The sequence below is a fragment of the Enterobacter sp. DSM 30060 genome (assembly GCF_013375955.1).
Classification (GTDB): domain Bacteria; phylum Pseudomonadota; class Gammaproteobacteria; order Enterobacterales; family Enterobacteriaceae; genus Enterobacter; species Enterobacter intestinihominis.
The window spans coordinates 915631-972592 of the sequence record NZ_CP056118.1; the positions used below are offsets into that span (position 1 = coordinate 915631).

Sequence of the window (56962 nt, forward strand, 5' to 3'; positions counted from 1 at the left end):
CGCGTATCAGGCCTGAATTTTCTTCGTACTGGTATCCTGACAATGACTGATCGCATTATCGCCTTCTCTATTTTGTGTCTGGTATTCGGGTTGCCGTTAGGCGTAGCCGCGCTGTTTACCGGCGAACTGATTCTGGACTTTGTCTTTTTCTGGCCGCTGTTTATGTCCGTGCTCTGGGTAACCGGCGGCCTCTATTTCTGGTTTCAGCTTGAACGGCACTGGTCGTGGGATAACGCAACACCCGCGCCTGCCTTAGCCGGTGAACCGTTAATCTCGATTCTTATTCCCTGCTTTAATGAGGAACGCAACGCACGGGAAACCATTAGCGCCGCGCTGGGTCAGCGGTACTGGAATGTTGAGGTTATCGCCATCAACGACGGCTCTTCGGACAATACCGCGCAGGTGCTGCATCAACTGGCGCAGGAGCAGCCGCGCCTGCGGGTGATTAATCTCGCGGAGAATCAGGGGAAAGCCGTGGCGCTCAAGGCTGGTGCGGCGGCGGCCCGGGGCGATCTGCTGGTCTGCATTGACGGCGACGCCCTGCTCGATCGCGATACGGCCGCGTATCTGGTGGCACCGCTGATTCAGTATCCCCACGTTGGGGCCGTCACCGGAAATCCGCGTATTCGCACGCGCTCAACGCTGATTGGTCGTATTCAGGTGGGCGAGTTTTCTTCCATTATTGGTCTTATCAAGCGAACGCAGCGGATCTATGGCCGGGTCTTTACGGTCTCCGGCGTCATCGCCGCCTTTCGCCGACAGGCGCTGGCGGATGTCGGGTACTGGAGCCCGGATATGATCACAGAGGACATTGACATAAGCTGGAAGCTTCAGCTGCGCCACTGGGATATCTTTTTCGAGCCGCGGGCGCTGTGCTGGATCCTGATGCCGGAGACGCTCAAGGGGCTGTGGAAACAGCGTCTGCGCTGGGCTCAGGGCGGTGCAGAGGTGTTTCTGGTTAACCTGCGCAAAATGGCCCGCTGGGAGCATCATCGGATGTGGCCCCTGTTTCTCGAGTACGCGCTGTCAACGCTGTGGGCGTTTGCCTATGGAGCGACCGTGGTGTTGTTCATTCTTAGCCATATTATCCCTCTTCCCGCGAACCTGGCCGTTGCGAGTCTGTTTCCCCCGGCGTTTACCGGGCTGCTGCTGGGGGTGATGTGCCTGCTGCAATTCCTCGTCAGTTTGTATATCGAGCGGCGCTACGAGCGGAAAGTGGCAGGCTCGCTGTTCTGGGTGATTTGGTTCCCGATGGTGTACTGGATGATTGGCCTGTTTACCACCCTCGTGGCATTTCCGAAAGTCATGCTTAAACGTAAACGCGCCCGCGCGCGCTGGATCAGTCCGGACCGGGGAAAAGGGAGCATTCAATGAACGAGAATACGTTAATTTTGACTGAACATCGGCTGGCACCGCGTCTTTTCGATGCCGCATTAACGCTGATAGCCTGGGGAGGATTCCTGTTTTTCCTGTATGCCAGGCTGTGGATGCAGTTAACCGAGGCGAGCGATCACCGCTGGAGCGTGATTATCGCCTCCTTTAATACAGTGCTGGTTTATCTGCTGATTGCCGCGTTCAACGGCTGGCTGCTGATCCTGTGGTATCAGTACAATCGCCGCCGCGCGCATGTGAGGCGGCGTCATCCGCAAATGTTGCGCCATGACGAGCTTGCCCAAAGTTTTAACGTCACGCCGCACATTATGTCCGAGATGAGCCAGTACAACCTGCTGACGGTCTATCATGACCAGATCGGCCGCATCATTGATCTGAAGATCAGCGAGCAGCAGGTCGAGGAAGAAGAGTAATAAAAAGCCCCCGCAGCATACCCTGCGGGGGCTTTTTTATAACAGGGAGACGTTATTTATCCTTCACCACAATCAGCGGTTCAATATCGCTCTCTTTCTTCACCACCAGCGAGTCATCCCCACGCAGACAGGTTCCGCCATAGTTTCCGCCCACGGTAAAGGTGCAGACCTGTATGTATCTGCCGTCAACCTTTGGCAGGCACCATAGCTGCTGGTAGATATTTTTGCGGTCAACAAACTTGCCGCTGGACTGGTCCAGCAGTTGATCCTGGGCGCCGATCAGATCGATATTGCTCCCGCAGCGTCCGGCTATCGGTTTAACGGCATAGCCTGTCCGTTTCAGCAGCGCATTCACCTCAAAATCGGTATCCAGCAGGTAACGGTGGTTCGGGAACAGCTGCCACAGCACCGGCAGGATCGCCTTGTTACCTGGGATCACCGTCCACAGCGGTTCAAAGACCAGCACTTCCGGGCGCAGCAGGACGTCAATCAGGCGCACTTCACCTTGCGGGTGACCGGTACGGATGGGCACGGCGGCGTACTCGGTTTCGCTCACCTCGCGGATCTGCTCGATCGCCGTTTCCCACGCCCAGGTTTTCCATACGCAGTTGACGTGACGGCCTTCATCATCAATCAGTTGCCCGGCAGCATACCAGCTCAGCGCGCCCAGTCCATGCAGGATTTTGGTTTCAAACCCGGCCTGGATCAGCGAGCGCTGAATAAAGAGCGCGTGGTAATCCTCTTCGATATCGTTGTCCTGCATGATATGGACGAACGGCCGCGCGTGGCTGTGCTTCCAGGCGCCGGTCAGCTCCTCCAGCAAGCCTTCCGCCGGATTGTGGCCGGTGCCGCGATAGCCGTTTTTCACCCACTCTTCAAGAATCAGCCCGCCCTCGGTATGGCAGGAGGCGGAATCCGCGTTGTACTCGTAAACCTTAATGCCGCGCTCATCCATGCAGAAATCCATACGACCGGTGATCATATGGTGACGACGCCACTGCCACGAGAGGCGCAGACGCGGCCAGAGAATTTTCGGGATGTCGAAAAGCGCGAGTAAGCTGTCGTCTTTCAGCACCTTGTCGGTGGCATGAAGGTACATCAGGTGCAGTTCGTTGGTGGCTTTGATAAGCTCCTGCTCGGCACTTTCGGTAATGGTGAAGTACTGGCAGGGATCGTTGTTAATAACGTGGCCATTCGCGCGAACGTACGCCTGTTGCAGGGCGTCGTTTTCATTGAGCCATTTTCCGTCGAACTGACGGTTGTTCTTCAACCGCGCGCCGCTGATTTTCAGCAGCTCACCGTCGATCTCCGGCTGAGGAATACTGTGTTCCGTCTCCTCCGTCTGGATCATCCAGCCGAGGATCTCGGTATCGCTGAACGTATCATGAAGCGTATAGCAACCGTTCTCAACGCTCAGACGCAGCTCGCGCGTCCACTGCTGCCCCATCGGCAGCGGAGAGTGAATAACGTTCTGCTCGGCAATGCGCACTCTGTCGTCCAGCAACTGGGTGATGACGGCGACGTGGCCGGTCTCTTGAAATTCACCGCCCTTTTGCCAGATGAGCAATGCACCGGCCTGCGGCGCGCGCTTCGAGCCATTAGCAAAGGCCTGTAGCGGCAGGATGTTGTCATTCACCACCTGGCGTAAAAAACGCAGGGAGAAGATCTCCCACGCCATCCCGACGTCGGTAAAGACAAACCCGTGGTTGAGAAACAGGAAACGGCGCGCAAACTCAACGCACTGCCATTTATGGCCCATGTATTCGTTGCCGATATAGCTGCGGAATTCCGCGTCTTCCGGATAGTGACGCGGATCGAGACTGCCGTAATTTGAAGAGTAAATCGCCACGCCACCCGGCGCATAGCCTAATAACGTCCCGAAGGGTGCGTCACTGCTTAACGTTCCTTTACGCATGTGTCCAACCTAAAACAGGCAGGCGGCAATTTTTTTGTGGGGTTGTCGTCGTCTGCACGTTGTAATTAACTGACAGAGGTGGCGTTATCATACACCCGCCCTGCCCATTACGCTCGCATCGTTAAACGGTTCCCCTATCTCCTGCTACACTGCCTCAACACAACACCAAAAAGGCAGGCCAACATGTCAGATAACACCTATCAGCCACCGAAAGTGTGGGAATGGAAACAGAATAACGGCGGCGCGTTCGCCAATATCAACCGTCCCGTCTCGGGCGCTACGCACGAGAAAGAGCTGCCCGTGGGCGAGCACCCGCTCCAGCTGTACTCTCTGGGTACGCCGAATGGACAGAAAGTTACCATCATGCTGGAAGAGCTGCTGGCGCTGGGCGTGACGGGCGCGGAATACGACGCATGGTTAATCCGCATCGGTGAGGGCGATCAGTTCTCCAGCGGTTTTGTCGACGTGAACCCGAACTCGAAGATCCCGGCACTGCGTGACCACTCCACCACCCCGCCGACGCGCGTCTTTGAATCCGGCAATATCCTGCTCTATCTGGCCGAGAAATTTGGTCACTTCCTGCCAAAAGATCCGGCAGGACGAACGGAAACCCTGAACTGGCTGTTCTGGTTACAGGGCGCGGCCCCGTTCCTCGGCGGCGGTTTTGGCCACTTCTATAACTACGCGCCGGTGAAGATTGAGTACGCTATCGATCGCTTCACCATGGAGGCTAAACGCCTGTTCGACGTGCTGGACAAGCAGCTGGGGCGCGGTCGTTATGTAGCGGGTGAGGAATATACCATTGCGGATATGGCAGTCTGGCCATGGTTTGGCTGCGTGGCGCTGGGCAGCGTCTACAACGCCGCCGAATTCCTCGACGCCGGGAAGTACACCAACGTGCAGCGCTGGGCAAAAGATGTGGCGAATCGCCCGGCCGTTAAACGCGGGCGCATTGTTAACCGCACCAACGGCGAGCTGAACGAGCAGCTGCATGAGCGCCATTCAGCGAGCGACTTCGATACCCAGACGGAAGATAAACGTCAGGATTGACCCATGACCGGGCGGTTCGCCGCCCCTCTTCTGCGATGAGAAAAATGAGTCAGCACGCGTGAGCAAGGATCCTCGAATGTCAGACCAGACGCTAAAAGCGACCCGACAGCAGAGCATCATCACCCTGCTGAGTAAAAGTGACTGGCTGACCACCGATGCCCTGGCTGAAAAGCTCTCCGTCAGCAAAGAGACGATCCGCCGGGATCTGAAGTCGTTACAGCAGCAGGGGAAACTTCTGCGCCAGCACGGGCGTGCGCGTCTGATTCACCCGGACAGCCGCGACAGCGGTGAACCCTTTGGCGCACGCCTGAAAAGCCATTATGCCGACAAAGCCGATATTGCCCGACACGCGCTGGGCTGGATCAGCGAAGGGATGACCATCGCCCTCGACGCCAGCTCGACCTGCTTTCATCTGGCGCGCCAGCTTCCGGATATCGAACTCACCGTGTTTACCAATAGCCTGCCTGTCTGCCACGAGATGGCGAAGCGCGAGCGGATCACGCTTATCTGTTCCGGCGGAACGCTTGAGCGTAAGTATCGCTGCTATGTTAATCCGGCGCTGGTGACGCAGCTTAAAGGGCTGGAGATCGATCTGTTTATCTTCTCGTGTGAAGGGGTTGATGAGCATGGCATCCTTTGGGATCCGTCCGAGCACAACGCGGGCTTTAAGGCGCTGCTGTTAAACCGGGCCAGCCAGTCGCTGCTGCTGATCGACAAAAGTAAATTTATGCGGGCAAGCGAAGTGAAAATCGGTCAGCTGTCGCAGGTGACACAGATTATTCAGAGCGATAAATGTCAGGCCGCCAGAGACGGCCTGACGCGATGATGTTACGCGGAGAGACGGAACTTCTGCACTGAGCGCTGGAGTTCTTCGGTCTGCCGTTCCAGTGCGGCCGCAGCGGCGGAAACCTGCTCCACCAGCGAGGCATTCTGCTGGGTCACGCCGTCCATCTGCGTGATGGCTACGCCGACCTGAGAAATACCTTTGCTCTGCTCCTCTGACGCGGTGGCGATCTGCTTCATAATGACAGTCACCTCCGTCACGTCGCGCAGGATAGCTTCCATCGTCGTGCCGGTATCGTTCACCAGCTGCGCCCCCTGCTCCACGCGGGCAACGGAATCCGCAATCAGCCCTTCGATCTCTTTTGCCGCATTCGCGCTGCGGCTGGCCAGATTACGCACCTCACCCGCCACGACAGCAAAACCGCGCCCCTGCTCCCCGGCCCGAGCCGCTTCCACCGCGGCGTTCAGCGCCAGAATATTGGTCTGGAAGGCGATGCTGTTGATAACGGTAGTGATTTCAGCAATTTTCTGCGAGCTGTCCGAAATGCCGCTCATGGTCGTGACCACATCGTCTACCAGCGACCCGCCGCGTCTGGCCGTACTGGAGGCGACATCCGCAAGCTGGCTGGCCTGGCGCGCGCTTTCGGCGTTCAGCTTCACCGTTGCGGTAAGCTGCTCCATGCTGGCCGCGGTCTCTTCCAGCGCAGCGGCCTGCTCTTCGGTACGCGAAGAGAGATCGTTATTCCCGCTGGAGATCTCCGTTGCCCCACGCCAGATATTCTCGCTGCCGGAACGAATCGTGCTGACCGCCTCCCGCAGGCTGTCCTGCATGGCGCTTAGCAGCGGAACCAGTTGCCCCACGCAGTTGCGGCCAATGGGCTCAATCGGCTGGCTGAGATCGCCCTGCGCAATCTGGCGGAACTGCTGACGGATACGCTCCAGCGGTTTTACCAGCAGCGCCACCAGGTAGCGGTCGGTGAACAGCAGGATCAGCAGACCCACGATCGTGGCGGTGATAATCACCGTCCGGGTCATGCTGGTCAGGCTGTCGACCACAACGCGCGTACTGTCGAGCGCCTTCACCGCAGAATTGTTAAAGTTCTCAACCGCGGCGCCAAACGCGCGGCTTAGCGGCGGCGTAACGTTGTTGGCATGCTGACGATAGCCTTCGAGCGTCGCCTGCTTTGCCTGCACCATCTGAGGCGTAACGCCCCGATCGAGCAGCGCCTGCCAGGTGGAAATCACCTGCGCAGAGACCTTTTCATCCATCGGGCCCGGGGAGATAGCCTTCATCTCTGCCAGCTTTTTACTCATGTTATCCAGCGCCTGCTGAGCAGGAGCCAGGTCCGGCGTGCCGCCCGCTGCTTTAGCTTCCATCGCCCGGCTCAGGCGGGTGACGAAACGGAAATACTGATCGTTGCCCTGGCTCAGCACCGTCATTTGCCTGACCAGCTGGCGGTCAACGTCATTACCATCAGAAACACGAGACAGAGACCAGGTGCTGTAAAGCCCCACGCCTGCCCACATGACACAAAAGATCCCCAGTACCGTCAGCATGACGAAACGGATGGTGAAATTACGAAGCATCTTCATTGAGTATTCCTTGCCGTGAGGGTGAATTCGCCCAGAGGCGAGTACTACCCTCGTTATCGGCAGGGACAGGGGAAAAGATAACCCTTTGTGATGATTTATTTAAGCCGGGCTTATCATTCCAGATATTTTTTAAACCAGCTTAACGTTCTCGACCAGGCCAGCTCGGCTGCGGGCTGGTCATAGCGTGGGGTTGAATCGTTGTGAAATCCATGGTTTACGCCGGGGTAGATATACGCTTCATAAACCTTATTATTTGATTTCAGCGCGGCCTCATAGGCAGGCCAGCCCTCGTTAATATTTTTGTCCAGCTCGGCATAATGAAGCAGGAGCGGCGCGCTAATTTTTGGCACATCCTCCACCCGCGGCTGACGACCATAGAAGGGCACCGCGCAGTCGAGTGCCGGATACGCTACGGCGGCGGCATTCGATACGCCGCCGCCGTAGCAAAAACCGGTAATCCCCACCTTCCCGGTGGCTTCCGGATGATTTTTCATAAACTCTATGGCGGCAAAAAAATCGTTCATCAGCCTTGTCGGGTCGACCTTCTGCTGCAAAACCTTTCCTTCGTCGTCGTTGCCGGGGTATCCCCCCACCGAGCTCAGGCCGTCGGGAGCCAGCGCGATATACCCCGCTTTCGCCACGCGTCGTGCCACGTCTTCAATATACGGATTCAGCCCCCGGTTCTCATGCACGACCACTACCGCGGGCGTTTTCGCGGTAGCTTTGGCCGGCTTCACCAGGTAACCGCGCACTTCGCCGTGACCATTGGGCGAGGGATAAGTGATGTATTCCGGAAGAATATCGGGATCGGTGAATTTAACCTGCTCCGCGAGGGCGTAGTTGGGTTTAAGCATATTAAACAGCATCAGCGCCGTTACGCCGCCTGCGGCATAGCGCGCCGCGAGATTCAGAAATTCGCGTTTGCTGATTTTACCGTGGGCGTAATAGTCATAGTAATCAAGCAGCTCTTGCGGAAAATCTTTGGCAGTCAGGCGCGTCATCGCTTATCTCCATGATTTATGATTTGATAAGCTTAGAATAAAAACGCTGTTTCGAAAATTCACCGATAAGAAAGGAGACATCATGTCCTGGCACCCTTACACCAGCCGATACGAAAACATGCAGTACCGATACTGCGGCAAAAGCGGCCTGCGCTTACCGGCGCTGTCGCTGGGTCTGTGGCACAGCTTTGGCCACGTTCAGGCGCTCGATTCCCAGCGCGCGCTGCTGCGTAAGGCCTTCGATCTCGGCATTACCCATTTTGACCTTGCCAACAACTACGGCCCCCCTCCAGGCAGCGCTGAAGAAAATTTTGGCCGCCTGCTGCGAGAAGATTTTGCCGGGTATCGCGACGAGCTGATCATCTCCACCAAAGCGGGCTACGACATGTGGCCAGGACCGTATGGTTCGGGTGGTTCGGGTGGTTCACGTAAGTATCTGCTCGCCAGCCTCGACCAGAGCCTGAAACGCATGGGCGTGGAGTATGTGGATATTTTCTATTCTCACCGCGTAGACGAAAACACGCCGATGGAAGAGACCGCCGCCGCGTTGGCACACGCGGTGCAGAGCGGAAAAGCGCTGTACGTCGGCATATCGTCCTACTCCACGGAACGCACGACGGTGATGGCCGAATTGCTGCGCGAGTGGAAGATCCCGCTTTTGATCCACCAGCCGTCTTACAATCTGCTTAACCGCTGGGTCGACAAGACTGGTCTGCTGGACGCGCTGGAGAAAAACGGAACGGGCTGTATCGCCTTTACCCCGCTGGCGCAGGGCCTGCTGACCGGAAAATACCTGAACGGTATTCCGGACGGTTCACGTATGCAGCGCGAAGGGAAAAAAGTGCGCGGCCTGACGGAGAAAATGCTGACCGAAGCCAACCTGAGCAGCCTTCGTCTGCTGAACGAGATGGCGCACGCGCGCGGGCAGACGATGGCGCAGATGGCGCTAAGCTGGCTGTTGAAAGATACACGTGTAACGTCAGTGCTGATTGGCGCGAGCCGCCCGGAGCAACTGGAAGAGAACGTTCAGGCGCTGAATAACCTGTGCTTTACCGAAGATGAACTGACGCGGATTGACCAGCACGTGGCGGATGGTGAGCTGAATTTGTGGCAGGCGTCGTCGGATAAATAAATAGTGCGGTCCGATGCTTTCGCCCCTCACCCTAACCCTCTCCCCAGAGGGGAGAGGGAACTTGAACACCCTCTCCCCTCTGGGGAGAGGGCAGGGTGAGGGGCGCTGTAAATTTATTTCTTACTGATCTTATCCAGATAGCCCATCACAAACGCCGACAGTACAAACGTCAGGTGGATAATCACATACCACATCAGCTTATTATCCGGGACGTTTTTAGCATCCATAAAGACACGTAACAGGTGAATAGACGAAATCGCCACAATCGACGCCGCGACTTTATTTTTCAGCGATGAGGCGTCCATTTTCCCCAGCCAGTTGAGCTTTTCTTTGTGCTCGGCGATATCAAGCTGAGAGACGAAATTCTCATAACCGGAGAACATCACCATCACCAGTAATCCTCCTACCAGCGTCATATCCACCAGCGACAGCAGAACCAGAATCAAATCGGCTTCTGCCACGGAGAAAATGTTTGGCAGGACGTGGAATATCTCCTGGAAGAACTTGATCGTCAGGGCGACCAGTGCCAGAGAGAGACCAAAATAGACGGGTGCGAGCAGCCAGCGAGAGGCATACATTGCGTTTTCAAAGAAGCGTTCCATAAAATCCTGTCTGCAAACGAAACCAGCGCTCAGTATATCTCAACTATACCTCGTTGGGATCCACATCCGGACGCGCATACTCCGGCCAGACCAGTGCGACCAGTTCCGGGTAGGCTTCCAGGCTAAACTCGCGAAAACACTGGCGCAGATTTAATACGTCTAAATCGGAATACGACACCTTCTCGCCATTCAGACAGCGTTTTTTGATATTGTCGTAATATTTATAGACCGCCGAATTAAGGTCGCTACAGCGGCGCTGCGCGTCGAACAGGCCGGGCGTATCATTAATTTCGGCCATTTTCATTCGCTTAATTGTCGCATGGAGAAAATCGATATATTCGTGATTCACCCGCCAGTACCAGACTGGCGTCACGGCGTTCATCAAGACGGAGAAATGATCTTCCCCCTCCTCTTTGGACATCAATTCAGGCTGCGGTGGTTCACTGGCGTCATTTGACACTTTCGTTTTATTGAACTCTTGCATCAATAAAAGCACGCCAGCGGTCAGTAATAGTAACGTTACGACCGTGAAGAAAATGCTGTTCATGGGTAGGCTCCATTTTTTTTGATTTTAAAATTGCCTCATGATATTGTCAACGAATCTCACCCTTTTTCCAACCCCACCCTTTTGAAATTAAAGGAAATTAAAATGCTGCCCGACAATCTTGTCCCGGCAAAGTACCACATTACGCCTGTGGAACAGCCTTCGACGGAAGCAGATAAAGAGGCGAATTTCACTCAAGGAAAAAGAAAACTCTCCGACTATGAAGCCGATATATTAATTGGTGTTTCACGCACCGGCAAATCCCGTAATATGGTGCTGGAAGAGCACGATCGCCATTTAAAAGAACGGTTATTTCGTGCCATCAAGATTGAAGCCTTAGTTCATCTGCTAAATGATTTACAGGCCGAAGGGGAAATAGATGCCCAGGCTCTAAGTCAAATAATGGCCGAGAAAACACAGCAAATAAATGAAGCTGGCAATGAAATTTGGCTTAACTTAATTACGCGTGAAAAAAGCAATCCCATTTTTTATAACCTGGGGGATGATTAACGTGAATGATGATAGCGGTAATAACGTTTATTTGACTTTAGATGATAAGAAAAGCGATGAATTTATCTTAAAGCAGAATCTCGACGCCCTGAAAAAGATAAAAAATGACGAGATGACGCGAATAACGCAGGACTTGGTTTCGATTCCGGCCACGCTGGTGCGCCTGAAATGGCAGAACCGTCGGGAAATTTATGCCTTGCAGGCCAAAGAGGAGATTTACGGCGCGGTGATGAACGCTATTATTGAGCAGCGCCCTGAGCTTAAAGAGAAGATCCTTGGGCGACTGGAGACGAACTATCAGTACCTGCTGGCACGCGAGACAGCCACCCTGCGCCTGACCCGTAAACTCTCGGAAGGCAACTATCGCACATCAAACGTCACCTGCGTGGCGCTCGATGAAGAGGCGTCAACAACATCTTCTAACTGCTGACAACGTGGTTCGCCCGGCGGCGCTAGCCTGAGATTGTAGGCCGGGTAAGGCGAAGCCGCCACCCGGCACGGAAGGCGGCTTCGCCTTCGTTTTACTTCGCGGCCGCTTTCTCTTCGCCGACCAGACCAATCTTCAGGTATCCCGCCTGATGCAGCGTGTCCATTACCTTCATCATGGTTTCATAATCGACGGTTTTATCCGCGCGGAAGAAGACGGTGGTGTCTTTCTTGCCGCCGGTCAGCTGGTCCAGCGCCGGAATAACCGAGGCATCCGTCACCGGATCGTTGCCCAGGAACATGGACTTATCGGCCTTCACGGACAGGTAGACAGGCTTTTCCGGACGCGGCTGCGGCTGGCTGGAGGACGCAGGCAGATTCACCTTCACGTCCACCGTCGCCAGCGGCGCGGCAACCATAAAGATAATCAGCAGAACCAGCATGACGTCGATAAACGGCGTCACGTTGATCTCATGCATTTCACCGTTATCGTCCAGATTTTCATTAAGACGCATTGCCATACAATCAACCTACGCGTAGTTTGGACGCCGCATGCACCGGTTTAACGGCGCTGGCGTTCAGGTCCAGATCGCGGCTTTGCAGCAGCAGAACCTGCGCGGCAACGTCACCCAGTGTGGCTTTGTAACTGCCAATCATGCGCGCGAAGATGTTATAGATAACTACCGCAGGGATAGCGGCAACCAGACCGATAGCCGTTGCCAGCAGCGCTTCTGCGATACCCGGCGCGACGACCGCAAGGTTAGTGGTCTGCGTCTGGGCGATACCGATAAAGCTGTTCATGATGCCCCAGACGGTACCGAACAGGCCGACGAACGGGGAGATAGCGCCGATAGTCGCCAGGTAGCCGTTACCGCGGCCCATATGACGACCCACGGCCGCAACGCGACGCTCCAGACGGAAGCCGGTACGCTCTTTAATGCCTTCGTTATCTTCACTGCCTGCGGAGAGTTCCAGCTCGTTCTGCGCTTCGTTCACTAACAGGGTAGTCAGGCTTTTCGCATGGAAGGATGAGGTGATATCAGAAGCCTGATCCAGAGAGCGGGCTTCCGCCAGCTGCTTCTGCTCACGCTTGAGGCGGCGTTTTTGTGAAAGAAGTTCGGCGCTCTTGCTGAAGAAGATAGCCCAGGTGATCACGGACGCCAGAATCAGGCCGATCATCACAACCTTAACGACGATGTCAGCATGTTGATACATGCCCCAAACGGAGAGATCCGTCTGCATCAAATTATTACCCACTCTGTATCTCCAGGACGCAAATCACACAATCTGAACGTAATAATATCAAAACGTCGTCGAATTGATAGTAGTTCTCATTAGTATTTACATAGTGCCGTAATTTTCGCTCACTTTCCTTGCGCTTACGCAGTAAAAATTTCTTATGCGAATATTTGATAATATTTTCTGCTTATTCGATAAGCATCCGGATGCACATTCTGACAATCGTGGTAGTCTGGACGTCCAGACGTATAAAAATAGGGTTAGCGAACATGACTAAAAAGCAGCTTGAGACCACGCTGGTGCAGGCAGGACGCAGTAAAAAATACACCCAGGGCTCGGTCAACAGCGTGATCCAGCGTGCCTCCTCGCTGGTGTTTGATACCGTCGAAGATAAAAAAATCGCCACGCGTAATCGCGCGAAGGGCGGGCTGTTTTACGGTCGCCGTGGCACGTTAACCCATTTCTCGTTGCAGGAAGCCATGTGCGAACTGGAGGGCGGCGCGGGCTGCGCGCTGTTCCCGTGCGGTGCGGCGGCGGTCGCCAATACCATTCTGGCGTTTGTTGAACAGGGTGACCACATCCTGATGACCAATACCGCCTACGAGCCAAGCCAGGACTTCTGCACCAAAATACTCAGCAAGCTCGGCGTCACCACCAGCTGGTTCGATCCGCTGATTGGGGCCGGTATTGCCGGGCTTATTCAGCCCAACACGCGCGTTGTGTTCCTGGAATCTCCCGGCTCCATCACCATGGAAGTACATGACGTCCCGGCCATCGTGAAGGCGGTGCGCAGCATAGCGCCGGAAGCGATCATCATGATCGACAACACCTGGGCGGCAGGTGTGCTGTTTAAAGCCCTGGAATTTGACATCGATATCTCCATTCAGGCGGCGACCAAATACCTGATTGGCCACTCAGACGGCATGATCGGTACGGCGGTATCTAATGCCCGCTGCTGGGAGCAATTGCGTGAAAACGCCTACCTGATGGGCCAGATGGTGGATGCCGATACCGCCTACATGACCAGCCGGGGCATCCGTACGCTCGGCGTGCGTCTGCGTCAGCATCACGAAAGCAGCCTGCAAATTGCACAGTGGCTGGCGCTGCATCCGCAGGTGAAGCGCGTTAACCATCCGGCGCTGCCGGGCAGCAAGGGCCACGAATACTGGCAACGTGACTTTACGGGCAGCAGCGGGTTGTTCTCATTTGTTCTTAAGAAGCGCCTGAATGACGCCGAGCTGGCAAGCTATCTGGATAACTTTACCCTCTTCAGCATGGCCTATTCATGGGGTGGGTTTGAATCGTTGATCCTGCCCAATCAGCCGGAGCAGATTGCGGCCCTGCGCCCGGGCGGCGAGGTGGACTTCGAGGGGACCTTAATCCGCCTGCATATCGGGCTGGAAAATGTGGACGATTTAATTGCGGATTTATCGGCAGGATTTGAGCGCATCGTGTAAAGTGCTGGCTGACATGTACTCCCTGGACGCTATTCTGAACACCGCAAGCAGAAAAGTCTGTATGAGATGCGCCTGCGATCAACCCCGACAGGCAAAATTGGGAGTACAATAGCGTTATATCTGCTGTTCCACAGGAAAGTCCATGGCTGTTATTCAAAATATCATCACGGCGCTCTGGCAACACGATTTTGCCGCGCTGGCGGACCCACATGTCGTCGGGATTGTCTATTTCGTGATGTTCGCGACGCTGTTTCTGGAAAATGGATTACTGCCAGCCTCATTTTTACCCGGTGACAGCCTGCTCCTGCTCGCAGGGGCGTTAATCGGCAAGGGCGTGATGGACTTCGCACCAACAATGGTGATCCTCACCTCTGCGGCCAGTCTCGGCTGCTGGCTGAGCTACCTGCAAGGGCGCTGGCTTGGAAACACCCGCGTGGTGAAAGGCTGGCTGGCGCAGCTGCCGCATAAATATCATCAGCGCGCGACCTGCATGTTTGACCGTCACGGCCTGCTGGCGTTGCTTGCCGGGCGTTTTCTGGCGTTCGTTCGCACCCTGTTGCCTACCATGGCGGGTATTTCAGGCCTCTCTAACCGCCGCTTCCAGTTCTTCAACTGGCTGAGCGCCCTGCTCTGGGTGGGCGTGGTTACCACGCTCGGCTACGCGCTGAATATGATCCCCTTTGTTAAGCGCCATGAAGACCAGGTGATGACCTTCCTGATGATCCTGCCGATTTTCCTGCTGGTTGCAGGGCTGGTGGGGACCATTGCGGTGGTGATCAAGAAAAAGTATTGCAGCGCATAAATAAAAGCCGGGTGGCGCTACCGCTTACCCGGCCTCCGTTTCCCCTCACGCTCCCTGCATGGTTCTGATACGTGACGCATCTTCCCCCGGCGTGACGCCGAAGTAACGCTTAAATTCCCGACTAAACTGCGACGCGCTTTCATACCCGACCCGCATCGCCGCGGCGCTGGCCTTCATGCCATCGTGGATCATCAGCATCCGCGCCTTATGCAGACGGTAAGTTTTGAGGTACTGCAACGGCGACGTGCTGGTGACGGATTTAAAGTTATGGTGAAACGCCGAGACGCTCATATTGGCTTCCGCCGCCAGCTGATCAACGCTGAGGTTTTCCGTGTACTGGCTCTCGATGCGCTTCAGCACGCGACTAATGAGGCTGAAGTGCGTTTGCCGGCTTACCAGCGCCAGCAGCGCCCCGCCGCCCGGTCCCAGCAGCACATGGTAAAGAATTTCGCGGATAATCTGCTTTCCGAGAATACGCGCGTCCAGAGGCCTTTCCATCACGTCTAACAGGCGTTCAATCGCGCAGAGAATTTCCTCCGATAAGGTCGCGGAGTTGATACCGCTTGCCGCCATCGACGGCCGGAAAAGTTCGTCCTCCCCAATCTCCATCAGCAACTCCTGCAACTGGAGAATGTCGACGTTGACGCGGATCCCGGCCAGCGGTACCTCCTCTGTCGCGAAAGTTTCACATTCGAAGGGTAAAGGTACTGTCAGAAGCAGATATTCATTGGTGTCGTAACGGAACACGCGCTCATTGATATAGCCAATCTTATGGCCAGAAAAGAGAAACACGATGCCGGGCTGATACATCACCGGGGTGCGCGTTCCGGGCTGGGTACCGTAGAGCAATCGGATATCCGGCAACAGCTCAGCCGAATCATTTCCGTTATCTATCAGTCTTTTAATCTGCGACGTTAGCTGGCGGCAGATGGCATCACGGTTCATTTTCAGTTACTCCGGGTACGGTTTCCGACGCTAACAGTGTGCGCATTTTCTTACCGTTTCTCCAGAGCGCTGTAGAAATGGGCAAGACATCGGCAGGAATGTGCATTGAGAGGATAGCGCCTGCCCGCCACAATGTGCAGCATCAGGTTGCCTTCTGCGCCACCACGATTTTCTACCCACTACAGGGAACAAGCCATGAACAACTTTAATCTTCACACCCCAACCCGCATTCTGTTTGGTAAAGACGCTATCGCTGACCTGCGCGCGCAAATCCCGACGGACGCCCGCGTCCTGATTACCTACGGCGGCGGCAGCGTGAAAAAAACCGGCGTACTGGATCAGGTTTACAGCGCTCTGGAAGGGCTGGACGTACGCGAGTTCGGCGGTATCGAGCCTAACCCGTCTTATGAAACGCTGATGAACGCGGTAAAAATCGCCCGTGAGGAGCAGATCACTTTCCTGCTGGCGGTGGGCGGCGGTTCCGTGCTGGACGGCACCAAATTCATCGCGGCGGCAGCGCATTACGCTGACGGCATCGACCCGTGGCATATTCTGGAAACGGGCGGCAGCGACATCAGCAGTGCGATCCCGATGGGCTCCGTGCTGACGCTGCCGGCCACCGGCTCTGAGTCCAACAAAGGCGCGGTCATCTCCCGTAAAACCACCGGTGACAAGCAGGCCTTTATGAACGAACATGTTCAGCCCGTGTTCGCGATCCTCGATCCGGTTTACACCTATACCCTGCCTGCGCGTCAGGTGGCGAACGGCGTGGTCGACGCCTTTGTTCACACCGTTGAGCAGTACGTCACTTACCCGGTGAACGCCAAAATTCAGGATCGTTTCGCGGAAGGCATTCTGCTGACGCTGATTGAAGAAGGTCCGAAAGCGCTGAAAGAGCCTGAAAACTATGACGTGCGTGCTAACGTGATGTGGGCTGCAACACAGGCACTGAATGGCCTTATCGGTGCAGGCGTGCCACAGGACTGGGCGACCCATATGCTCGGTCACGAGCTGACGGCGATGCACGGCCTGGATCACGCCCAGACGCTGGCGGTGGTTCTGCCTGCGCTGTGGAATGAAAAACGTGACGCTAAACGCGCCAAACTGCTCCAGTACGCCGAACGCGTGTGGAACATCACCGAGGGTTCCGACGATGCGCGTATTGATGCCGCAATTGAAGCCACCCGTCACTTCTTTGAAAGCCTGGGCGTGCCAACGCGTCTCTCTGACTACGGCCTGGACGGCAGCTCCATCCCTGCCCTGCTGGCGAAGCTGGAAGCACACGGTATGACGCAGATCGGCGAGCACGGCGACATCACCCTGGACGTCAGCCGTCGTATTTACGAAGCGGCACGCTAAGCGTTTTTAGGATCCTGACTTTCGTTTTTTGACATTTCGTCCAGACTTAATGCACATCACATCGTCGGAGGTTCCCTCCGGCGATGAGCACCTGAAGGAGGAAAAATGGCAAACCAAACCGTAATCAAGCTACAGGACGGCAACGTGATGCCCCAGCTGGGGCTAGGTGTATGGAAAGCCGGTAACGACGAGGTCGTCTCCGCCATTCATAAAGCCCTGGAAGTCGGCTATCGGTCCATTGATACCGCCGCCGCCTATAAAAACGAGGACGGCGTGGGGACCGCGCTTGCCAGCGCTGGCATTCCCCGCGATGAGTTATTCATCACCACCAAGCTGTGGAACGACGATCAAAAGCGTCCCCGCGAAGCGTTGCAGGAGAGCCTGGAGAAACTCCAGCTCGATTTCGTCGATCTTTATCTCATGCACTGGCCGGTACCGGCTATCGACCATTACGTTGATGCCTGGAAAGGGATGATTGAGCTGCAAAAAGAGGGGCTGATAAAAAGCATCGGCGTCTGTAATTTCCAGGTTCATCATCTGCAACGCCTGATTGATGAAACGGGCGTCGCGCCGGTGATTAACCAGATTGAGCTACACCCGCTGATGCAGCAGCGCCAGCTTCATTCGTGGAACGCCACGCACAAGATCCAGACCGAATCCTGGAGCCCGCTGGCTCAGGGCGGCGAAGGGGTGTTTGACCAGAAAATTATCCGCGAGCTGGCGGATAAGTACGGCAAAACGCCGGCGCAGATCGTCATTCGCTGGCATCTGGATAGCGGTCTGGTGGTGATCCCGAAATCGGTCACGCCATCGCGTATAGCCGAGAACTTCGACGTCTGGGATTTCCGCCTGGATAAAGACGAGCTGGGTGAAATTGCGAAGCTGGATCAGGGCAAGCGTTTAGGGCCGGACCCGGATCAGTTCGGCGGGTAGTTTCCCCTCACCCTAACCCTCTCCCACAGGGAGAGGGAATGCTTTCCACCCTCTCCCTGTGGGAGAGGGCCGGGGTGAGGGCATCATCGTTATCCGATCTTACGTTTTCCCGTTTTTTTCGTCCCCGAAGCCCCACCGTTCGAACGCTGATGCACAATTGGCGTGTGCTTGGTCAGCGCCGGGCGCGTATTGCGGTTCTGGCGGCGCGCTTCGCGCATCTCTTCCAGCGTTGGCGCAGGCACCAGGCAATCACGACGCGAGCCGATCAGGTGCTTTTTCCCCATCTCTTCCAGCGCCTGACGGATCAGCGGCCAGTTTTTCGGGTCGTGATAGCGCAGCAGCGCTTTGTGCAGACGGCGCTGTTTATCCCCTTTCGGCACCACCACGTCTTCGCTCTTATAACCAATCTTACTCAGCGGGTTTTTGCCGGTGTAATACATGGTCGTCGAGTTGGCGAGCGGCGACGGGTAGAAGTTCTGCACCTGATCCAGACGGAATCGACGCTGCTTCAGCCACAGCGCCAGATTCACCATGTCTTCATCACGGGTGCCGGGGTGCGCGGAGATGAAGTATGGGATCAGATACTGCTCTTTCCCCGCCTGTTTTGAAAAGGTATCAAACAGCTGTTTAAAGCGGTCATAGCTGCCCATGCCCGGCTTCATCATTTTGGACAGCGGGCCCTCTTCGGTGTGCTCCGGGGCGATCTTCAGATAACCGCCAACGTGGTGCGTCGCCAGCTCTTTGATGTAGCGCGGATCTTCCACCGCAATGTCGTAACGCACGCCGGAGGCGATCAGGATCTTCTTGATGCCTTTCAGGTCACGGGCGCGACGGTAAAGGTTGATCGTCGGCTCGTGGTTGGTGTCCATATGCTCGCAAATGCTCGGATAGACGCAGGAGAGACGACGACAGGTCTGCTCAGCGCGCGGCGATTTGCAGCGCAGCATGTACATGTTAGCCGTTGGACCACCCAAATCGGAGATTACGCCGGTAAAGCCCGGGACCGTGTCGCGAATCGCTTCGATCTCGTTAACAATCGACTCTTCGGAACGGCTCTGAATAATACGACCTTCGTGTTCGGTGATCGAACAGAAGGAGCACCCGCCGAAGCAGCCGCGCATGATGTTGACCGAGAAGCGGATCATCTCGTACGCCGGAATACGGCTGTTGCCATATGACGGATGCGGCACACGCTTGTACGGCAGGGCAAAAACGCTGTCCATCTCTTCGGTAGAGAGCGGGATCGCCGGCGGGTTAACCCAGATATAACGCTCGCCGTGCTTTTGCATCAACGCGCGGGCACAGCCCGGGTTGGTTTCATGGTGCAGAATACGGGAGGCGTGTGCGTAGAGCACCTTGTCAGCTTTGACCTTCTCATATGACGGCAGCAGCACATAGGTCTTTTCCCACGGCTTCGGACGCGGCGGCTGCACCACCACGGCCTTTGCTTCCGCTTTCTTCGGCTCAACTGGTTTGTTATCCGCGCACGGCAGATCGTCACCGTACGGGTGCGGGATAGGGTCGATTTTGCCCGGCATATCGATAATGCGGGAATCCACCCCGCTCCAGCCCGGCAGCGCCTCTTTCACCATGATCGCGGTGTTGCGCACGTCGCGGATCTCGCTGACCGCTTCACCCTGCGCCAGGCGATGCGCCACTTCCACCAGCGGACGCTCGCCGTTGCCGAAGATCAGCATGTCGGCTTTCGAATCCACCAGCACCGAACGGCGCACGGTGTCAGACCAGTAGTCGTAGTGCGCGGTGCGGCGCAGGCTCGCCTCGATGCCGCCCAGGATCACCGGCACGTCTTTCCATGCTTCTTTGCATCGCTGGGTGTAGACGAGGGTCGCGCGATCGGGACGTTTACCCGCCACGTTATCTGCCGTATAAGCGTCGTCATGACGCAGCTTACGGTCCGCGGTATAGCGGTTGATCATCGAGTCCATGTTGCCCGCGGTCACGCCAAAGAACAGGTTAGGTTTACCCAGACGCATAAAGTCGTCTTTGCTGTTCCAGTCAGGCTGAGAAATAATCCCCACGCGGAAACCCTGAGCTTCCAGCATACGGCCGCAGATCGCCATGCCAAAGCTCGGGTGATCGACATACGCATCACCCGTCACCAGAATGATATCGCAGCTGTCCCAGCCCAGTTGATCCATCTCTTCCCGGGACATCGGCAGGAACGGCGCCGGTCCAAAGCAGGCTGCCCAGTACTGGGGCCAGGAGAAGAGGTCGCGATCCGGCTGGATCAGGGAAATTGCGCTCATAATGCTTCCGAAGAAAAAATAGACAAAAGGAGCGGGATTATACGCTGGTTTATCGGGGGAAATGAAGGGGTATTTATTGCCCGGTGACGCTACGCTTACCGGGCCTACGGGCCTGTAGGTCGGGTAAGGCGAAGCCGCCACCCGACTCGTTTTACGGTGCCGGATTCACCAGCATCTGCCCTACCGACCCCCTGTCCATCATCTCCAGCGTCTGGCTGTGGAACAGGAACGGGAAGTGCGGCCATGACGGCTGTCCATAGTAGACGAGCAGTTCTACCTGCCCATCCACCCAGACGGTGTCTTTCCAGCCCCTGTCTTCCGGGAACGGCATCGCCCCGTTGACGTTGCGGATCAGGAATGACACCCCTTCAATATGGAACGACTGCGGCATCTCCGAGCGGACGGTCCAGCGCTCCCAGGTTCCCTGCTGGGCGGTGATATCAATACGGTTTACGTCCCACAGCGCGCCGTTGATGCCCGGATCGTCGCCAAGGCTGATATCGCGACTGCGTACTGCAGGGCCGGTCACAATTTCCTGCGGCAGCAGGCGCATCGGCAGACTGTCGGTCACCAGCGGCAACAGGCCGGTCGGGCGCAGCGTCAGCACCAGCGTGGAGACCAGAACGCTCGACGGTTCAAAGAAGCCGCGAATGCGGTCAACAATGCTTGCCGCTTCGCCGCAGGTCACGGACACTTCATCCCCGTTGGTCATATCCACGAGGATTTCACGACGTTCGCCCGGCGCCAGCGCCAGCTGTTTCACCGACACCGGCGCAGGTAATAACCCCTGATCGCCTGAAATCACATGCAGGGCGCGGCCGTCGCTCATTTGCAGCAGGTAGCGGCGCGAGTTAGAGGCATTCAACAGACGCAGGCGCACCCAGCCACGAGACACTTCGACATACGGGCTTTGCGCGCCGTTAACCAGCAGCGTATCGCCCACAAAGCCACCGCTGCCCGGCTCGCTGTACTCCGGCGTACCGAAGTTATCCAGACGCTTGTCCTGAATAATGATCGGGAAATCATCAACACCGTAGTGATTCGGGATCGGCAGCGTTTTACTGACCTCATCTTCAATCAGCCACATCCCGGCCAGGCCGTTATAGACCTGCTGGGCGGTGCGGTTCGGGGTGTTGGCGTGATACCACAATGTCGCCGCGCTCTGACGAATCGGGAGGACGGGCGCCCAGTCGGCATTCGGCGACATCATGCGCGCCGCGCCGCCCATCAGCGGCCCCGGCACCTGCAACCCACTGACGGTCATTGCGACATTTTCCGTCGTCCGGTTACTGTAGATGAGCTTGACGTCATCCCCATTCCACACGCGAATGGTCGGCCCGAGGTAGCGTCCGTTAATGCCCCATACCTGCGCGCGCGTTCCCTGGGTAAAGGACCAGTGGCTACGCTGAAGCGTGAGGAATAGCGGCTGCCCGCGACGGGATTCAATCAACGGCGGAATAGGCAGCGGCTGTTGCTGCCCGGCGGCGCTGGCTGTCCGCGGCATCGCACCCGCACAAAGGGCGATACCCGAAGCCTGAATAAACTGACGCCGACTGAGTGACATATAAGCTCCATCTGAAACGACTAACAACGCGGGAATTCGTTTTCCCTTGAACGAAACCGGGTTAAATCTTACCGGCGGCTTCTCGCTCTGCAACTTCTTTATCGAGCTGTGCAATGTGCTGAGCCATCAGCTCGCGGCAGTGCGTGGCCAGCTCGCGCACCTGGTCTTTACCGTATTTGGAGGTATCCACCGGCGGTAGCATTTCGACAATGACCAGTCCGTTTTTCAGACGGTTAAGATTAATCTTATTCGATGTATTGGAAACGCACACGGGAATAATTGGAACGCCTGCCGCAATTGCAGCATGAAACGCGCCGGTCTTGAACGGCAGCAGGCCGCGACCGCGGCTGCGCGTCCCTTCCGGGAACATCCAGATTGAGATCCGGCGCTTTTTAAACTGATCCACCACTTCCGCAATGGTGCCATGCGCTTTCGCACGGTTGTTGCGGTCAATCAGCAAGTTACCGGTGAGCCAGTACAGTTGGCCGAAAAGCGGGATCCACAGCAGGCTCTTTTTCCCGACGGTTACGGTCGGCGGAATAACAATATTTGAGGCCGTCACCATATCGTAGTTGTTTTGATGGTTAGCGATATAGATGGCGTTACCGAAATTCTCCGCCCCTTCAGGCAGACGCTTTTCAACCTTCAGGCCGAACAATGGCGCAAGGCGACCAAACATGTGCCCGAACGTCGCGACATGTTTTGGGTTACGCGGGCTGAACAGGCAATAAATCGATCCGAAAATACAGACCAGAATGCAGTAAATAACGGTAAGAATAAGACGAACAATGTATAGCATAGCGACCTCTGAAGCCCTGACAGCTGACAATTATACTTCACCTGTGGCCAGGTAAGGACTTTATTACGAGCGCGTATTGTTAATCGCAACGCACGAATTAACAACGTTTTTACGGGAAATTTTATGGTAATCCCCCTCCGGAAAGAGGGGGGGATGAAACAGGTTACTCTTCGCTGTCGTCCGCTTTGCTGCGCGCCGGCGAGTCGATCTCCACGCGGTCGATGCGCTGCAGGCCACGCATCAGTGAGCCGCGACGTCCGCGCTCGCCAACCACCTTCTGCAACTCTTCCGGACGCAGTTTGATCTTACGTTTGCCGACATGAATGGTCAGCGTGCTCTGCGGCGGCAGCAGGAAGAGATGCGCCAGGCTATCTTCGCCTTTTGCCGCTTCCGCTGACGGGATACTGATGATCTTGTTGCCCTTCCCTTTCGACAGCTCCGGCAGATCGCTGACCGGGAACATCAGCATGCGTCCGGCAGCGGTGATCGCCAGCAGCATATCGCTTTCGTTCTCGATGATCAGCGGCGGCATGACGTGTGCGTTATCCGGCAGGCTGATCAGCGCTTTACCGGCGCGGTTACGCGACACCAGATCGTTAAAGGTGCAGATAAAGCCGTAGCCAGCATCAGACGCCATCAGCAGTTTTTGATCGTCGGCTTCCATCAGCATATGGTCAACCGTGGCGCCCGGCGGCAGCGTCAGCTTGCCCGTCAGCGGTTCGCCCTGCCCGCGCGCGGATGGCAGCGTGATCGGATCAATAGCGTAGCTGCGGCCCGTGGAGTCGATAAACGCCACCGGCTGGTTGCTCTTGCCCTTCACCGCCGCCTTGAAGCTGTCACCGGACTTGTAGCTCAGACCCGGCGCGTCGATATCGTGGCCTTTGGCGCTACGCACCCAGCCGCTCTGGGAAAGCACGATGGTCACCGGCTCGGACGGCAGCATGTCGTGCTCGTTCATCGCCTTCGCTTCTTCGCGCTCATGCAGCGGAGAACGACGGTCGTCGCCAAAGGCGTCGGCATCGGCCTGCAACTCTTTCTTCAGCAGGGTGTTCATCTTGCGCTCGGACGCCAGAATCGCCTGAAGCTGATCGCGCTCTTTTTCCAGCTCGTTCTGCTCGCCGCGGATCTTCATCTCTTCCAGCTTAGCGAGATGGCGCAGCTTCAGTTCGAGGATCGCTTCAGCCTGGGTTTCGCTGATGCCAAAGCGCGACATCAGGGCAGGCTTAGGTTCGTCCTCGGTACGAATGATCTCAATCACTTCGTCAATGTTGAGGAACGCCACCAGCAAACCTTCGAGGATATGCAGGCGCTTAAGCACTTTCTCCAGGCGATGGTTCAGACGGCGGCGCACCGTATCGCGGCGGAAGGCCAGCCATTCGGTGAGGATCTCCAGCAGGTTTTTCACCGCCGGACGACCGTCCAGACCAATCATGTTCAGGTTGATGCGGTAGCTTTTTTCCAGATCGGTAGTGGCGAACAGGTGGTTCATCACCTGCTCCATATCCACGCGGTTAGAACGCGGCACAATCACCAGACGGGTCGGGTTTTCGTGGTCCGATTCGTCGCGCAGGTCGTCCACCATCGGCAGCTTTTTATTGCGCATCTGGGAGGCAATCTGCTCCAGCACCTTCGCGCCGGAGACCTGGTGCGGAAGCGCGGTGATCACCACGGCGCCATCCTCTTTGGTCCATACCGCGCGCATGCGCACGGAGCCGCGGCCGTTCTGGTAGATTTTACGGATTTCCGCACGCGAGGTGATGATCTCGGCTTCGGTCGGATAGTCCGGCCCCTGCACGATCTCCAGCAGATCGTCCAGCGAGGTTTTTGGCTGCTCAATCAGGGTGATGGCCGCTTTCGCCACTTCACGCAGGTTGTGCGGCGGAATGTCCGTCGCCATGCCCACGGCGATACCGGTCGTGCCGTTCAGCAGGATGTTCGGCAGACGCGCAGGCAGCATTTTCGGCTCCTGCATCGTACCGTCGAAGTTTGGCACCCAGTCGACCGTACCCTGGCCCAGCTCGCCCAACAGCACTTCGGCATATTTAGACAGACGGGATTCGGTATAACGCATCGCCGCGAAGGATTTCGGATCGTCCGGCGCCCCCCAGTTCCCCTGACCATCCACCAGCGGATAGCGGTAAGAGAACGGCTGGGCCATCAGCACCATCGCTTCATAGCAGGCGCTGTCACCGTGCGGATGGTATTTCCCCAGCACGTCACCGACGGTACGGGCGGATTTCTTGAACTTGGCGGTCGCATTCAGCCCCAGTTCGGACATCGCATAGACGATGCGGCGCTGAACGGGCTTCAGGCCATCCCCGATAAACGGCAACGCCCTGTCCATGATGACGTACATGGAGTAGTTCAGGTAGGCGTTTTCCGTGAATTCATGTAGCGCGAGGCGCTCTGCCATATCGCTCATTACGTGTGATTCCTCAACTCAGAAACCGATGGGTTTCAGGCAATATTGCCGCAGATACTACCTCATCTGGCGAGTTGAGTCACAAAGAAAAAGGGCCGCTCATGCGGCCCTTTCCGGGTTATTTGTTCAGCTTGATAACCTGCTTCACGTCGATTTCAAACTCGTTCCAGTCTTTATCGATTTTACCCTGGAGTTCGACTTTATCCTGGGGCGTCACCGTCACGCCGTTCCAGCGCTTGTGGTCGATCTCCACCACCACCGTGCCGCTTTCATCGCGGAAGGTGTAACGGTCATCGGACAGGCGCTCGGTAATATTACCGCGCAGCTTCACCCAGCTGTCGTCCTTCATATCTTTGACTTTAGCCGCGGTAGTGAGGTTGGCGTTATTATCGACAAAGCCACCCTGCTGGGTTTGCGTCTGGGTCTGTGTCGCAGATGGGCCAGAGAAGCCACCCTGTGCAGCAAAAACAGGGGCAGTGGTCATCATCATGATGGCAGCAATTGCAGCGTATTTTTTCATCTTAATCTCTCCCTTTAATGTCGTTTCACAATCCATTAAACAGGGTAAACCTTAACAACTTCTTAAGGGGAAAATTTATTTATTTTTACTGTACAGCAGGCGCTTGCAGAAGGTTTACTGACGGCATCAAGGAGGAAATATGCGCATTTTACTGGTAGAAGACGACAAACTCATCGGCGATGGCATCAAAGCGGGCTTAAGCAAAATAGGCTTTAACGTGGACTGGTTTACCGACGGTAAAACCGGGCAGGCGGCCCTGTACACCGCGCCGTACGATGCCGTGGTGCTGGACCTGACGCTGCCGGAAATCGACGGGCTTGAGATCCTGCGCGCCTGGCGCGAAAGCGGTAAGAGCGAACCGGTGCTGATCCTCACCGCGCGGGATGCGCTGAATCAGCGCGTCGAAGGGTTACGCCTGGGGGCGGATGATTACCTGTGTAAGCCGTTCGCGCTGATTGAAGTGGCAGCCCGCCTCGAAGCGCTGGTGCGCCGCAGCCACGGGCAGGCGCGCAGCGAGCTGCGTCACGGCAAGGTCACGCTCGATCCGGCAAGTCTTGTCGCCACGCTGGAGGGCGAAACGCTGGTGCTCAAACCCAAAGAGTTCGCCCTGCTGGAACTGCTGATGCGCAACGCGGGCCGCGTGCTGCCGCGCAAGGCCATTGAAGAGAAACTCTACAACTGGGATGATGACGTCTCCAGCAACGCCGTCGAAGTCCACGTTCATCATTTACGCCGCAAGCTCGGCAGCGAATTTATCCGCACCGTGCACGGCATCGGTTATACCCTGGGTGACGCATGAAACTGACCCAACGCCTGAGCCTGAAGCTGCGCCTGACGCTCCTCTTTTTGCTGCTGTCCCTGGCGGCCTGGTTTGCCGCAAGCGTGGTGGCCTGGCACCAGACGACCGACAAGCTCGATAAGCTGTTCGATACCCAGCAGATGCTGTTTGCCAAACGGCTGCTGACGATGGACGTGGACGAACTCCGCGCCCCGGAACGCATGCGCGAGGTGCCGAAAAAAGCCAAACACGGCCATCTTGACGACGATGCGCTGGCCTTCGCAATCTTCACCGCAGACGGCAGCATGGTGCTTAACGACGGTGAGAACGGGCGCGACATACCTTATCACTACCGCCGGGACGGATTTGATGACGGTCGGTTGCAGGATGACAACGACGAATGGCGTTTCCTGTGGCTGACCTCCCCGGACGGGAAATACCGCGTGGTGGTTGGCCAGGAGTGGGAGTACCGACAAGATATGGCGCTGGACGTGGTCAGCTCGCAGCTGACGCCGTGGCTGGTGGCGCTGCCCGTAATGCTGCTGTTGCTGATTGTCCTGCTGAGCCGGGAACTGAAACCGCTGAAAAACCTGGCGCAGACCCTGCGTTCACGCTCGCCGGATGCGACCGATACGCTGCCCACACACGGCGTGCCGACGGAGGTTCGCCCGCTGCTTGATGCGCTTAACCATCTTTTCGCCCGTACGCAGGAGATGATGGCCCGCGAGCGCCGCTTCACCTCGGATGCCGCTCATGAGTTGCGCAGCCCGCTGGCCGCGCTGAAGGTGCAAACCGACGTGGCGCAGCTTTCCCTTGACGATCCCGAGGCGCAGTCTAAAGCGCTGGGGCAATTGCATGCGGGCATCGACCGCGCCTCCCGGCTGGTGGACCAGCTTCTCACCCTGTCGCGCCTGGATTCACTGGATAATCTTGATGACGTCGAACCCGTGATGATGGCCGATTTGCTGCAATCCGCGGTGCTGGATATCTGGCATCCGGCGCAGCAGGCGGGCATTGATATTCGGCTCAACGTCAACGCGCCCGAGGTAATGCGTCACGGACAGCCGCTATTGCTGAGCCTGCTGGCGCGTAACCTGCTGGACAACGCCGTTCGTTACAGCCCGCGCGGCAGCGTGGTGGACGTGACGCTGAACACCCTAAGCTTTACCGTGCGCGACAACGGCCCGGGCATTTCAACCGATGCGCTGGCGCGTCTCGGCGAGCGCTTTTATCGTCCACCGGGCCAGGACGCCACCGGCAGCGGTCTGGGGTTGTCTATTGTGAAGCGCATCGCGGCGTTACACGGGATGCGCGTCTCGCTGGGCAATGCGCCTGAAGGGGGCTTTGAGGTGACCGTCAGCTGGTAGCCATTATTGCGCTGAGCGCAAAAGACTTTGCACATTTTGCTTATTTTTCCGCTCCGTCCTCGCGCGTAGAATACCTGGCATACTCTCAGCATCGAGGACAAATAATGAGCAACATTCTGATTATCAACGGCGCGAAAGAATTTGCGCACTCTAAAGGCCAGCTCAATGACACCCTGACCGAGGTCGCGGATGGTTTCCTGCGCGACGCCGGACATGATGTTAAGGTCGTGCGCGCGGACAGCGATTACGACGTGAAGGCCGAAGTGCAGAACTTCCTGTGGGCCGAAGTGGTTATCTGGCAGATGCCGGGCTGGTGGATGGGCGCACCGTGGACCGTGAAAAAATACATGGACGATGTGTTTACCGAAGGTCACGGTTCGCTGTATGCCAGCGACGGCCGCACCCGCTCAGACGCGTCTAAAAAATACGGTTCCGGCGGCCTGTTGCAGGGCAAGAGATACATGCTCTCCCTGACCTGGAATGCCCCGCTTGAAGCGTTCACCGAGCAAGATCAGTTCTTTGAAGGCGTAGGCGTAGACGGCGCGTATCTGCCATTCCACAAGGCGAATCAGTTCCTGGCTATGGAGCCGCTGCCGACCTTTATCGTCAATGACGTAATTAAAATGCCGGACGTCCCACGCTATATCGCAGAATATCGCAAGCATCTCGCGGAAATTTTTGCTTAACTGGTAGCCTGGAATTAGAAGGAGTTAATTATGCTTACCGTTATTGCTGAAATCCGTACGCGTCCTGGCCAACATCACCGCCAGGCGGTGCTGGATGAGTTCGCAAAGATCATCCCGACCGTACTGAAAGAAGAAGGCTGCCACGGCTACGCGCCAATGGTGGACGCCGCCACCAGCGCAAGCTTCCAGGCGACCGCGCCAGACTCGATCATCATGGTTGAGCAGTGGGAAACCGTCGCGCACCTTGAAGCGCATTTGCAGACCGCGCATATGAAAGCGTGGAGCGACGCGGTGAAAGGGGACGTTCTGGAAACCCATATTCGTATTCTGGAGCAAGGGGTTTAAGTTCTGTGAAATTTACCGGGTGGCACTGCGTTTACCCGGCCTACAACTTCCCTCCCAGGCCCGGTAAGCGTTAACGCCACCGGGCTTTTTTTATCACCTTAACACTCAACTGCTATGCTTATTCTGACTTCATGTTAAACAGGAGGATGGAATGGGTCTTTTTAATTTCGTAAAAGAAGCAGGCGAAAAGCTGTGGGACAATCTGACCGATCATAAGGGTCAGAGCGACAAAATCACCGAGCACCTCAAGAAACTCAACATTCCCGGTTCCGATAAGGTTCAGGTTGACGTCACCGACGGCAAAGCCAGCGTGACGGGCGACGGGCTGACGCAGGAGCAGAAAGAAAAAATCCAGGTCGCCGTCGGCAACATCGCAGGCGTCAGCGAGGTGGAGAACAACATCACCGCGACAGATGCCAAAGATGAAGCTACTTACTATACGGTGAAATCCGGCGATACCCTGAGCGCGATCTCTAAAACCGTGTACGGCGATGCTAACCAGTACAACAAGATTTTTGAGGCTAACCGCCCTATGCTCTCCAGCCCCGATAAAATCTATCCCGGCCAGACGCTGCGTATTCCTAAAGCATAACGTCTAAAACAGTCGGTTCACGTCGCGCAGAGGAACAGAATGAAAATAGCTTGTCTTGGCTGGGGTTCGTTAATCTGGAAAAGCGGCGCGTTACCGGTAGCCGGTGAGTGGCAGACCGACGGGCCTTCTTTGCCCGTCGAGTTCTGTCGGGTCAGCGATGGCGGTGAACTGGCGACCGCCATCTGTATGAATGCCCCTGCCGTGCCGGTGCTTTGGGCATGGCTGGAGGCCACAACGTTGAGCGTGGCCTGCCGCGCTTTGCGTGAGCGCGAAGCCATTCCCGAGGATCGCTGCGATGGTATTGGCTCGCTGCTAATCACCGGACGCGACACGGGTATCCTGACAACATGGGCCAGGGAGAAAGGTATTGAAGCGATCATCTGGACCGGGCTCCCGCCGAGAAGCGCGTCACAGGAAGGCAGGGTTCCTGCCGTGGACGAAGCCATCGCTTATCTCGACGGCCTCAGCGGAGAGACCCGCAGCCATGCGCAGGACTATATTTGCCGCGTGCCTGCCCAGCTTGATACGCCCTACCGGCGCGTCATTAAAGATGTGCTTGGATGGTAATCCCCCGGCCAGTTACCAGTACAGTTTCCAGCTCCGGGTGAAACGCACCAGCGCCTCAACGTAGAAGTAATCTCCCCAGCTTGCGCACTCATCCACGCCTTTGTTGCTCCCGAGGTGGTAAACCGAGTGTTTAAGCAGCCCGTTGCCCTTTTCTTCTCTCCCCATCAGATAGTGTTTCGTCAGTGACGACATAATGCCTTTAGCCCACTCCATATAGCGCTCGCGATCCGGATCCGTGACCGGCAGGTGTTTCACCAGCTCCAGCAGCCCACATACCGCAATCGCCGCCGAGGAAGAGTCACGCAGCGCGTCGGTGCCCACCAGCGCCAGATCCCAGTGGCAGACGTAGTCTTCGGGCAGGCGATTGAGGAAGTAGTTCGCCAGCCGTTTTGACAGGGCGATCATCGTCTCGTCGCCGGTATAGATATAGCTCAGCAGGAAGCCGTAAATTCCCCACGCCTGCCCGCGTGACCAGCAGGAGTCGTCGGCGTAGCCCTGCTGGGTGTTGCCGTAGCGCGGTGCGCCGGTTGTCACATCCATATAGTAGGTGTGGAAGGTGGAGGCATCGTCACGAATGAGGTACGTCGCCGCCTGCATGACGTGCGCTTTTGCGGCGTCGGCAAAGCGCGGATCGCCCGTCTGCTCCGTTGCCCAGTAGAGCAGCGGCAGGTTCATGTTGCAGTCGATGATCATCCGCCCGGCCTGGTCCGGATCGGAGAGATCGCCCCACGCCTGGATGATCTTCGCCTTCTCGTGGAAGCGTTCCAGCAGAGCTTCCGCCGCCAGCAGCGAGAAGCCTCGCGGTTTCCGGTCAGCCGCCACGCGGCTACGCAGGAGAGCGTGTAGAGGAAGCCTAAATCGTGGGTGTTGGTGTCGTTGCGCCCGGCGATGCGCAGGCCAAACGAGCGCACGTGTTTTTCCGCCATCGCGCGGAATTTTTCCTCGCCGCTCATCTCCCATGCCAGCCATAGCTGCCCGGTCCAGAAGCTGGTGGTCCACTCCACGTTGTCAGTCAGCGGATAAAAACCGTTCTGGCAGGTTTCCGCCGGGAATTTGTCGCCGAACTCCGTTAAATGACGGCTAATCAGGTCCAGAACGTGGCTGCGCGCCGAATTCAGTTCATCGCTGAATGCGCGGGAGTCAACGGGCGCAGCGATAACAGGCAGACGTTCTTCTTTGATACGACTTAACATATTTCGGTTCCTTCTTTGACGGCGTAATTTATCGTGTTGACGTTTCTGCTACGTTCAGCGCACGAGCCCCGCGCCATTTGCTCTGACAGGCGGATAACGTAAAAGCAGAAATAAGGGTAAAGGTCAGCGCCGTTGCGCCCATGATGATATAGGTGTGCTCAAAGCCAATACGGTCATACATATAGCCAGCAGGGGAAGAGACCACCACGTTGCCAACGTAGAGCATCGCCTGATAGCCGAGTAAATACATGGTGGCATTGACGCGCTTGTCGAAATGCTCGGCGATATATTTAAATACCGACACCAGCAGGAGACAAATTTCCAGACCGTACAGCGGCTTAAGCACTGAAATTAACAGGTGAGAATCACACATGCCGGAAATAATCAGACGCGCCCCGACCACCAGCCCGACAATTAATAGCCCGCGTTTGGCGCCAATAAAGTTCACAAACAGCGGGACCACCATATACATGACAAATTCCATGCCCGACTGCACGGTCCCGAGATAACCGAATACCGCGTTGCCCTCATGAATATCATCGAAGAAGGTGACGAAATAGCGCGAGAACTGCTGCTCGGCGATAAACATCATCCACGCCACGCCCGCCACGTACAGGCAGAAGGCCCAGAATTTGCGGTTTCGCAGCAGGGCGTAAACGTCTGACGGGGCGATTTTCTCTTTCGTCAGCACCTCGCCCGCGTGAATGGAGTTAGTGTTCACTTTCAGGCTCAGCAGGACGATCAGCATCACCACCGATGCCACGCTGCCGAGAATAAAGTTATACGCCGGTGAGAGGTTAAAAAGCAGGCCGGAGAAGGACGATGCCACCGCCCAGCCGAGCGAACCCCACATGCGAATTTGCCCGAACTCCATGCCGTTTAAGCGGCTAAAGCGGTCGGAATACGATTCGCACGCCGCCACACCCGCGTACCAGGCAAAGCTTAAATAGAGCGCGCCGATAATAATCCCCAGCAGGGTATTAGACATTAACAGCGGCTGGTATACGTAAATAAAGAACGGCGCCATCAGGGCCGACATGATCACCACAAAATAGAGCAGGTATTTGCTCATGCCGATCTTATCGAGAATATAGCCGTAGATCGGTTTAAGAATAACGGAGAATATCCCGTTCACCGCAAAAACGGTTCCAATCACCGAGCCGCTGAGATTGGCTTTCTGGCCAAGCCAGATCGCCAGCAGTCCAATACTGGCAGACCAGGTAAAGAAATAGAGAAAGATAAAGCTACTGATTTTGTAATATTCAGTTCTGTTAGTTGTCGATGTGCTTTTCATATCATCCTCGCCGACGTGTAGGGCCAGATTTTTATAATGTGAACGACAGCTTACGTTCGCTTCCGGGTTCGCTAATGACGACCCGGCTATGGGTTATATTCAGCTGCGGCGTCGCCGCAACGGGCTGTTTTCCGCCAGCCAGAACGGCGCAACAGAGCCAGCTTTCCCCTTGCGGGAGGTCGGCCTTTAACAACGGAATGGAAGCGCACTCCGCAAACATAATGCTGCTGTTCGGCGGCGTGACGATGCTGTCTGGCTGACGGTGAATGACCGGCGAAAGATCGACAATGACGCTGCTGCCGTTTTCAGCCATCAGATAACAACCGCGATCGCGCACCTGGTGGGCGGTTTTCATCACCGCAAAGCCGCCCTCGACGGTTTGCAGAGTGCGCGCGCTGTTGATGCGGTGCAGGCGCAGGTGCCACTCCCCGAACGGGATCTGCCAGGTCGCAATCTGCACGTCGCGCCACGGCGACCAGCGCGAGAAAATGTTATGTTCATCTACCCGAACCTCTTCGCACTCGCGACGACCACGGAAATAGTCATCTCCGTCCGCCAGCAGCAGCATCGAATCGCAGGCGGCATGCTTCAGGCCAAAACGCCCGCGCTCAATGGTGAATCCGAAGCGGCTGGAGTAGGCAAATTTGGTGTATTTCGCTTCGGTGTTAACGTAGTTATTCAGCTCCAGCTGACCAGCCGTGAGCATGACGACGTGCTGCGAAGCTTTCGAATGCATCAGGATCTGCTGCGCATGCGGGATCACATGTTTTTCAGCAAGCGCGGGCAGCGGCTGCTCGTCGGCCTGCCAGAACGGATGCGCCTCCGGCAGCGCCAGGATCAGGTAGGTTTTCAGCGCCCAGTACGGTGAACCGGGGGAGTTGTAATCCTCGCACATCGCCAGGTTCGGATACGCAAACCCCAGGGTAAGAATACCGTCGCGATCGACAATCGACTGCTGCTGCCACCAGCGCAGATGCCGCAGCACAATGCCCTTCACGATACCCGGGGTGAAGACGTCCAGCTGAGAAAAAGCCACCGCGCTCCAGAAGGCAACCATGGCAAAGCGGTAGGTCAGGCTGCGGCCAAACGGCACCGAGGCACCATCGGCGGCGGACCAGTAGATAAAGTCTTCCGCGAACAGACGCGAGCGCTCGCGCAGCACCTTTGCCCTCGCCTCGTCGTCACTCAGGGTGGCGTAAATCAGGCCGTAAAAATGGAAAGCCATGGAGATGTAATAGTCTTTCGGGCGGCCGGGACCGTCGGAGTACCAGCCGTCGCCGAGGTAGTAGGCGTCCATCAGCGTAAAGCGACGGTCAATGGCGGCCTGGTCGTACGGCAGCCCGGCGCGCTTAAAGCCGAGCTGAACCATAATGGCAAAATAGTTCCAGTTGCTGTCCGGCATCTGCGCGTCGGTGATTTGGTTGAGCCACGCGTGCAGGTTCATCACCTCGCGTCCGGTAAAGCGCGCGGTGAGCGTCTCCCCCAGCAGAGCAAGTCCCAGACCGTAGGCCGCCATCTCCACCAGACGCTGATCGTACGGGCCGGTTTCGCCCCAGTAGCCTGTGCTTTGCGGGTCGGTACCGATCTTGATGGCGGTAAGGTACTTCTCGCTGAACGGCGTGCTTTCGCCGGACGCCATCAGCGGAAACAGCCCCCACAGCGCGCGGGAAAGTCCCTCCATCTGCGCAATATCCGCTGTGTAATGGGCGCAGGTATCACCCAGCGAGAATCGTGAACGGTTCGCCGGAAATTGCGTGTCCAGCGCCTGTAAAAGTGCATTCAACGACGCCACTACATCCTGGCGTGAAGACAACGGATTTGATTTTTCTTTGTTTGCCGCCCACATCGGTTCGCCCTCGTAATCAACTGCGGCAAAGCATAGTGAATCCGCAAGGGGCAGAAATGTTAGCCGTGTCACAGGCATGAACGATGAATAAACCTCCAGTTGAGAAAATTTAAAAAGGTGGTTTATAAAGACGGTCAGACGGGAAAAAGTTGAGTTTTATTGCACTATGCGCGACACGCCGACATCCGATCTTCTGGAACTGATCGCCCTGAACGATACCGTGGCCTCGTTCAGCCGCCTGTTTGCCAATACCGTGCGCTACCATCACTGGCACCAGTGTCTGGAGATCCTCTATGTGGAAGAGGGCTTTGGGGTGGCGATTGTCGATAATCGTCACTACACCATGCGCCCCGGACGGCTGTTTTTCTTCCCGCCTTTTACGCTGCACAAGGTCATGGTGGACGAACAGGCGGAGGCAATTTACCGCCGCACCATTATTCATCTCGACCAGCACGCGGTGCTGAAGATCCTGCGGGATTTTCCCCAGACCCGGCAGCGTCTGGAGCGGCTGTCACGCCGTGGCGGCGAAGCGTGGGTCGCCGATTTAGCCCACTTCCATCACCATATCGACCATCTGTTTAGCTGCTATAAACCGCCGATGAACGGCGAGAGCATCGCCAGCCTGCTGATAGGCCTGTTCGCGATGCTGCCCGAGGATCGCGACGGCGAGCCGGGAAACAGCCAGGGGATCGCCAGCCAGGTGATGTTTTGGCTCGACGAGCATTATCAGGAGAAATTTCGTCTGGATGCGCTGGCCAATGAGCTGGGAAAATCCCGCAGCTACGTATCGCGAAAATTCCATGCGGAAACGGGCGAAAAAATTCACGACTACCTGAATACGCTAAGGTTGCGTAAGGCGTGTGAGTGTTTACTCCACACTGATTCGAGCGTGCGTGACATTGCCGCACAGACGGGTTTTTCCGACGTGACGTGGTTTATCAGCGCGTTTAAAAAAGGGATTGGCGAGACGCCGCTGCAGTACAGGAAGAACCATCGTGCGGTTTGACGCCCTCTCCCACAGGGCTGAGGGTTCCCCACAAATTAATGCGAGCACTGAGCAATCCCCTCGCCCCTCCGGGGAGAGGGTTAGGGTGAGGGGAACATACGGCGGTGGTGGTCATTCCGTTCACTTTATGTTCCTTGCTACTCTGTAACGACATGACCGGTGAGTGCCAGGGTGGCTCAGTCGCCACCACCCTGGCGACCCGGGCTCCCGGCGGTAAATCGCCGCTTCGCGGTGCCCTCGGCTCATTCCTTCCGGCTTATCGGGTACGGGCGGAGGCAACGTCCCTGTAAAGCCGCCCTCTCGGCGCATCCCTGCGCCTCGCCCCGGCCTGCAGGAAACGCCTCAGCGATTTACAGCCGGACCAGGGCATCGCTGACAGCCCTCAGTCATTTAGAAAGCAACTTTATTGCTTCTGCATAAAAAAATTACTGGGGATCCCTCAGCCCACGGGGAGAGGGGGAAAATCAACCGCTCTTCTTGCCCGGCTTTAATCCGCGGTGTAACTCGTTGATGCGCTTCATCGACTTGATGGTGCGCTGCGGCTCGGTGGAGGCGACGGACAGAATAATCATCTCCAGGCACAGCAGCACCGTGCCGTGCAGCGGGATTTTGCCCTTCTCGCCGCCGCGCGGGACGTGGATCACTACGCTTGCCTCTTTGCTAAAGCGCGAGTCCGTGGCGTTGGTCAGCAAAATGGTGGGAATACCCAGGCGCTTCGCTTCGCGCAGCGTGGTCTGTCCCTCCCGGTGCGCGGATTTTTGCGCCATCATTACCAGCACGTCACCGCGCTGTAGGGCAATCAGCTGTTCGGCGAGGCCAATACCGGTGCGGTTGAGCGGGATCGCAGGCAGGCCTATACGGCTAAACAGTCGCGAGGTGTACTCAGCCAGAATGCCGGATGCGCCAATGCCAAAAATAGCGACCTGTCTCGCCTGCGCCAGCAGCGACACCGCCTGCGCCATCGCGTAGCGGTTGCCCGGTTCGGACAACACCGCGCAGGTGTGTTGATGGCCTTCCAGCACAAAATCGATGCTCGCGTCGACGTCGCTGGTAAGCGTGTTTACCGTCGTGGACATCTTCTCACTGGAGGTGACCACCGGGCCAAACCACTGCTCCAGGGTCTGCTTGAGATCCCGCAGCCCGCCAAACCCAAGCGCCTGAATGGCACGTACCACGGTGGCGTCCGAGGTGTGTAGCACAGCGGCAATCTCCATTGCCGTCTGCTCCATAACCGCTTCACGATTTTCATTGATATAGCTCGCCACCTGCAGCAGGCGCGGCGTCAGCTGGTGCGCCCGCGAGCGGAGGCGGTCGCCGTAGACATCAATTTTTCGGATCATCGAGCGGCCTCCGGCAGCGGACGGCCCGCTATCTGCGACTGCACCTGCGCGGCCATCAGCCCCAGCGAGGCAAATGAATTTGAGATCGCTTCCTCGCGGGAGATGAGCACGTAATGCCCGGTTCGGCAGGCGTTGAGAAACTGACACCAGCCCGGCATCACCGCATCCATCGCCGCCAGCTCGTCCTGCGGTTTTCCGCCGGTGTCCCCGCGCCAGGTTGCAAAGACAAAATCAGCATCCAGCTCCGGCAGGCGCTCGGCGCTGACGTCGATGCGCCCGCCCTCCGGGATGCTCTCAATCAGCGGCGGGAACCTGAACCCTGCGTCCCGCAGCACGCGCCCAAGCGAGTGGTAGCTGTGCATGGCGTTGATTTTGCCCTGATTGGCCTGAATCACCGAGACGGTCAGTTTGCTCGTATCGATGGTCGCCTTTAGCGCCTCGATCTGCTCCTGATAGCGACGCTCCAGAATCTTCAGCCGCGCCTCTGTCCCGGTAAGCTGCGCCAGCTTGCGGTAGATCTCCGGCGCGCCGCCGTCGAGGTGATCGATACTCACCGTCGGGGCAATTTTTTCCAGCTGTTCGACCGGCGTGTTGCGGGTCGGCTCGGTGATGATAAGATCCGGCTTCGCCGCGGCGATGGCTTCAATATCGATATCGGCGGTGCCGATGAATGTGATGTCGGAATTATCAAAATCGATGCCCGTCAGCATGCCGCTGGAGCGCAGAAAATGGCTGCCGTCCGGTCGGGTACGGCCATGGCTGGCAACCGGCGGTACGCCAAGCTCGATCAGCGGAATGGTGATATCCAGGTCGTGCAGGGACACAATCCGCTTCGGGTTAACCGGCACCACCACTTTGCGGTTCAGGTCGTCAGTAAACGTCTGCGTTGGCTCTGCGGCTCCTGCAGCAAAACCCACCAGCACCAGCATTGCAAAAAATACGCGCATTTCTATCCCCTAAAATCGATCCCGACGCTGCCAGAGCAGCAGCAGGAAAAACGGTCCGCCAATCAGTGAAATGACAATTCCCGCCGGCAGCTGCAACGGGAGAAATGCCAGCCGCCCGACGTTATCCGCCAGCAGCACCAGCAGCGCGCCCAGTACGGCACTTCCCGTCAGCAGTGCCGTTTGCCCTCCGCGCAGCAGCAGGCGCGCCATGTGCGGGGCAATCAGCCCGACAAAACCGATACTCCCCACGCAGGAGACGCAGGCAGCGGTGAGCACCACGGGGGCAAACACGCGCAGCAGCGCGAGGCGTGAAGTCCGCACGCCCAGCCCCGTCGCAGTGTGGTTGCCGAGCAAGGCTACGTCTGCGGCGCGCGCGGTAAAGAGCAGCAGCGCAAACGCCGGCACTGTCCAGGCAGCAGCGATGCTGACCAGCGTCCAGCTTGCCGCATGCAGACTCCCCGCCAGCCACAGCATCGCCGTCTGGACGTCGCGCACGTCGGCGGTCGTCATAAAGACCCCCATCGCGGCGGCAAACGCCCATGACACGCCGATGCCGATCAGGATGAAACGCGGGCGCGAGATATCACGCGCCAGCGCCACTACCAGCAGCGCGGTCAGCAGCCCACCGGCCATGCCGATAAGTGGACGCCAGTACGGCCCCAATCCCGGAAACTGAAAAATCAGCAGCAGCACCGCCGCGCTACAGCCCTCTTTCACGCCGATAAGTCCGGGGTCAGCAAGGCCGTTGCGGGTAATGGACTGCATGGCCGCCCCCGCCATGCCGAGCATTGCGCCGCACAGCACCGCCATCAGCAGGCGCGGCAGGCGGATATCCATCACAATGTAATGCGCATCCGCCGTCAGACGTTCAGGATAAAACAGCGCACGTCCGATGGCGGAAGCAGGAATGGGCAGCGAGCCGTGCGTCAGGCCAAAACTTAGCAGCAGTAAAACGGCAAGGGTTAAAACGGTCAGATACAGCAGCGCCCTCGGGCGAACCAGCGCCGAGAAGGAGGAAAATCGTACTGCCCTCAATCCAGCCCGGTTCATTTGAACATCCTTGACGCCATAAGGATAAAGACCGGCGCGCCGACCAGCGCAGTCATCACGCCGGTTGCCAGCTCATACGGCGTAAACAGCGTGCGGGCGGCGATATCCGCCATCAGCAGAACCAGCGCCCCGCAGAGGGCTGAGAGCGGCACCATCACGCGCAGGTCCACCGATACCAGACGGCGAATCAGCTGCGGCACAACGAGTCCGATAAACCCGATCGGTCCGGCAACTGAAACCGCCGCGCCGCACAGCAGGGCGATGGCCAGCAGCGCGAGCAGGCGCGTTTTCAGCAGCGACACGCCAAGCCCCTGCGCCATTCTGTCCCCCAGCGCCAGCATGTTCAGCGACGGCGACAGCCAGAGCGCCAGCGCAAAACCCACGGCAGCGGCCCCCGCGGCGCTAGCGGTCGTCTCGCCGATGACTCCCGCCACATCCCCCGCAAGCCAGGTCCGCATGGCCAGCAGCGTCTGTTCATCCAGAATCAACACCGTGGCGGTTATCGATGAGGCAAATGCCGACATCGCCACGCCGCACAGCGTGACCTTCATCGGCGTGAGACCGGTACGCCCGGATGAGGAGAACGTTAGCACCAGCAAAAAGAGCGCGGCGGCGCCAGCTGCGGCTATCAGAGGGCGGCCAAACGGCAGCGACAGCCCGAGGGCACTCGTCAGCACCACCGCCAGCGCCGCCCCTGCATTAAGCCCCAGGATATGCGGCTCGCCGAGCGGGTTGCGGATCACTGACTGCAGCAGCACGCCCGCGACGCCGAGCGCCGCGCCCGTCATCAGGGCGGCGCACAGTCGCATCAAGCGCAGCCTGACGATCACGCTATGCTCAAAATTGCGCGGGTCGAAGTGGAAAAATGCGTCTACTACCGTCCGGGGGGCGATAACGCGCGCCCCGATGCTCAGGTGCGCAATCGCGCCTGCCAGAAGCAGCAGCGTAAAGAGAATAAAGGCCACAGACGTGCGCATCATGGTTTGTCGACAGCCTGACGGAACGGCATAAAGAACGGCTTGCCGGTCAGCGGGTTAACCGACATATGCACGTCGACATCAAACACCGCTTTGATCAGCTCCGGCGTGCAGGCGTCGCCCTCATGCAGTACCCCCTCAACCTTTCCCTGACGTAAAAAGACCAGCGAATCACCGTAGTTCACGGCGAAGTTGAGATCGTGCAGAACCACCACCACGGTGCGCCCGTGCCGGCGCGTCAGCGTGTGCAGCAGTTCGAGGATCTCCACCTGGTAGCGAAGATCGAGGTACGTCGTGGGTTCATCCAGCAGGATGTAGGGCGTTTGCTGCGCCAGCACCATGGCGATCCAGCAGCGCTGGCGCTGGCCGCCGGACAGGCTTTCAACCAGATGATGGGCAAACTCTGCCGTCCCGGTCAGGCGTAACGCCTCCTCCACGGCCCGCTCGTCTTCCTCGCTCCACTGGCGCATCACGTTCTGCCAGGGGAAACGTCCGCGCGAGACCAGCTCAAATACGGTTAACCCTTCTGGAAGCAGCGGAGACTGCGGCAGGATCCCGAGCTGGCGGGCGACCGCTTTGGTTGGCTGCGAGTGGATGGCTTTGCCGTCCAGCACCGCGCTGCCGCCGAGCGGCTGAAGCAGCCGCGCGAGGGTACTTAACAGCGTCGATTTTCCGCAGCCGTTTGCGCCCACCAGAACAGTCATTTTCTGCTGGGGGATCGCAAGGGAGATATCATCAACGATGATTTTTTTCTGGTAACCCGCGGAGAGGTTCTCAAGAACCAGTCCCGGCTTTTTGATGTAGTGAGCCACGTGAACGCCAACGTAAGAAAAAAAACCAACAAATAAAAATAAAACTCATTCTCTTTTGTGAGTTTGCCGCCGCGCTATGTAGTAGTCAAGCGAAGATATACCCTGTAAACCCCAGGGATAACTGAGCATCGCTTCACAAATCAAAATTCCTTTTTATCAATTATTTTCAATGCCTTAAACAGGAAATCAACGCGTATTAGCCAGAGAGAAACCTCTGTAGCGAAATTTTTATTTATTCCATTTACTACTACATTCCCTCATGCTTGAATGATTCTCAATTACAAGTCCGATGCCGTAGAGGCTAACGGACAGACCGTAAGGGCAATGACTCACACATTCTTCCGCGAGCATTTCATCGCAGGATATTTTGGGAAAACAGATGTAATGGCTAAGTTCACACCTTCATTCGCCGGGGTAAAAGGGCGCGCGCTCTTTTCACTCCTGTTCATGGCGCCTCTGGTGCACGCAGCAGCAAAAGACGGTGAGACGCTTACCGTCACTGCCGACCCTTACGCTTCCACCGACGCCACCAGCGGCTATCAGCCCCTGAACACCTCCACCGCCACGCTGACCAACATGCCGATGCTGGACATCCCGCAGGTGGTCAATACCGTCAGCGATGAAGTGCTGGAAGACCAAAACGCGACCACGCTCGACGAGGCGCTGTATAACGTCAGCAACGTGGTGCAGACCAACACCCTGGGCGGCACGCAGGATGCTTTCGTGCGCCGTGGCTTCGGCGCAAACCGCGACGGCTCGATCATGACCAACGGCCTGCGCACCGTGCTGCCGCGCAGCTTCAATGCCGCAACCGAGCGCGTGGAGGTGCTAAAAGGCCCGGCCTCGACCCTTTACGGTATTCTCGACCCCGGCGGCCTGATTAACGTGGTGACCAAACGCCCGGAGAAAACCTTCGGCGGCTCGATTTCTGCCACATCAACCAGCTTTGGCGGCGGTACCGGACAGTTTGACGTCACCGGTCCGATTGAAGGTACGCGTCTGGCCTATCGCCTGACGGGGGAGTATCAGGACGAGGATTACTGGCGTAATTTCGGCACCGAACGCAGCACCTTTATTGCCCCGTCTTTGACCTGGTTCGGCGATGATGCCACCGTGACCGTGCTCTATTCGCATCGCGACTATAAAACGCCGTTCGATCGCGGAACGATCTTCGATCTCAACACCAAAAAGGCCGTCGACGTCGATCGCAAAACCCGCTTTGATGAGCCATTTAACGTGACCGACGGTCAGTCCGACCTCGCTCAGCTTAACGCGGAGTATCGCCTTAACAGCCAGTGGACCGCGAAGTTCGACTACAGCTACAGCCAGGATAAGTACAGCGATAACCAGGCTCGCGTGATGGCCTACGATTCAAAAACCGGCAACCTGACCCGCCGCGTGGATGCGACCCAGGGTTCGACCCAGCGTATGCACACAACGCGGGCAGATTTGCAGGGGAACGTGGACATCGCGGGCTTTTACAATGAGATCCTGACCGGCGTGTCGTATGAGAATTACGATCTGCTGCGTACGGACATGATCCGTTGTAAGAACGTTAAGGATTTCAATATTTACAACCCGAGCTATGGCAGCCTCGGCAAGTGCACCACCGTCTCGGCATCCGACAGCGATCAAACCATCAAGCAGGAGAGCTACTCCGCTTACGCGCAGGACGCGCTGTACCTGACCGATAAATGGATCGCCGTTGCCGGACTGCGCTACCAGTATTACACCCAGTACGCGGGCAAAGGCCGTCCGTTTAACGTCAACACCGACAGCCGCGACGACCAGTGGACGCCGAAGCTGGGCCTGGTATACAAGCTCACGCCGGCAGTCTCCCTGTTTGCTAACTATTCCCAGACGTTTATGCCGCAGTCGTCCATTGCGAGCTACATCGGCGACCTGCCGCCGGAAACGTCGAACGCGTATGAAATAGGCGCTAAATTCGACCTGTTCGACGGCATTACCGCCAATATCGCGCTGTTTGATATCCACAAGCGCAACGTGCTGTACACCGAGAGCATCGGTGATGAAACCGTCGCCAAAACCGCGGGCCGCGTGCGCTCGCAGGGTGTCGAAGTGGATCTCGCCGGATCGCTGACCGAGAACACCAACATTATCGCCAGCTACGGCTATACCGATGCGAAGGTGCTGGAAGACCCGGACTACGCGGGCAAACCGCTGCCGAACGTGCCGCGCCATACCGGCTCCCTGTTCCTGACGTACGATATTCACAATGCGTTTGCCGGGAATACGCTGACAATTGGCGGCGGCGGGCACGGCGTGAGCCGTCGTTCAGCGACTAACGGTGCGGATTATTATCTGCCGGGCTATTTCGTGGCGGATGCATTTGCGGCGTACAAAATGAAGCTGCAATATCCGGTGACGCTACAGGTGAACGTGAAGAATTTGTTTGATAAGACCTACTACACGTCGTCGATTGCGACCAATAACCTGGGCAACCAGATTGGCGACCCGCGTGAAGTGCAGTTTACGGTGAAGATGGAGTTTTGACGTCAGTGCGAGGCGTTCCCCTCACCCTAACCCTCTCCCCAGAGGGGCGAGGGGATCGATCGTAGGCCCGGTAAGCGCAGCGCCACCGGGCAAAAAAAAGCCCTGCATCGCAGGGCTTTTTCAGCATCAGGCCTCAATATCCGCCATATCGCCTTTCTCCTGCAGCCAGTTACGTCGGTCTTCCGAACGTTTCTTGGCAAGGAGCATATCCATCATGGCGTTGGTTTGCTGTTCGTCTTCGTCGCTGATCGTCAGCTGCACCAGACGGCGCGTGTTCGGATCCAACGTCGTTTCGCGAAGCTGCATCGGGTTCATCTCGCCCAGCCCTTTAAAGCGCTGCACGTTCGGTTTGCCCTTCTTGCGCTTCAGCTGTTCCAGCACGCCCGCTTTCTCTTCTTCCGTCAGCGCATAGTAGACTTCTTTGCCAAGGTCGATACGGTACAGCGGCGGCAGCGCCACGTGGACGTGACCGTTTTTCACCAGCGCGCGGAAGTGCTTCACGAACAGCGCGCACAGCAGCGTGGCGATGTGCAGGCCATCGGAGTCCGCATCCGCGAGAATGCAGATCTTGCCGTAGCGCAGCTGGCTCAGATCGTCGCTGTCCGGATCGATGCCGATCGCCACGGAGATGTCGTGTACTTCCTGCGAGGCCAGCACTTCATCAGACGAGACTTCCCAGGTATTCAGGATCTTACCCTTGAGCGGCATGATCGCCTGATACTCACGATCGCGCGCCTGCTTGGCCGATCCGCCCGCCGAGTCCCCTTCCACCAGGAAAAGCTCGGTGCGGTTGAGATCCTGCGCGGTACAATCCGCCAGCTTGCCCGGCAGCGCGGGGCCGCTGGTCAGTTTTTTACGCACCACTTTCTTCGCCGCGCGTAGACGACGCTGGGCGCTGGAGATCGCCATTTCAGCCAGCATTTCTGCGGCCTGAACGTTCTGGTTCAGCCACAGGGTAAACGCATCTTTCACCACGCCGGAAACAAACGCCGCACACTGGCGTGACGACAGGCGCTCTTTAGTCTGACCGGCAAACTGCGGATCCTGCATTTTCACGGAAAGCACGTAGGCGCAGCGGTCCCAGATATCTTCTGCGGAAAGCTTCACGCCGCGCGGCAGAATGTTGCGGTATTCGCAGAACTCGCGCATCGCATCCAGCAGACCCTGACGCAGGCCGTTGACGTGCGTCCCACCGAGCAGCGTTGGGATCAGGTTGACGTAGCTTTCCGTCAGCAGCTCACCGCCTTCAGGTAGCCACAGCAGCGCCCAGTCCACCGCCTCGGTATCACCTTCGAAATTCCCGACGAACGGTTTTTCCGGCAGGGTCGGCAGGCCGTTAACCGCTTCGCACAGGTAGTCGTTCAGACCCTTTTCGTAGCGCCAGCTCTGTTCGGTGTTGTTAACGTGATCTTTAAAGGTGATTTCTACGCCTGGGCACAGCACCGCTTTGGCTTTCAGCAGGTGCGTCAGGCGGGAAACAGAAAAGCGTGGGCTGTCGAAGAAGCTTTCGTCAGGCCAGAAATGGACGCTGGTGCCGGTGTTGCGTTTACCGCACGTCCCGACGACCTGCAAATCCTGCACTTTTTCGCCGTTTTCAAACGCGATGTTATACACCTGTCCGTCGCGACGGACGTTCACTTCCACGCGCTTTGACAGAGCGTTAACCACGGAGATCCCCACGCCGTGCAAGCCGCCAGAGAACTGGTAGTTTTTGTTGGAGAACTTACCGCCCGCATGCAGACGGCAGAGGATCAGCTCAACGGCAGGAACCCCCTCTTCCGGGTGAATATCCACCGGCATGCCGCGGCCATCGTCGATGACTTCCAGCGACTGATCGGCGTGCAGGATAACGTCCACGCGTTTGGCATGACCTGCCAGCGCTTCGTCCACACTGTTATCAATTACTTCCTGGCCCAGGTGGTTTGGGCGCGTCGTATCGGTGTACATCCCCGGGCGGCGGCGAACCGGCTCAAGCCCGGTGAGTACCTCAATGGCATCAGCGTTATAGGTTTGCGTCATGATTTAAGCTAGCAATTCGCATTGATTGTCAGTGGCTGTGCAGTCCAAGAAAATCGACAATCTGGGTGAAATGATCTTCAAAGCCCGTGAAAGCATGGTTTCCGCCCTCTTCTACAGTCTGGCGGCAGGATGCGTAATACGCCACTGCCTGGCGGTAATCCAGCACTTCATCTCCCGTCTGTTGCAGCAGCCAGATAAGATCGGGCGCTTCAAGCGGGTCGACCTGCATAACTTTGAGATCGTAAATATGGCGTGACTCTAGCACATATTGTTGGCCGGTGTAGGGGTTCTCGTTTTCGCCAAGAAAGTCCCTTAACAGCTCAAATGGCCGGACCGCCGGGTTAACGACGACAGCGGGCACCATAAAGCATTGCGACAGCCAGGTGGCGTAGTAGCCGCCGAGGGACGAGCCGACAACGCCAAACGATTCGCCGCCGTGTTCAAGCACAATCGATTCCAGCATTTCTGCCGCGTCCGCCGGATAAGGGGGCAGCTGCGGAATAATCATCTCCACGTGCGGATGATGTTCGCTCAGCCACTGGCGAAACTGCGTCGCCTTTGCGGAACGCGGAGAACTGTTGAACCCGTGCAGATAGAGGAGCGTCGACATCAATAGCCTTCTGAAGCGGTATCCGGGCGGAACTGCGCGCCAGCCAGACGGCACACTTCGGTGGTCAGCGAGCCGTCGGCATGCAGGTCCAGCCAGCGCCAGCCCGGTCCGATGGTGTCCAGCGTGAAGTTAGCGCAATGGGGCTTGAACTGCACGCAGGTGGACGGCGTCGCGAGCAGGCGGCGACCGTTCCAGTCGAGATCCTGTTCCTGGTGAATGTGCCCACACAGCAAATTTTTCACGCGCGGGAATTTCGCCAGCACGCTATCCAGCGCCGCAGAGTTGCGTAAGCTGTGCTGATCAAGCCAGCTACAGCCCGCCGGCAACGGATGATGATGCAGTAACAGCAGCGTATTACGATTCGGTTCGGCGGCCAGTTTTGTCTCCAGCCAGTCAAGCTGATAGTCGCTCAACTCACCGTGCGGAACGCCAAACACCTGACTGTCGAGGAGCAGAATTTGCCACTGGTCCCCCGTAAAGACACATTTTGCCGGCGAAATCCCCGCCTCCTGAAGCGAACTGTACATGGCGGGCTGAAAATCGTGATTGCCCGGTAGCCAGACGCAAGGCACACTAAAGCTCGCAATTCCTTCGGCGAAATGCTGATAGGCTGCGGAGGATTGATCCTGCGCCAGATCGCCTGTCGCGACGATCAGATCGCATGGCCGCTTTTCAGCATGGATCGCGTCAAGAACCGCCTGATAACTCTCCCAGGTGTTCACGCCCAGAAGCGTCTCATGCTTTTCGGCAAAAAGGTGGGTGTCGGTGATTTGTAATATCCTGACTGGCGCCCCACCAGCAACAGTCAGGTTCAACAGGCTTTCCAAATGGTGTCCTTAGGTAGGTTTATGACGCTAACAAACCGGAATCGCCATTGCTCCATGTGCTAAACAATATCTTAGCCAGTCGGCTAAAAACTGGTTAATTTGATGCTTTTCGTCGCGTTGATGCAACTTTTTATTCGGATAATCATACCGCGCTTTGAAGCGAAAGATCTGCTGGCTTGAACACACTTCAGCGACCATCGCATCATGATAAAGACGTACCGTCATTGACGGCAGGCTCCAGTAGCTGATGCTCGGCGCCGTTTGCTCAATCGCCACCAGCGTAGTGTAGCGCGTTGATTCTGTTATCGTTAACCGATACTGCGCGTTGCTCACCTGATAGCTTACCGTTTCGCCGGGCGCGTCGTTTCGCGGCAGCAGGCGGCGCAGCTGGGCGAAATTGGTTTCGCACAGGCGCATCATTTCTGGGAAGTCAGGTGTATAGCGCTTCATTTTTTCCACTCGTTTCGTAAATTCTGATGATGCAGTTGCAGCCATTGCAAGGCGATGACAGACGCTGCGTTGTCGATTAAACCCTCTTCTACCCATTGGTAAGCCTGCTCCCGACTCACCACATGAACCCGAATATCTTCGTTTTCATCTGCCAGACCGTGGATCCCTTTCGCTGTCGTGGCGTCCACTTCGCCCACCATAATAGATGAGCGTTCCGTTGTTCCCCCCGGACTTGCCAGGTAGCTCAACACCGGTTTCGTCCGACCGATCGCCAGGCCTGCCTCTTCCAGCGCCTCACGGCGAGCGACGTCTTCGACCGACTCACCCTCCTCGATCATCCCGGCCACCATCTCCAGCAACCACGGCGTTTCGCTGGTATCATACGCCGCAATACGGACCTGCTCGACCAGCACGACTTCATCACGCACTGGGTCAAAGGGTAGCAAGACTGCCGCATGCCCGCGCTCAAAAATTTCGCGTTTGATTTCACCGCTCATTTCACCGTTAAACAGGCGATGCCTGAAACGGTAAAGTTCCATTGAAAAAAAACCGCTATAAAGCGTTTCTCGTGCAATAATTTCTACATCGTTTTTGGCGAAGGTGACAGGCACGTTTTCTGGTTTTTGCATCGGTCGAGTCCTGGTAGCAATGGTGATGAAATTGTGAATTTCAAGGCTGTTTGGCTGCCGTTTGTATGGCTATATGGTAGATTGGAGCAAATTACCGCCAGATGGCACGTTACGCCAACCTTTTGGTGTGGATGATTCTGTTAGAATCGGCAATTATTTTTAATTAGATCAGCGCTAATACTGCTTCACAACAAGGAATGCAAATGAAGAAATTGCTCCCCATCCTTATCGGCCTGAGCCTGACGGGCTTCAGTGCAATGAGCCAGGCAGAGAACCTGTTACAGGTCTACCAGCAGGCACGTCTGGGCAACCCTGATTTACGTAAATCAGCGGCCGATCGTGATGCTGCGTTTGAAAAGATTAACGAAGCACGTAGTCCACTGCTGCCGCAGTTAGGCTTAGGTGCAGATTATACCTACACTAACGGTTTTCGCGATAACAATGGCATCGACTCGAATGCCACCAGCGCCTCTTTACAGCTTACACAGACCCTGTTCGACATGTCCAAATGGCGTGAACTGAGTTTGCAGGAAAAGAGCGCAGGCATTCAGGATGTCACCTATCAGACCGATCAGCAAACGCTGATCCTGAATACCGCGACCGCCTATTTCCAGGTGCTGAGCGCGATTGACGCGCTCTCCTATACCGAAGCGCAGAAACAGGCGATTTACCGTCAGTTAGATCAAACCACCCAGCGTTTTAATGTGGGTCTGGTTGCGATCACTGACGTGCAGAACGCCCGTTCACAGTACGATACCGTACTGGCTAACGAAGTGACCGCACGTAACAACCTCGACAACGCACTGGAAGCACTACGTCAGGTCACCGGTAACTACTATCCTGAGCTGGCCTCTCTGAACGTGGACAGTTTCAAAACAGACAAACCACAGGCGGTTAATGCTCTGCTGAAAGAAGCGGAAAACCGTAACCTGACCTTATTGCAGGCGCGCCTGAGCCAGGATCTGGCACGCGAGCAGATCCGCCTTGCACAGGATGGTCACCTGCCAACCCTGAGCCTGAGCGCCTCTACCGGCGTATCGGATACCAGCTACAGCGGGTCTAAAACGACGTCTCAGGCCTATGACGACAGCAACGTTGGCCAGAACAAAGTGGGCCTTAGCTTCTCTCTGCCGCTGTACCAGGGCGGGATGGTTAACTCTCAGGTGAAACAGGCGCAATACAACTTTGTGGGTGCCAGCGAGCAGCTGGAAAGCGCGCACCGCAACGTGGTGCAGACCGTGCGTTCTTCCTTTAACAACGTCAATGCCTCTATCAGTAGCATCAACGCTTACAAACAGGCCGTTGTCTCTGCGCAAAGCTCTCTGGACGCGATGGAAGCAGGCTACTCCGTCGGTACGCGTACCATCGTTGACGTGTTAGACGCAACGACCACGCTGTATAACGCGAAACAGCAGCTCTCCAGCGCACGTTACCAGTACCTGATTAACCAGCTGAACATCAAACAGGCGCTGGGTACGCTGAACGAGCAGGATCTGCAAATGCTGAACAGTACGCTGGGTAAACCGGTATCCACGTCGCCTGACAGCGTGGCGCCGGAAAATCCAGAGCAGGATGCCGCGGTTGATAACTTCAACGCTAACGGCAGCGCACCGGTTGCACAGCCAGCGGCAGCGCGCAGCACCTCACCTGCGAGCAGCGGCACGAATCCGTTCCGTAACTAAGTGTGTCATCAGGCCCAGTGCGGCCTGATGCCCTCACCCCAGCCCTCTCCCACAGGGAGAGGGAGCACATTAATCCCCCCCGAACGTAAGCCAACGTAAAGATCCCCCGGATTTCGCCCCTCTTCGCTTCATTTTCAACCACTCATCCTCTATCCTGAGCGTTAATACCCCTGGGTCCTGGAAGACAAATATGAAACGGACAAAAACGATGAATCACGCGTCGTTCCGCAAAAGCTGGAACGCACGCCACCTGACACCTGTCGCGCTGGCGGTCACCGCCGTCTTTATGCTGGCAGGCTGTGAGCAAAGCGACGAAACGGTGTCGCTATATCAAAACGCTGACGATTGTGCTAGCGCAACCGGTAAAGCCGCCGAGTGTACGACGGCCTATAACAACGCCCTGAAAGAGGCAGAACGTACCGCGCCGAAATATGCCTCACGCGAAGACTGTGTAGCCGAATTCGGCGAAGGCCAGTGCCAGCAGGCTCCTGCTCAGGCAGGTATGGCGCCGGAAAACCAGGCGCAGGCACAGTCCAGCGGTAGCTTCTGGATGCCTCTGATGGCGGGTTATATGATGGGCCGTCTGATGAGCGGCGGCGCGGGCTACCAGCAGCAACCGCTGTTTAGTTCTAAAAACCCAAACAGCCCGGCGTACGGTAAATACACCGATGCCACCGGCAAGGGTTACGGTGCTGCAACGCCTGGCCGTACGATGACCGTACCGAAAACCGCGATGGCACCGAAACCAGCCACTACCAGCACCATTACCCGTGGCGGCTTCGGTGAGTCTGTGGCGAAACAAACCACCATGCAGCGTAGTGCGACCGGCTCTTCGACTCGCTCAATGGGCGGCTGATCATGGAACGAGTCAGTATTGTCGAGCGCCCGGACTGGCGCGAAAAAGCCACCGAATACGGTTTCAACTTTCACACCATGTACGGCGAGCCGTACTGGTGTGAAGACGCTTACTATAAGCTCACGCTCGCGCAGGTCGAAAAGCTTGAAGAGGTGACCGCAGAACTGCACCAGATGTGCCTGAAGGTGGTAGAGAAAGTCATCGACAGCGATGAGCTGATGACCAAATTCCGCATTCCGAAGCACACCTGGAGCTTTGTTCGTCAGTCCTGGAAAACGAACCAGCCTTCGCTCTACTCTCGCCTCGATTTGGCATGGGATGGCGTGGGTGAACCGAAGCTTTTAGAAAACAACGCAGATACGCCCACCTCCCTGTACGAAGCCGCGTTCTTCCAGTGGATCTGGCTGGAAGATCAGGCGAATGCCGGAAACTTGCCGGAAGGCAGCGACCAGTTCAACAGCCTTCAGGAAAAACTGATTGAGCGTTTCGCCGAACTGCGTGAACAGCACGGTTTCAACCTGTTGCACCTCGCCTGCTGTCGCGATACCGAAGAAGATCGCGGTACGGTTCAGTATTTGCAGGACTGCGCAGCCGAAGCGGAAGTGGCGACGGAATTCCTCTATATCGAAGAGATCGGTTTAGGTGAAAAAGGTCAGTTTACGGACACGCAGGATCAGGTGATCAGCAACCTGTTCAAGCTCTACCCGTGGGAATACATGCTGCGCGAAATGTTTTCTACCAAGCTGGAAGACGCCGGTGTGCGCTGGCTGGAACCAGCCTGGAAGAGCATTATCTCCAATAAAGCCCTGCTGCCGATGCTGTGGGAGATGTTCCCGAACCACCCGAACCTGCTGCCTGCTTACTTTGCCGAAGATGATTTCCCGCCGATGGAGAAATACGTCGTTAAGCCAATCTTCTCCCGTGAAGGCGCGAACGTCTCGATTATCGAAAACGGTAAAACGCTGGAAGCGGTTGAAGGGCCGTACGGTGAGGAAGGGATGATCGTCCAGGCGTTTTATCAACTGCCGAAGTTTGGCGACAGCTATACGCTGATCGGCAGCTGGCTTATTAACGATCAGCCTGCCGGGATTGGTATTCGCGAAGATCGCGCGCTGATTACGCAGGATCTGTCGCGTTTCTACCCGCATATTTTTATTGAATAAGACTTGCCGGGTGGCGGCTTCGCCTTACCCGGCCTACATGTCGAGCGTAGGCCCGGTAAGCGCAGCGCCACCGGGCATGTTTTACCCCACCTGCACCGACAGCATACTTAAGCTCCCCATCTCAATACCGTCGACCGGTGTTGTGATAACCTCCTGACCATCCCATGCGCCTAATACATACAGCAATGGCAAGAAGTGTTCCGGCGTCGGGTTAGAGAGCGAACCGCCGTCGTGATCCAGATAGTTCACCAAAGGGTGCCGTTCGACCGGCCCTTGCCAGGTCAGGTTGTCTTTTACATAGTCATTAAAGGCTGTTGCCCAAGGGTACGGCGTATTTTCACCGTGCCAGCGTACCGTACGCAGGTTATGCACCACGTTGCCACTGGCAATCAGCATGATGCCCTCATCACGAAGCGAAGCCAGCTTACGTCCCATCTCCATGTGCCAGGCAGCCGGTTTGGTGCTGTCGATACTCAGTTGCACCATCGGGATATCCGCATCAGGATACATCTTAATCAGCACGCCCCACGAGCCATGGTCAAAGCCCCAGGCCTCTTTATCCAGGGTGACCGGGAAAGGTGCCAGCAAATCCACCAGCGTTTGCGCCAGCTCAGGCGAACCGGGGGCCGGATAATGCGTATCGTACAGCGCCTGCGGAAAACCGCCAAAATCATGGATCGTTTTTGGCGCTTCCATGGCCGTCACGCCGGTACCCCGGGTAAACCAGTGCGCAGAGACCACCACAATTGCCTTCGGACGCGGTAACGTCTTACCCAGTTGACACCAGGCGCGGGTATAGACGTTATCTTCCAGAACGTTCATGGGGCTGCCATGGCCTAAAAACAGTGCTGGCATACGAGAAGGAGACATGGTGATATCCTTAGAGGAAGTGACAAAGTGATGGGCCTACATTACGCGCATTCAGGTGAAGATGAACGTAGATAACCGTGAAGATCATCATCAGGAAATTTGAATGCCAGATATCGCTTAAGGAGAATGCATGTCAGTACCTTTGATTTTGACCTTACTTGCGGGCGCCGCGACCTTTATCGGTGCGTTCCTTGGGGTACTCGGTCAAAAACCCTCTAATCGCCTGCTGGCCTTCTCGCTGGGTTTCGCCGCCGGGATTATGCTGCTTATCTCGCTGATGGAGATGCTGCCCGCCGCGCTTCACGCCGAAGGGATGTCGCCTGTTCTGGGCTATGGCATGTTTATCATTGGCCTGCTGGGTTATTTTGCACTCGACCGTATCCTTCCTCACGCGCACCCGCAGGATCTAATGCAAAAAAGCGTTGCCCCCATCCCTGGCAATATCAAACGCACGGCCATTCTGCTGACGCTGGGTATCAGCCTGCATAACTTTCCGGAAGGTATCGCCACCTATGTCACGGCCAGCAGCAACCTGGAAATGGGTTTTGGTGTCGCGCTGGCCGTTGCTTTGCACAATATTCCTGAAGGACTTGCCGTTGCCGGGCCCGTTTATGCCGCCACGGGTTCAAAACGTACAGCTGTCTTTTGGGCGGGTATCTCCGGGATGGCTGAAATTCTCGGCGGCGTGCTGGCGTGGCTGATCCTCGGTAGCCTCGTATCCCCGGTTGTAATGGCTGCAATTATGGCTGCCGTGGCCGGGATTATGGTCGCGCTATCTGTCGATGAGCTGATGCCGCTGGCAAAAGAGATCGATCCCAACAATAACCCAAGCTACGGCGTGCTGTGTGGAATGTCAGTGATGGGGATGAGTCTGGTTCTGCTACAAACGGCAGGTATTGGTTAAGAATTAATGCCTCCGTTTCATACGGAGGCATTATACTATTCAAAATAACAATCCTATATATTTATCCTATAATAACTCACCAAATATAAACCCATTAGAATTTCAAAAAAAGACGCCTCTTAAGATAGCCTGAAAATATTAATTAAAAGCACCTACAAATATATTTAAGTCACGTTAATCGCGTATTCCCACCCCAATCCGTATACTTTGCAAGTATTCTGAAATTAATATTCACATTATGAATCACTTTGAAAAAGGATATTTCCATGTATATGGGTAAGAAATTACTGTTAGCAGCGGCTATGGCTGGCATTGTGTCGGGTTCTGCTTTTGCTGAAGATCAAGGCTCTGGCAAAATCAAATTCAAAGGTGTTGTTATTGACGCACCGTGCAGCATCGCACCAGACAGCGTTGATAAAGAAGTCGATCTGGGTGAAGTGACTACGGCCGTTATCAACGCCAACAAAAAATCCACGCCGGTTCCGGTCGATATTAATCTGGAAAACTGCCAGCTTGACGATCCAGCAGACGAAACCGACACGCCAATTACCAAAGTGGATGTCACATTCACCAGCGCAGCGACAGACGCGACAGACACCAGCCTGATGAGTAACACCTATGCAAGTGGTGCGCAGAACGTGGGTGTACGTCTGCTGGATAATGCGGAGGCTGCTATCACGCTGGGAGAATCCAACGAGGTTGAGTTGCTGGCAGGATCAACCACCCAGACGCTGCATTTCAAAGCGGTTATGGAAGTCCCCACGGGTAAAACTGCGACGGCAGGCCAGGTTGAAGCCACGGCTAACTACGTCCTGTTGTACAAATAGTTCTGTTACGTAACAGTATTAGCCGACTGGTAATTCATACCGGTCGGCATCCTTTATATATTCGAGTAACAGGATGATGACATACAAATTACAATGGATAATCATCATTGCATCCCTGTTAATGACGAGACTTACCTCTGCCACTGAATTTAATATAAACGCCATTGATAAAGATCAGCGCGGCAGCGTCGATTTATCACGTTTTAAAGATCAAATATCGGTTACGCCGGGAAGCTATTTCGTTACCGTTTCAGTTAATGATATTCCGCTGGCAAATGGCTGGCTCCTTCGCTGGAGAGAAATAAATAACGCGGTTCAGGTGTGTATTCCTCCCGAACTGGCCGATACATTTGCGTTACAGGATGAGGTTCGTCACACTTTGCCAGAAAAAGAGGGATGCGTTGATTTCGCCGCCAGACCAGACATCAGATTTACGTTTGAGCAAGATAGCCAATCCCTGAATGTGACGATCCCCCAGGCGTGGCTGCAATACCGTGCGGTAGACTGGATGCCGCCATCCACCTGGGACAACGGCGTGCCGGGCGTACTGCTGGATTACAATCTTTTTGCCAGCCATTATCAGCCCAATAGCGGCAGCAGCAATAACAACGCCAATACCTATGGCACCGTCGGTGCGAACATGGGCGCGTGGCGCCTGCGAAGCGATTACCAGTACACGCGAAGCGATACTGAAGCAGGCTCAGAGCAGGATGGCCGTTTTTCACGCGTATATATGTTCCGCCCTCTGCCCTCAATCGGAGCGAAACTAACGCTGGGTGAAACGGATTTCCAGTCCGCAATTTTTGACGCCTTTACCTATACCGGCGCATCGCTAATCAGCGAAGAACGTATGCTGCCATGGTCGCTGCGCGGCTATGCCCCGCAGATTACCGGGATAGCGCAAACCAACGCCACGGTGACCGTAAGCCTTGCCGATCGCGTGATTTACCAAAGTAAAGTGCCACCAGGCCCGTTTGTTATTCAGGATCTTAACCAGTCGGTTCAGGGCACGCTGGACGTCAAAGTCACGGAAGAGGACGGCCGCGTCAGCACCTTCCAGGTCTCTGCCGAGTCCGTGCCGTTTTTAACGCGCAAGGGTCAGGTTCGCTACAAGTTCGCGGCGGGTAAAGCGCGCCAGGGTGCCTCCCATGACGTTGAAGATAACGCCTTCATGAGCGGCGAATTTTCCTGGGGCATGCTGTCACACACCTCCCTGTATGGCGGCACGCTGACTGATGGCGACGGTTATCGTTCCGTCGCTGCCGGGATCGGCCAGAATATGGCCTGGCTGGGGGCGCTCTCTTTTGACGTCACGCAGGCCACCAGCCAGCTGCCACACCAGCGCAGTCAGACGGGTTACAGCTATCGCATTAACTACAGCAAGCGTTTCGATACCACCGGCAGTCAGCTTACGCTTGCCAGCTACCGCTACTCAGACCCCCAGTTTTTGAGCTACGCCCGCTACCTTGATTATGACGACGGTGACCGCCAGTCGGAGAAACAAACCCTGAGCGTGACGGCAAGCCAGTACATTTCAGCGTTATCCCTGAACCTGTACGTCAACATGCTGCGTCAGACATGGTGGAATGATTCACCTTCCACGACCGGCAGCATCACGGCGGGCTACAACTTTGATATGGGCCGCTGGAAGAACCTCGGCGTAACCCTGTCCTGGAGTAAAACGCATTACGATGAGGAAGACGAAAGTGACGATACTCAGTTCTATCTCTCGCTCAGCGTACCGCTCGATCCCGATCATCGTCTTAACTATGACCTGCGTAACAGCGACACGCTGAGTCATAACGTGTCGTGGTATGACACGTCGGATCGCAATAATACCTGGGGCGTTTCCGCAGGCGCGGAGAGCGGAAAGCCAGATTCCGGCGCGCAGGTCAGCGGGAATTATCAGCATTATTCTACGTACGGCGATCTCAATCTCTCAGGCAGCTATAAAGCTGACGAATATAACTCCCTCAGCGCGAGCTGGAGTGGTTCCTTCACCTCAACGGCGAAAGGCGCCGCGCTGCACCGGCGAAGCTACGGTAATGAACCTCGTGTGATGGTCAGCACCGACGGGGTAGGCAATATCCCGCTGAACATGTCGCGAGATGAGACCAACCGTTTTGGCATCGGCGTTTTACCGTCATTCTCCAGCTATTCTCCCTCCAGCGTGCAGGTCAATCTGAACAACCTCCCTGATGGCGTGGACGTAGACAACCGCGTCGTGACCTCAACCTGGACTGAGGGAGCCATTGGTTATCGTCAGATTGCCACGCGCGCAGGTAAGGACGTGACAGGCGTTCTGCGAATGTCATCAGGAGCGCCACCTCTCGGGGCGATTGTTCGCCTGGAAGAAAGCGATTTGCAGGTTGGGATGGTGGCCGATGAAGGCCGCGTCTGGCTGGCCGCCGTTGAGCCAGAACAGCAGTTTCGCGTGACATGGGGCGACAACCAACAGTGTCGCTTCTCGTTACCTTCTCACTTAGAAAACAGTATGCAGTTGATACTGCCGTGTCAGTAAGAAATCATCATGAAATTAACGCCGTTTAAAAGCCTGTGCCTGATGCTAACCAGCACAGCATTTGCTACCCACGCAGCCATTAATCTGGACCGCACGCGCATTGTTTTTCCAGAAAGCGACAAGGCCAGCAGCCTGAAAGTGGACAACCAGAGCAAGGTGCTGCCTTATCTGGCGCTCTCCTGGATTGAAGATGAAAAGGGACAAAAAGAAGATACGCACTTTATGGCGCTTCCCCCCATTCAACGTATCGAAGCGGGCACCTCGTCGCAGATAAGGATTGTTAAACAAGCCGCTACTCGCCAGCTGCCAGGAGACAGGGAATCGCTGTTTTATTTCAACCTGCGTGAAGTACCGCCAAAAAACACCAGCGCCAGCGAGGAGCGCAGCGTGATGCAGGTAGCAATGCAGAGCCGAATTAAGCTGTTCTGGCGTCCAGAAGCGATTAGCAAAAAATCCGGCGAACTGACTGAAATGCGAATGGAAATTTCCGCCAACGCGGATGGGCTCACGGTCCACAACCCTACGCCGTACTACATCACGCTGGCGTGGCTGAGCAAAAATGCTAAAACCATGCTGCCGGGTTTTGACAGTCTGATGATTGCGCCTTTCGCCACGGCAACCG

The 56962-nt window shown here is 56.4% G+C and carries 53 protein-coding genes and 1 pseudogene (2 of these 54 running past the window's edge); 27 read left to right on the forward strand and 27 right to left on the reverse strand.

Annotated elements, in window-relative coordinates; translation table 11 throughout:
- The 3 genes in view from pgaB to pgaD are tightly spaced (each overlapping or abutting the next) and all read left to right on the forward strand, a layout consistent with a single transcriptional unit that may run on beyond the window.
- Positions 1–50, forward strand: partial view of a poly-beta-1,6-N-acetyl-D-glucosamine N-deacetylase PgaB gene (gene pgaB / locus HWQ15_RS04325; RefSeq protein ID WP_063148707.1) — the 3' end only. 1888 nt of this gene lie to the left of the window's left edge; the window shows 50 of its 1938 coding nt (coding positions 1889–1938); the start codon falls outside the window, past its left edge; the stop codon is at positions 48–50.
- A complete protein-coding gene (gene pgaC, locus HWQ15_RS04330; protein ID WP_022649386.1) occupies positions 43–1374 on the forward strand; it encodes a poly-beta-1,6-N-acetyl-D-glucosamine synthase in 1332 nt (443 codons plus the stop codon). Before pgaB ends, pgaC begins: the two co-directional genes overlap by 8 nt.
- Positions 1371–1805 carry a poly-beta-1,6-N-acetyl-D-glucosamine biosynthesis protein PgaD gene (pgaD, locus tag HWQ15_RS04335; protein ID WP_063148708.1) on the forward strand — a complete coding sequence of 145 codons (435 nt, stop codon included), beginning with the start codon at positions 1371–1373 and terminating at the stop codon, positions 1803–1805. Before pgaC ends, pgaD begins: the two co-directional genes overlap by 4 nt.
- 52 nt (positions 1806–1857) lie before the next feature.
- Here pgaD and gss read toward each other — a convergent pair whose 3' ends face one another.
- Positions 1858–3720, reverse strand: a complete 1863-nt coding sequence (gene gss / locus HWQ15_RS04340; protein ID WP_063148709.1) for a bifunctional glutathionylspermidine amidase/synthase — start codon at positions 3718–3720, stop codon at positions 1858–1860.
- A 183-nt stretch (positions 3721–3903) separates the two neighbouring features.
- On the opposite strand from gss, the gene yghU reads away from it, so the two are divergent.
- Entirely contained in the window at positions 3904–4770 is an 867-nt protein-coding gene (gene yghU, locus HWQ15_RS04345; RefSeq protein WP_023306934.1) for a glutathione-dependent disulfide-bond oxidoreductase, read from the forward strand.
- A 76-nt stretch (positions 4771–4846) separates the two neighbouring features.
- Positions 4847–5596: an L-fucose operon activator gene (gene fucR / locus HWQ15_RS04350; RefSeq protein ID WP_038416725.1), complete on the forward strand. Its 750-nt coding sequence runs from the start codon at positions 4847–4849 to the stop codon at positions 5594–5596.
- Between the two features lie 2 nt (positions 5597–5598).
- On the opposite strand, the gene HWQ15_RS04355 is transcribed toward fucR, so the two are convergent.
- Complete coding sequence (locus HWQ15_RS04355; protein WP_063216181.1) at positions 5599–7146, reverse strand: methyl-accepting chemotaxis protein; 1548 nt, start codon at positions 7144–7146, stop codon at positions 5599–5601.
- A 113-nt stretch (positions 7147–7259) separates the two neighbouring features.
- On the reverse strand, positions 7260–8147 hold the full coding sequence (gene yghX / locus HWQ15_RS04360) for a YghX family hydrolase (RefSeq protein ID WP_063148711.1): 888 nt from the start codon (positions 8145–8147) through the stop codon (positions 7260–7262).
- An 82-nt stretch (positions 8148–8229) separates the two neighbouring features.
- On the opposite strand from yghX, the gene HWQ15_RS04365 reads away from it, so the two are divergent.
- Complete coding sequence (locus tag HWQ15_RS04365; RefSeq protein WP_063148712.1) at positions 8230–9279, forward strand: aldo/keto reductase; 1050 nt, start codon at positions 8230–8232, stop codon at positions 9277–9279.
- Between the two features lie 113 nt (positions 9280–9392).
- On the opposite strand, the gene HWQ15_RS04370 is transcribed toward HWQ15_RS04365, so the two are convergent.
- Together HWQ15_RS04370 and HWQ15_RS04375 are read right to left on the reverse strand one after the other, a co-directional pair.
- A complete protein-coding gene (locus HWQ15_RS04370; protein ID WP_006811956.1) occupies positions 9393–9881 on the reverse strand; it encodes a TIGR00645 family protein in 489 nt (162 codons plus the stop codon).
- A gap of 43 nt (positions 9882–9924) precedes the next feature.
- Positions 9925–10428, reverse strand: coding sequence for an ESA_00282 family adhesion-associated protein (locus tag HWQ15_RS04375; RefSeq protein WP_023298598.1), 504 nt, complete (start codon positions 10426–10428; stop codon positions 9925–9927).
- A 102-nt stretch (positions 10429–10530) separates the two neighbouring features.
- Between HWQ15_RS04375 and HWQ15_RS04380 the strand changes: the two genes are divergently transcribed.
- Positions 10531–10935 (forward strand): hypothetical protein, encoded by a 405-nt coding sequence (locus tag HWQ15_RS04380; RefSeq protein WP_023330187.1) that lies wholly within the window; start codon positions 10531–10533, stop codon positions 10933–10935.
- Positions 10928–11365 (forward strand): hypothetical protein, encoded by a 438-nt coding sequence (locus tag HWQ15_RS04385; RefSeq protein WP_023330188.1) that lies wholly within the window; start codon positions 10928–10930, stop codon positions 11363–11365. The genes HWQ15_RS04380 and HWQ15_RS04385 overlap by 8 nt, the downstream gene beginning before the upstream one ends.
- 91 nt (positions 11366–11456) lie before the next feature.
- Here the strand turns inward: HWQ15_RS04385 and exbD are convergent, their stop codons facing one another.
- A complete protein-coding gene (gene exbD / locus HWQ15_RS04390; RefSeq protein ID WP_023298601.1) occupies positions 11457–11882 on the reverse strand; it encodes a TonB system transport protein ExbD in 426 nt (141 codons plus the stop codon).
- Between the two features lie 4 nt (positions 11883–11886).
- Positions 11887–12618 carry a tol-pal system-associated acyl-CoA thioesterase gene (gene exbB, locus HWQ15_RS04395; RefSeq protein ID WP_023298602.1) on the reverse strand — a complete coding sequence of 244 codons (732 nt, stop codon included), beginning with the start codon at positions 12616–12618 and terminating at the stop codon, positions 11887–11889.
- Positions 12619–12869: 251 nt separating this feature from the next.
- Between exbB and metC the strand changes: the two genes are divergently transcribed.
- Together metC and yghB are read left to right on the forward strand one after the other, a co-directional pair.
- Positions 12870–14057 carry a cystathionine beta-lyase gene (gene metC, locus HWQ15_RS04400; protein ID WP_063148713.1) on the forward strand — a complete coding sequence of 396 codons (1188 nt, stop codon included), beginning with the start codon at positions 12870–12872 and terminating at the stop codon, positions 14055–14057.
- Between the two features lie 142 nt (positions 14058–14199).
- Positions 14200–14859, forward strand: a complete 660-nt coding sequence (gene yghB / locus HWQ15_RS04405) for a DedA family general envelope maintenance protein YghB (protein ID WP_015571869.1) — start codon at positions 14200–14202, stop codon at positions 14857–14859.
- 45 nt (positions 14860–14904) lie between these two features.
- Here the strand turns inward: yghB and HWQ15_RS04410 are convergent, their stop codons facing one another.
- A complete protein-coding gene (locus HWQ15_RS04410; RefSeq protein WP_017382749.1) occupies positions 14905–15804 on the reverse strand; it encodes an AraC family transcriptional regulator in 900 nt (299 codons plus the stop codon).
- A 195-nt stretch (positions 15805–15999) separates the two neighbouring features.
- Here HWQ15_RS04410 and yqhD point away from each other — a divergent pair, with 195 nt between their 5' ends.
- Positions 16000–17163 carry an alcohol dehydrogenase gene (yqhD, locus tag HWQ15_RS04415; RefSeq protein WP_023330190.1) on the forward strand — a complete coding sequence of 388 codons (1164 nt, stop codon included), beginning with the start codon at positions 16000–16002 and terminating at the stop codon, positions 17161–17163.
- Positions 17164–17268: 105 nt separating this feature from the next.
- The gene (dkgA, locus tag HWQ15_RS04420) at positions 17269–18096 is read left to right on the forward strand and encodes a 2,5-didehydrogluconate reductase DkgA (RefSeq protein WP_023306942.1); all 828 of its coding nucleotides are present in this window, start codon (positions 17269–17271) and stop codon (positions 18094–18096) included.
- 89 nt (positions 18097–18185) lie between these two features.
- Here dkgA and HWQ15_RS04425 read toward each other — a convergent pair whose 3' ends face one another.
- The 5 genes from HWQ15_RS04425 to HWQ15_RS04445 form a co-directional block, all read right to left on the reverse strand.
- Complete coding sequence (locus HWQ15_RS04425) at positions 18186–20363, reverse strand: YgiQ family radical SAM protein (RefSeq protein WP_046618810.1); 2178 nt, start codon at positions 20361–20363, stop codon at positions 18186–18188.
- Between the two features lie 151 nt (positions 20364–20514).
- Positions 20515–21927, reverse strand: a complete 1413-nt coding sequence (gene ftsP / locus HWQ15_RS04430; protein WP_023298607.1) for a cell division protein FtsP — start codon at positions 21925–21927, stop codon at positions 20515–20517.
- A 61-nt stretch (positions 21928–21988) separates the two neighbouring features.
- On the reverse strand, positions 21989–22726 hold the full coding sequence (plsC, locus tag HWQ15_RS04435; protein ID WP_022649406.1) for a 1-acylglycerol-3-phosphate O-acyltransferase: 738 nt from the start codon (positions 22724–22726) through the stop codon (positions 21989–21991).
- 163 nt (positions 22727–22889) lie between these two features.
- Positions 22890–25148 carry a DNA topoisomerase IV subunit A gene (gene parC, locus HWQ15_RS04440; protein ID WP_038416730.1) on the reverse strand — a complete coding sequence of 753 codons (2259 nt, stop codon included), beginning with the start codon at positions 25146–25148 and terminating at the stop codon, positions 22890–22892.
- Between the two features lie 118 nt (positions 25149–25266).
- Positions 25267–25668 carry a YgiW/YdeI family stress tolerance OB fold protein gene (locus tag HWQ15_RS04445; protein WP_022649408.1) on the reverse strand — a complete coding sequence of 134 codons (402 nt, stop codon included), beginning with the start codon at positions 25666–25668 and terminating at the stop codon, positions 25267–25269.
- A 139-nt stretch (positions 25669–25807) separates the two neighbouring features.
- Between HWQ15_RS04445 and qseB the strand changes: the two genes are divergently transcribed.
- The 6 genes from qseB to HWQ15_RS04475 all read left to right on the forward strand — a co-directional run bounded on the left by qseB (position 25808) and on the right by HWQ15_RS04475 (position 30003).
- Positions 25808–26467, forward strand: coding sequence for a quorum sensing response regulator transcription factor QseB (gene qseB / locus HWQ15_RS04450; protein ID WP_038416731.1), 660 nt, complete (start codon positions 25808–25810; stop codon positions 26465–26467).
- Entirely contained in the window at positions 26464–27813 is a 1350-nt protein-coding gene (gene qseC / locus HWQ15_RS04455) for a quorum sensing histidine kinase QseC (RefSeq protein WP_038416732.1), read from the forward strand. The genes qseB and qseC overlap by 4 nt, the downstream gene beginning before the upstream one ends.
- 104 nt (positions 27814–27917) lie before the next feature.
- Positions 27918–28499 carry an NAD(P)H-dependent oxidoreductase gene (locus HWQ15_RS04460; RefSeq protein ID WP_038416733.1) on the forward strand — a complete coding sequence of 194 codons (582 nt, stop codon included), beginning with the start codon at positions 27918–27920 and terminating at the stop codon, positions 28497–28499.
- A gap of 30 nt (positions 28500–28529) precedes the next feature.
- On the forward strand, positions 28530–28844 hold the full coding sequence (locus tag HWQ15_RS04465; protein ID WP_003862506.1) for a putative quinol monooxygenase: 315 nt from the start codon (positions 28530–28532) through the stop codon (positions 28842–28844).
- Between the two features lie 151 nt (positions 28845–28995).
- Positions 28996–29436 (forward strand): peptidoglycan-binding protein LysM, encoded by a 441-nt coding sequence (gene lysM, locus HWQ15_RS04470; RefSeq protein ID WP_022649412.1) that lies wholly within the window; start codon positions 28996–28998, stop codon positions 29434–29436.
- Positions 29437–29475: 39 nt separating this feature from the next.
- Positions 29476–30003, forward strand: coding sequence for a hypothetical protein (locus tag HWQ15_RS04475; protein WP_022649413.1), 528 nt, complete (start codon positions 29476–29478; stop codon positions 30001–30003).
- Between the two features lie 12 nt (positions 30004–30015).
- Here the strand turns inward: HWQ15_RS04475 and HWQ15_RS04480 are convergent.
- The 3 genes and pseudogenes from HWQ15_RS04480 to HWQ15_RS04490 form a co-directional block, all read right to left on the reverse strand.
- A pseudogene (locus HWQ15_RS04480) lies at positions 30016–31196 on the reverse strand (glycoside hydrolase family 88 protein).
- Positions 31197–31224: 28 nt separating this feature from the next.
- Positions 31225–32490 (reverse strand): oligosaccharide MFS transporter, encoded by a 1266-nt coding sequence (locus HWQ15_RS04485; RefSeq protein WP_022649415.1) that lies wholly within the window; start codon positions 32488–32490, stop codon positions 31225–31227.
- A gap of 31 nt (positions 32491–32521) precedes the next feature.
- Complete coding sequence (locus HWQ15_RS04490; RefSeq protein WP_063149670.1) at positions 32522–34336, reverse strand: DUF2264 domain-containing protein; 1815 nt, start codon at positions 34334–34336, stop codon at positions 32522–32524.
- Positions 34337–34502: 166 nt separating this feature from the next.
- Here HWQ15_RS04490 and HWQ15_RS04495 point away from each other — a divergent pair, with 166 nt between their 5' ends.
- A complete protein-coding gene (locus tag HWQ15_RS04495; RefSeq protein ID WP_063149669.1) occupies positions 34503–35342 on the forward strand; it encodes an AraC family transcriptional regulator in 840 nt (279 codons plus the stop codon).
- A gap of 464 nt (positions 35343–35806) precedes the next feature.
- On the opposite strand, the gene HWQ15_RS04500 is transcribed toward HWQ15_RS04495, so the two are convergent.
- From HWQ15_RS04500 to HWQ15_RS04520, 5 genes are read right to left on the reverse strand one after another with little or no spacing between them, the layout of a single operon-like run.
- A complete protein-coding gene (locus tag HWQ15_RS04500) occupies positions 35807–36682 on the reverse strand; it encodes a MurR/RpiR family transcriptional regulator (RefSeq protein ID WP_015571883.1) in 876 nt (291 codons plus the stop codon).
- Positions 36679–37629 carry an iron-siderophore ABC transporter substrate-binding protein gene (locus HWQ15_RS04505; protein ID WP_023306962.1) on the reverse strand — a complete coding sequence of 317 codons (951 nt, stop codon included), beginning with the start codon at positions 37627–37629 and terminating at the stop codon, positions 36679–36681. The genes HWQ15_RS04500 and HWQ15_RS04505 overlap by 4 nt, the downstream gene beginning before the upstream one ends.
- 9 nt (positions 37630–37638) lie before the next feature.
- Positions 37639–38679: an iron ABC transporter permease gene (locus HWQ15_RS04510; RefSeq protein WP_038416737.1), complete on the reverse strand. Its 1041-nt coding sequence runs from the start codon at positions 38677–38679 to the stop codon at positions 37639–37641.
- Positions 38676–39659: an iron ABC transporter permease gene (locus HWQ15_RS04515; RefSeq protein WP_038416738.1), complete on the reverse strand. Its 984-nt coding sequence runs from the start codon at positions 39657–39659 to the stop codon at positions 38676–38678. The genes HWQ15_RS04510 and HWQ15_RS04515 overlap by 4 nt, the downstream gene beginning before the upstream one ends.
- Positions 39656–40468: an ABC transporter ATP-binding protein gene (locus tag HWQ15_RS04520; protein ID WP_023306964.1), complete on the reverse strand. Its 813-nt coding sequence runs from the start codon at positions 40466–40468 to the stop codon at positions 39656–39658. The genes HWQ15_RS04515 and HWQ15_RS04520 overlap by 4 nt, the downstream gene beginning before the upstream one ends.
- 384 nt (positions 40469–40852) lie before the next feature.
- On the opposite strand from HWQ15_RS04520, the gene HWQ15_RS04525 reads away from it, so the two are divergent.
- The gene (locus HWQ15_RS04525; RefSeq protein ID WP_038416739.1) at positions 40853–42982 is read left to right on the forward strand and encodes a TonB-dependent siderophore receptor; all 2130 of its coding nucleotides are present in this window, start codon (positions 40853–40855) and stop codon (positions 42980–42982) included.
- Between the two features lie 126 nt (positions 42983–43108).
- Here HWQ15_RS04525 and parE read toward each other — a convergent pair whose 3' ends face one another.
- From parE to nudF, 5 genes are read right to left on the reverse strand one after another with little or no spacing between them, the layout of a single operon-like run.
- Positions 43109–45001, reverse strand: coding sequence for a DNA topoisomerase IV subunit B (gene parE, locus HWQ15_RS04530; RefSeq protein WP_022649422.1), 1893 nt, complete (start codon positions 44999–45001; stop codon positions 43109–43111).
- 28 nt (positions 45002–45029) lie between these two features.
- The gene (gene yqiA / locus HWQ15_RS04535; RefSeq protein WP_022649423.1) at positions 45030–45611 is read right to left on the reverse strand and encodes an esterase YqiA; all 582 of its coding nucleotides are present in this window, start codon (positions 45609–45611) and stop codon (positions 45030–45032) included.
- The gene (cpdA, locus tag HWQ15_RS04540; RefSeq protein WP_022649424.1) at positions 45611–46438 is read right to left on the reverse strand and encodes a 3',5'-cyclic-AMP phosphodiesterase; all 828 of its coding nucleotides are present in this window, start codon (positions 46436–46438) and stop codon (positions 45611–45613) included. Before cpdA ends, yqiA begins: the two co-directional genes overlap by 1 nt.
- 27 nt (positions 46439–46465) lie before the next feature.
- The gene (locus tag HWQ15_RS04545) at positions 46466–46888 is read right to left on the reverse strand and encodes a DUF1249 family protein (RefSeq protein ID WP_063149090.1); all 423 of its coding nucleotides are present in this window, start codon (positions 46886–46888) and stop codon (positions 46466–46468) included.
- A complete protein-coding gene (gene nudF / locus HWQ15_RS04550; protein WP_022649425.1) occupies positions 46885–47517 on the reverse strand; it encodes an ADP-ribose diphosphatase in 633 nt (210 codons plus the stop codon). The genes HWQ15_RS04545 and nudF overlap by 4 nt, the downstream gene beginning before the upstream one ends.
- A 203-nt stretch (positions 47518–47720) precedes the next feature.
- Here nudF and tolC point away from each other — a divergent pair, with 203 nt between their 5' ends.
- From tolC to HWQ15_RS04565, 3 genes are all read left to right on the forward strand, one after another.
- Entirely contained in the window at positions 47721–49199 is a 1479-nt protein-coding gene (gene tolC, locus HWQ15_RS04555) for an outer membrane channel protein TolC (RefSeq protein ID WP_022649426.1), read from the forward strand.
- A gap of 190 nt (positions 49200–49389) precedes the next feature.
- A complete protein-coding gene (locus tag HWQ15_RS04560) occupies positions 49390–50055 on the forward strand; it encodes a DUF1190 family protein (protein WP_006811983.1) in 666 nt (221 codons plus the stop codon).
- A 2-nt stretch (positions 50056–50057) separates the two neighbouring features.
- On the forward strand, positions 50058–51218 hold the full coding sequence (locus HWQ15_RS04565; RefSeq protein ID WP_022649428.1) for a glutathionylspermidine synthase family protein: 1161 nt from the start codon (positions 50058–50060) through the stop codon (positions 51216–51218).
- 81 nt (positions 51219–51299) lie between these two features.
- Here the strand turns inward: HWQ15_RS04565 and ygiD are convergent, their stop codons facing one another.
- The gene (gene ygiD, locus HWQ15_RS04570; RefSeq protein WP_023306969.1) at positions 51300–52088 is read right to left on the reverse strand and encodes a 4,5-DOPA dioxygenase extradiol; all 789 of its coding nucleotides are present in this window, start codon (positions 52086–52088) and stop codon (positions 51300–51302) included.
- Positions 52089–52218: 130 nt separating this feature from the next.
- On the opposite strand from ygiD, the gene zupT reads away from it, so the two are divergent.
- The 4 genes from zupT to HWQ15_RS04590 all read left to right on the forward strand — a co-directional run.
- Complete coding sequence (gene zupT, locus HWQ15_RS04575) at positions 52219–52992, forward strand: zinc transporter ZupT (protein ID WP_022649430.1); 774 nt, start codon at positions 52219–52221, stop codon at positions 52990–52992.
- A gap of 266 nt (positions 52993–53258) precedes the next feature.
- The gene (locus tag HWQ15_RS04580; protein WP_022649431.1) at positions 53259–53819 is read left to right on the forward strand and encodes a fimbrial protein; all 561 of its coding nucleotides are present in this window, start codon (positions 53259–53261) and stop codon (positions 53817–53819) included.
- Between the two features lie 76 nt (positions 53820–53895).
- Entirely contained in the window at positions 53896–56340 is a 2445-nt protein-coding gene (locus HWQ15_RS04585) for a fimbria/pilus outer membrane usher protein (RefSeq protein WP_063149089.1), read from the forward strand.
- Between the two features lie 9 nt (positions 56341–56349).
- Positions 56350–56962, forward strand: partial view of a molecular chaperone gene (locus tag HWQ15_RS04590; RefSeq protein WP_022649433.1) — the 5' portion only. It continues 149 nt past the right edge of the window; only the first 613 of its 762 coding nucleotides appear in the window; it begins with the start codon at positions 56350–56352; the stop codon falls past the right edge of the window.

Excerpts from the sequence above, each read along its gene's own strand:
- plsC (WP_022649406.1), bottom strand. The coding sequence starts at position 22,726 with ATGCTATACATTGTTCGTCTTATTCTTACCGTTATTTACTGCATTCTG.
- HWQ15_RS04460 (WP_038416733.1), top strand. The coding sequence starts at position 27,918 with ATGAGCAACATTCTGATTATCAACGGCGCGAAAGAATTTGCGCACTCT.
- qseB (WP_038416731.1), top strand. The coding sequence starts at position 25,808 with ATGCGCATTTTACTGGTAGAAGACGACAAACTCATCGGCGATGGCATC.
- HWQ15_RS04385 (WP_023330188.1), top strand. The coding sequence starts at position 10,928 with ATGATTAACGTGAATGATGATAGCGGTAATAACGTTTATTTGACTTTA.
- HWQ15_RS04500 (WP_015571883.1), bottom strand. The coding sequence starts at position 36,682 with ATGATCCGAAAAATTGATGTCTACGGCGACCGCCTCCGCTCGCGGGCG.
- nudF (WP_022649425.1), bottom strand. The coding sequence starts at position 47,517 with ATGCAAAAACCAGAAAACGTGCCTGTCACCTTCGCCAAAAACGATGTA.
- gss (WP_063148709.1), bottom strand. The coding sequence starts at position 3,720 with ATGCGTAAAGGAACGTTAAGCAGTGACGCACCCTTCGGGACGTTATTA.
- tolC (WP_022649426.1), top strand. The coding sequence starts at position 47,721 with ATGAAGAAATTGCTCCCCATCCTTATCGGCCTGAGCCTGACGGGCTTC.
- dkgA (WP_023306942.1), top strand. The coding sequence starts at position 17,269 with ATGGCAAACCAAACCGTAATCAAGCTACAGGACGGCAACGTGATGCCC.
- HWQ15_RS04355 (WP_063216181.1), bottom strand. The coding sequence starts at position 7,146 with ATGAAGATGCTTCGTAATTTCACCATCCGTTTCGTCATGCTGACGGTA.
- metC (WP_063148713.1), top strand. The coding sequence starts at position 12,870 with ATGACTAAAAAGCAGCTTGAGACCACGCTGGTGCAGGCAGGACGCAGT.
- ftsP (WP_023298607.1), bottom strand. The coding sequence starts at position 21,927 with ATGTCACTCAGTCGGCGTCAGTTTATTCAGGCTTCGGGTATCGCCCTT.
- HWQ15_RS04505 (WP_023306962.1), bottom strand. The coding sequence starts at position 37,629 with ATGCGCGTATTTTTTGCAATGCTGGTGCTGGTGGGTTTTGCTGCAGGA.
- HWQ15_RS04565 (WP_022649428.1), top strand. The coding sequence starts at position 50,058 with ATGGAACGAGTCAGTATTGTCGAGCGCCCGGACTGGCGCGAAAAAGCC.
- yqhD (WP_023330190.1), top strand. The coding sequence starts at position 16,000 with ATGAACAACTTTAATCTTCACACCCCAACCCGCATTCTGTTTGGTAAA.
- HWQ15_RS04580 (WP_022649431.1), top strand. The coding sequence starts at position 53,259 with ATGTATATGGGTAAGAAATTACTGTTAGCAGCGGCTATGGCTGGCATT.
- pgaC (WP_022649386.1), top strand. The coding sequence starts at position 43 with ATGACTGATCGCATTATCGCCTTCTCTATTTTGTGTCTGGTATTCGGG.
- zupT (WP_022649430.1), top strand. The coding sequence starts at position 52,219 with ATGTCAGTACCTTTGATTTTGACCTTACTTGCGGGCGCCGCGACCTTT.
- HWQ15_RS04370 (WP_006811956.1), bottom strand. The coding sequence starts at position 9,881 with ATGGAACGCTTCTTTGAAAACGCAATGTATGCCTCTCGCTGGCTGCTC.
- HWQ15_RS04410 (WP_017382749.1), bottom strand. The coding sequence starts at position 15,804 with ATGAACCGTGATGCCATCTGCCGCCAGCTAACGTCGCAGATTAAAAGA.
- HWQ15_RS04365 (WP_063148712.1), top strand. The coding sequence starts at position 8,230 with ATGTCCTGGCACCCTTACACCAGCCGATACGAAAACATGCAGTACCGA.
- exbD (WP_023298601.1), bottom strand. The coding sequence starts at position 11,882 with ATGGCAATGCGTCTTAATGAAAATCTGGACGATAACGGTGAAATGCAT.
- HWQ15_RS04545 (WP_063149090.1), bottom strand. The coding sequence starts at position 46,888 with ATGAAGCGCTATACACCTGACTTCCCAGAAATGATGCGCCTGTGCGAA.
- fucR (WP_038416725.1), top strand. The coding sequence starts at position 4,847 with ATGTCAGACCAGACGCTAAAAGCGACCCGACAGCAGAGCATCATCACC.
- HWQ15_RS04495 (WP_063149669.1), top strand. The coding sequence starts at position 34,503 with ATGCGCGACACGCCGACATCCGATCTTCTGGAACTGATCGCCCTGAAC.
- HWQ15_RS04525 (WP_038416739.1), top strand. The coding sequence starts at position 40,853 with ATGGCTAAGTTCACACCTTCATTCGCCGGGGTAAAAGGGCGCGCGCTC.
- HWQ15_RS04425 (WP_046618810.1), bottom strand. The coding sequence starts at position 20,363 with ATGAGCGCAATTTCCCTGATCCAGCCGGATCGCGACCTCTTCTCCTGG.
- yqiA (WP_022649423.1), bottom strand. The coding sequence starts at position 45,611 with ATGTCGACGCTCCTCTATCTGCACGGGTTCAACAGTTCTCCGCGTTCC.
- HWQ15_RS04490 (WP_063149670.1), bottom strand. The coding sequence starts at position 34,336 with ATGTGGGCGGCAAACAAAGAAAAATCAAATCCGTTGTCTTCACGCCAG.
- parE (WP_022649422.1), bottom strand. The coding sequence starts at position 45,001 with ATGACGCAAACCTATAACGCTGATGCCATTGAGGTACTCACCGGGCTT.
- yghX (WP_063148711.1), bottom strand. The coding sequence starts at position 8,147 with ATGACGCGCCTGACTGCCAAAGATTTTCCGCAAGAGCTGCTTGATTAC.
- yghB (WP_015571869.1), top strand. The coding sequence starts at position 14,200 with ATGGCTGTTATTCAAAATATCATCACGGCGCTCTGGCAACACGATTTT.
- HWQ15_RS04475 (WP_022649413.1), top strand. The coding sequence starts at position 29,476 with ATGAAAATAGCTTGTCTTGGCTGGGGTTCGTTAATCTGGAAAAGCGGC.
- ygiD (WP_023306969.1), bottom strand. The coding sequence starts at position 52,088 with ATGTCTCCTTCTCGTATGCCAGCACTGTTTTTAGGCCATGGCAGCCCC.
- HWQ15_RS04465 (WP_003862506.1), top strand. The coding sequence starts at position 28,530 with ATGCTTACCGTTATTGCTGAAATCCGTACGCGTCCTGGCCAACATCAC.
- HWQ15_RS04515 (WP_038416738.1), bottom strand. The coding sequence starts at position 39,659 with ATGATGCGCACGTCTGTGGCCTTTATTCTCTTTACGCTGCTGCTTCTG.
- lysM (WP_022649412.1), top strand. The coding sequence starts at position 28,996 with ATGGGTCTTTTTAATTTCGTAAAAGAAGCAGGCGAAAAGCTGTGGGAC.
- qseC (WP_038416732.1), top strand. The coding sequence starts at position 26,464 with ATGAAACTGACCCAACGCCTGAGCCTGAAGCTGCGCCTGACGCTCCTC.
- HWQ15_RS04485 (WP_022649415.1), bottom strand. The coding sequence starts at position 32,490 with ATGAAAAGCACATCGACAACTAACAGAACTGAATATTACAAAATCAGT.
- HWQ15_RS04510 (WP_038416737.1), bottom strand. The coding sequence starts at position 38,679 with ATGAACCGGGCTGGATTGAGGGCAGTACGATTTTCCTCCTTCTCGGCG.
- HWQ15_RS04445 (WP_022649408.1), bottom strand. The coding sequence starts at position 25,668 with ATGAAAAAATACGCTGCAATTGCTGCCATCATGATGATGACCACTGCC.
- pgaD (WP_063148708.1), top strand. The coding sequence starts at position 1,371 with ATGAACGAGAATACGTTAATTTTGACTGAACATCGGCTGGCACCGCGT.
- HWQ15_RS04585 (WP_063149089.1), top strand. The coding sequence starts at position 53,896 with ATGACATACAAATTACAATGGATAATCATCATTGCATCCCTGTTAATG.
- parC (WP_038416730.1), bottom strand. The coding sequence starts at position 25,148 with ATGAGCGATATGGCAGAGCGCCTCGCGCTACATGAATTCACGGAAAAC.
- yghU (WP_023306934.1), top strand. The coding sequence starts at position 3,904 with ATGTCAGATAACACCTATCAGCCACCGAAAGTGTGGGAATGGAAACAG.
- HWQ15_RS04380 (WP_023330187.1), top strand. The coding sequence starts at position 10,531 with ATGCTGCCCGACAATCTTGTCCCGGCAAAGTACCACATTACGCCTGTG.
- HWQ15_RS04560 (WP_006811983.1), top strand. The coding sequence starts at position 49,390 with ATGAAACGGACAAAAACGATGAATCACGCGTCGTTCCGCAAAAGCTGG.
- HWQ15_RS04375 (WP_023298598.1), bottom strand. The coding sequence starts at position 10,428 with ATGAACAGCATTTTCTTCACGGTCGTAACGTTACTATTACTGACCGCT.